Annotated in this window: 61 protein-coding genes and 1 pseudogene (2 of these 62 running past the window's edge); 38 read left to right on the forward strand and 24 right to left on the reverse strand. The window is 70.4% G+C overall.

What is annotated here, in order from left to right:
* The 11 genes and pseudogenes from rpsP to ACSHV8_RS47060 form a co-directional block, all read left to right on the forward strand.
* On the forward strand, positions 1-90 hold the end of the coding sequence (gene rpsP, locus ACSHV8_RS47010; protein ID WP_436526985.1) for a 30S ribosomal protein S16. It extends 408 nt beyond the left edge of the window; 90 of the gene's 498 nt are visible here — the last part of the coding sequence; the start codon falls outside the window, past its left edge; it ends in the stop codon at positions 88-90.
* Positions 68-325, forward strand: coding sequence for an RNA-binding protein (locus ACSHV8_RS47015; RefSeq protein WP_014447131.1), 258 nt, complete (start codon positions 68-70; stop codon positions 323-325). Before rpsP ends, ACSHV8_RS47015 begins: the two co-directional genes overlap by 23 nt.
* 6 nt (positions 326-331) lie before the next feature.
* The gene (rimM, locus tag ACSHV8_RS47020) at positions 332-898 is read left to right on the forward strand and encodes a ribosome maturation factor RimM (protein ID WP_436537281.1); all 567 of its coding nucleotides are present in this window, start codon (positions 332-334) and stop codon (positions 896-898) included.
* Positions 895-1,659 (forward strand): tRNA (guanosine(37)-N1)-methyltransferase TrmD, encoded by a 765-nt coding sequence (gene trmD, locus ACSHV8_RS47025; RefSeq protein ID WP_436526986.1) that lies wholly within the window; start codon positions 895-897, stop codon positions 1,657-1,659. Before rimM ends, trmD begins: the two co-directional genes overlap by 4 nt.
* Before the next feature lie 123 nt (positions 1,660-1,782).
* Entirely contained in the window at positions 1,783-2,139 is a 357-nt protein-coding gene (rplS, locus tag ACSHV8_RS47030; protein ID WP_436526987.1) for a 50S ribosomal protein L19, read from the forward strand.
* Between the two features lie 153 nt (positions 2,140-2,292).
* Positions 2,293-3,186, forward strand: a complete 894-nt coding sequence (lepB, locus tag ACSHV8_RS47035) for a signal peptidase I (RefSeq protein ID WP_436526988.1) — start codon at positions 2,293-2,295, stop codon at positions 3,184-3,186.
* Positions 3,183-3,845: a signal peptidase I gene (lepB, locus tag ACSHV8_RS47040; RefSeq protein WP_436526989.1), complete on the forward strand. Its 663-nt coding sequence runs from the start codon at positions 3,183-3,185 to the stop codon at positions 3,843-3,845. Before lepB (ACSHV8_RS47035) ends, lepB (ACSHV8_RS47040) begins: the two co-directional genes overlap by 4 nt.
* A gap of 44 nt (positions 3,846-3,889) precedes the next feature.
* Entirely contained in the window at positions 3,890-4,399 is a 510-nt protein-coding gene (locus ACSHV8_RS47045) for an NUDIX hydrolase (RefSeq protein ID WP_436526990.1), read from the forward strand.
* Positions 4,399-5,241 carry a ribonuclease HII gene (locus ACSHV8_RS47050; RefSeq protein ID WP_436526991.1) on the forward strand — a complete coding sequence of 281 codons (843 nt, stop codon included), beginning with the start codon at positions 4,399-4,401 and terminating at the stop codon, positions 5,239-5,241. The genes ACSHV8_RS47045 and ACSHV8_RS47050 overlap by 1 nt, the downstream gene beginning before the upstream one ends.
* Positions 5,238-5,561: a DUF2469 domain-containing protein gene (locus ACSHV8_RS47055; RefSeq protein ID WP_067505225.1), complete on the forward strand. Its 324-nt coding sequence runs from the start codon at positions 5,238-5,240 to the stop codon at positions 5,559-5,561. Before ACSHV8_RS47050 ends, ACSHV8_RS47055 begins: the two co-directional genes overlap by 4 nt.
* A 74-nt stretch (positions 5,562-5,635) precedes the next feature.
* Positions 5,636-6,028: pseudogene (locus ACSHV8_RS47060) on the forward strand (murein hydrolase activator EnvC family protein); the annotation flags it as partial.
* Positions 6,029-6,073: 45 nt separating this feature from the next.
* On the opposite strand, the gene ACSHV8_RS47065 reads toward ACSHV8_RS47060, so the two are convergent.
* The 5 genes from ACSHV8_RS47065 to ACSHV8_RS47085 form a co-directional block, all read right to left on the reverse strand.
* Positions 6,074-7,258 carry an aminotransferase class V-fold PLP-dependent enzyme gene (locus ACSHV8_RS47065; RefSeq protein ID WP_436526992.1) on the reverse strand — a complete coding sequence of 395 codons (1,185 nt, stop codon included), beginning with the start codon at positions 7,256-7,258 and terminating at the stop codon, positions 6,074-6,076.
* 21 nt (positions 7,259-7,279) lie between these two features.
* A complete protein-coding gene (locus tag ACSHV8_RS47070) occupies positions 7,280-8,455 on the reverse strand; it encodes a tyrosine-type recombinase/integrase (RefSeq protein ID WP_436526993.1) in 1,176 nt (391 codons plus the stop codon).
* Positions 8,456-8,792: 337 nt separating this feature from the next.
* Positions 8,793-9,197 (reverse strand): winged helix-turn-helix domain-containing protein, encoded by a 405-nt coding sequence (locus tag ACSHV8_RS47075; protein ID WP_436526994.1) that lies wholly within the window; start codon positions 9,195-9,197, stop codon positions 8,793-8,795.
* Positions 9,198-9,532: 335 nt separating this feature from the next.
* Entirely contained in the window at positions 9,533-9,790 is a 258-nt protein-coding gene (locus tag ACSHV8_RS47080; RefSeq protein ID WP_436526995.1) for a hypothetical protein, read from the reverse strand.
* A gap of 346 nt (positions 9,791-10,136) precedes the next feature.
* On the reverse strand, positions 10,137-10,691 hold the full coding sequence (locus ACSHV8_RS47085) for a hypothetical protein (RefSeq protein ID WP_436526996.1): 555 nt from the start codon (positions 10,689-10,691) through the stop codon (positions 10,137-10,139).
* Between the two features lie 306 nt (positions 10,692-10,997).
* On the opposite strand from ACSHV8_RS47085, the gene ACSHV8_RS47090 reads away from it, so the two are divergent.
* Positions 10,998-11,183 (forward strand): DNA-binding protein, encoded by a 186-nt coding sequence (locus tag ACSHV8_RS47090; RefSeq protein ID WP_436537283.1) that lies wholly within the window; start codon positions 10,998-11,000, stop codon positions 11,181-11,183.
* 220 nt (positions 11,184-11,403) lie between these two features.
* Here ACSHV8_RS47090 and dprA read toward each other — a convergent pair whose 3' ends face one another.
* Both dprA and ACSHV8_RS47100 read right to left on the reverse strand, forming a co-directional pair.
* Positions 11,404-12,558 (reverse strand): DNA-processing protein DprA, encoded by a 1,155-nt coding sequence (gene dprA / locus ACSHV8_RS47095; protein WP_436537285.1) that lies wholly within the window; start codon positions 12,556-12,558, stop codon positions 11,404-11,406.
* A gap of 29 nt (positions 12,559-12,587) precedes the next feature.
* Positions 12,588-12,800, reverse strand: a complete 213-nt coding sequence (locus ACSHV8_RS47100) for a hypothetical protein (protein WP_436537374.1) — start codon at positions 12,798-12,800, stop codon at positions 12,588-12,590.
* A 114-nt stretch (positions 12,801-12,914) separates the two neighbouring features.
* Between ACSHV8_RS47100 and ACSHV8_RS47105 the strand changes: the two genes are divergently transcribed.
* Together ACSHV8_RS47105 and ACSHV8_RS47110 are read left to right on the forward strand one after the other, a co-directional pair.
* Entirely contained in the window at positions 12,915-13,343 is a 429-nt protein-coding gene (locus tag ACSHV8_RS47105; RefSeq protein WP_436526997.1) for a hypothetical protein, read from the forward strand.
* Complete coding sequence (locus ACSHV8_RS47110; protein ID WP_436526998.1) at positions 13,340-14,047, forward strand: DUF2637 domain-containing protein; 708 nt, start codon at positions 13,340-13,342, stop codon at positions 14,045-14,047. Before ACSHV8_RS47105 ends, ACSHV8_RS47110 begins: the two co-directional genes overlap by 4 nt.
* Before the next feature lie 370 nt (positions 14,048-14,417).
* Here the strand turns inward: ACSHV8_RS47110 and ACSHV8_RS47115 are convergent, their stop codons facing one another.
* The 10 genes from ACSHV8_RS47115 to ACSHV8_RS47160 all read right to left on the reverse strand — a co-directional run bounded on the left by ACSHV8_RS47115 (position 14,418) and on the right by ACSHV8_RS47160 (position 24,139).
* A complete protein-coding gene (locus ACSHV8_RS47115; RefSeq protein WP_436526999.1) occupies positions 14,418-14,684 on the reverse strand; it encodes a hypothetical protein in 267 nt (88 codons plus the stop codon).
* 5 nt (positions 14,685-14,689) lie between these two features.
* Entirely contained in the window at positions 14,690-16,048 is a 1,359-nt protein-coding gene (locus ACSHV8_RS47120) for a phage major capsid protein (RefSeq protein WP_436527000.1), read from the reverse strand.
* Between the two features lie 135 nt (positions 16,049-16,183).
* A complete protein-coding gene (locus tag ACSHV8_RS47125; RefSeq protein ID WP_436527001.1) occupies positions 16,184-16,432 on the reverse strand; it encodes a hypothetical protein in 249 nt (82 codons plus the stop codon).
* Complete coding sequence (locus tag ACSHV8_RS47130) at positions 16,429-16,803, reverse strand: hypothetical protein (protein WP_436527002.1); 375 nt, start codon at positions 16,801-16,803, stop codon at positions 16,429-16,431. Before ACSHV8_RS47130 ends, ACSHV8_RS47125 begins: the two co-directional genes overlap by 4 nt.
* Before the next feature lie 687 nt (positions 16,804-17,490).
* Entirely contained in the window at positions 17,491-17,772 is a 282-nt protein-coding gene (locus ACSHV8_RS47135) for a hypothetical protein (RefSeq protein ID WP_436527003.1), read from the reverse strand.
* A gap of 249 nt (positions 17,773-18,021) precedes the next feature.
* Positions 18,022-20,118 carry an AAA family ATPase gene (locus tag ACSHV8_RS47140; RefSeq protein ID WP_436527004.1) on the reverse strand — a complete coding sequence of 699 codons (2,097 nt, stop codon included), beginning with the start codon at positions 20,116-20,118 and terminating at the stop codon, positions 18,022-18,024.
* Positions 20,119-20,288: 170 nt separating this feature from the next.
* Entirely contained in the window at positions 20,289-20,519 is a 231-nt protein-coding gene (locus ACSHV8_RS47145; protein WP_436527005.1) for a hypothetical protein, read from the reverse strand.
* Positions 20,520-20,772: 253 nt separating this feature from the next.
* The gene (locus tag ACSHV8_RS47150; protein ID WP_436527006.1) at positions 20,773-22,332 is read right to left on the reverse strand and encodes a recombinase family protein; all 1,560 of its coding nucleotides are present in this window, start codon (positions 22,330-22,332) and stop codon (positions 20,773-20,775) included.
* A complete protein-coding gene (locus ACSHV8_RS47155) occupies positions 22,320-23,780 on the reverse strand; it encodes a YifB family Mg chelatase-like AAA ATPase (protein WP_436527007.1) in 1,461 nt (486 codons plus the stop codon). Before ACSHV8_RS47155 ends, ACSHV8_RS47150 begins: the two co-directional genes overlap by 13 nt.
* Entirely contained in the window at positions 23,780-24,139 is a 360-nt protein-coding gene (locus ACSHV8_RS47160; protein WP_436527008.1) for a YraN family protein, read from the reverse strand. The genes ACSHV8_RS47155 and ACSHV8_RS47160 overlap by 1 nt, the downstream gene beginning before the upstream one ends.
* Before the next feature lie 144 nt (positions 24,140-24,283).
* Between ACSHV8_RS47160 and ACSHV8_RS47165 the strand changes: the two genes are divergently transcribed.
* The 8 genes from ACSHV8_RS47165 to ACSHV8_RS47200 all read left to right on the forward strand — a co-directional run bounded on the left by ACSHV8_RS47165 (position 24,284) and on the right by ACSHV8_RS47200 (position 32,010).
* Positions 24,284-24,922, forward strand: a complete 639-nt coding sequence (locus ACSHV8_RS47165; RefSeq protein ID WP_436527009.1) for a hypothetical protein — start codon at positions 24,284-24,286, stop codon at positions 24,920-24,922.
* A gap of 252 nt (positions 24,923-25,174) precedes the next feature.
* Positions 25,175-26,074, forward strand: coding sequence for a 30S ribosomal protein S2 (gene rpsB, locus ACSHV8_RS47170; protein WP_436527010.1), 900 nt, complete (start codon positions 25,175-25,177; stop codon positions 26,072-26,074).
* 76 nt (positions 26,075-26,150) lie between these two features.
* Positions 26,151-26,981, forward strand: a complete 831-nt coding sequence (gene tsf / locus ACSHV8_RS47175) for a translation elongation factor Ts (protein ID WP_436527011.1) — start codon at positions 26,151-26,153, stop codon at positions 26,979-26,981.
* Positions 26,982-27,089: 108 nt separating this feature from the next.
* The gene (pyrH, locus tag ACSHV8_RS47180) at positions 27,090-27,842 is read left to right on the forward strand and encodes a UMP kinase (protein ID WP_436537287.1); all 753 of its coding nucleotides are present in this window, start codon (positions 27,090-27,092) and stop codon (positions 27,840-27,842) included.
* Between the two features lie 57 nt (positions 27,843-27,899).
* Positions 27,900-28,457, forward strand: a complete 558-nt coding sequence (gene frr / locus ACSHV8_RS47185) for a ribosome recycling factor (protein WP_436527012.1) — start codon at positions 27,900-27,902, stop codon at positions 28,455-28,457.
* The gene (locus ACSHV8_RS47190; RefSeq protein WP_436527013.1) at positions 28,457-29,434 is read left to right on the forward strand and encodes a phosphatidate cytidylyltransferase; all 978 of its coding nucleotides are present in this window, start codon (positions 28,457-28,459) and stop codon (positions 29,432-29,434) included. Before frr ends, ACSHV8_RS47190 begins: the two co-directional genes overlap by 1 nt.
* A 43-nt stretch (positions 29,435-29,477) precedes the next feature.
* A complete protein-coding gene (rlmN, locus tag ACSHV8_RS47195) occupies positions 29,478-30,674 on the forward strand; it encodes a 23S rRNA (adenine(2503)-C(2))-methyltransferase RlmN (protein WP_436527014.1) in 1,197 nt (398 codons plus the stop codon).
* A 37-nt stretch (positions 30,675-30,711) separates the two neighbouring features.
* Positions 30,712-32,010: a DivIVA domain-containing protein gene (locus ACSHV8_RS47200; RefSeq protein WP_436527015.1), complete on the forward strand. Its 1,299-nt coding sequence runs from the start codon at positions 30,712-30,714 to the stop codon at positions 32,008-32,010.
* Between the two features lie 66 nt (positions 32,011-32,076).
* Here the strand turns inward: ACSHV8_RS47200 and ACSHV8_RS47205 are convergent, their stop codons facing one another.
* Positions 32,077-32,310: a DUF2631 domain-containing protein gene (locus ACSHV8_RS47205; RefSeq protein WP_436527016.1), complete on the reverse strand. Its 234-nt coding sequence runs from the start codon at positions 32,308-32,310 to the stop codon at positions 32,077-32,079.
* A gap of 129 nt (positions 32,311-32,439) precedes the next feature.
* On the opposite strand from ACSHV8_RS47205, the gene ACSHV8_RS47210 reads away from it, so the two are divergent.
* Complete coding sequence (locus ACSHV8_RS47210) at positions 32,440-33,999, forward strand: Rieske 2Fe-2S domain-containing protein (RefSeq protein ID WP_436537289.1); 1,560 nt, start codon at positions 32,440-32,442, stop codon at positions 33,997-33,999.
* Between the two features lie 281 nt (positions 34,000-34,280).
* Here ACSHV8_RS47210 and ACSHV8_RS47215 read toward each other — a convergent pair whose 3' ends face one another.
* Together ACSHV8_RS47215 and ACSHV8_RS47220 are read right to left on the reverse strand one after the other, a co-directional pair.
* A complete protein-coding gene (locus ACSHV8_RS47215; protein ID WP_436527017.1) occupies positions 34,281-35,855 on the reverse strand; it encodes a phytoene desaturase family protein in 1,575 nt (524 codons plus the stop codon).
* Positions 35,856-35,866: 11 nt separating this feature from the next.
* Entirely contained in the window at positions 35,867-36,688 is an 822-nt protein-coding gene (locus ACSHV8_RS47220) for a YhjD/YihY/BrkB family envelope integrity protein (protein WP_436527018.1), read from the reverse strand.
* Between the two features lie 71 nt (positions 36,689-36,759).
* Here ACSHV8_RS47220 and ACSHV8_RS47225 point away from each other — a divergent pair, with 71 nt between their 5' ends.
* From ACSHV8_RS47225 to ispG, 4 genes are read left to right on the forward strand one after another with little or no spacing between them, the layout of a single operon-like run.
* On the forward strand, positions 36,760-37,245 hold the full coding sequence (locus ACSHV8_RS47225) for a hypothetical protein (protein WP_436527019.1): 486 nt from the start codon (positions 36,760-36,762) through the stop codon (positions 37,243-37,245).
* 19 nt (positions 37,246-37,264) lie between these two features.
* The gene (gene dxr / locus ACSHV8_RS47230) at positions 37,265-38,473 is read left to right on the forward strand and encodes a 1-deoxy-D-xylulose-5-phosphate reductoisomerase (RefSeq protein WP_436527020.1); all 1,209 of its coding nucleotides are present in this window, start codon (positions 37,265-37,267) and stop codon (positions 38,471-38,473) included.
* Entirely contained in the window at positions 38,473-39,759 is a 1,287-nt protein-coding gene (locus tag ACSHV8_RS47235) for a M50 family metallopeptidase (RefSeq protein ID WP_436527021.1), read from the forward strand. The genes dxr and ACSHV8_RS47235 overlap by 1 nt, the downstream gene beginning before the upstream one ends.
* Before the next feature lie 5 nt (positions 39,760-39,764).
* Positions 39,765-40,937 (forward strand): flavodoxin-dependent (E)-4-hydroxy-3-methylbut-2-enyl-diphosphate synthase, encoded by a 1,173-nt coding sequence (gene ispG / locus ACSHV8_RS47240; protein ID WP_436537291.1) that lies wholly within the window; start codon positions 39,765-39,767, stop codon positions 40,935-40,937.
* A 257-nt stretch (positions 40,938-41,194) separates the two neighbouring features.
* Here the strand turns inward: ispG and ACSHV8_RS47245 are convergent, their stop codons facing one another.
* Positions 41,195-42,034, reverse strand: a complete 840-nt coding sequence (locus tag ACSHV8_RS47245) for a GNAT family N-acetyltransferase (RefSeq protein WP_436527022.1) — start codon at positions 42,032-42,034, stop codon at positions 41,195-41,197.
* A 123-nt stretch (positions 42,035-42,157) separates the two neighbouring features.
* On the opposite strand from ACSHV8_RS47245, the gene ACSHV8_RS47250 reads away from it, so the two are divergent.
* Positions 42,158-42,766, forward strand: a complete 609-nt coding sequence (locus ACSHV8_RS47250) for a PadR family transcriptional regulator (protein ID WP_436527023.1) — start codon at positions 42,158-42,160, stop codon at positions 42,764-42,766.
* A gap of 134 nt (positions 42,767-42,900) precedes the next feature.
* Here the strand turns inward: ACSHV8_RS47250 and ACSHV8_RS47255 are convergent, their stop codons facing one another.
* Both ACSHV8_RS47255 and ACSHV8_RS47260 read right to left on the reverse strand, forming a co-directional pair.
* The gene (locus ACSHV8_RS47255) at positions 42,901-43,599 is read right to left on the reverse strand and encodes an ArsR/SmtB family transcription factor (RefSeq protein ID WP_436527024.1); all 699 of its coding nucleotides are present in this window, start codon (positions 43,597-43,599) and stop codon (positions 42,901-42,903) included.
* A 145-nt stretch (positions 43,600-43,744) separates the two neighbouring features.
* Positions 43,745-44,731 carry an LLM class F420-dependent oxidoreductase gene (locus ACSHV8_RS47260; protein WP_436527025.1) on the reverse strand — a complete coding sequence of 329 codons (987 nt, stop codon included), beginning with the start codon at positions 44,729-44,731 and terminating at the stop codon, positions 43,745-43,747.
* 112 nt (positions 44,732-44,843) lie between these two features.
* On the opposite strand from ACSHV8_RS47260, the gene ACSHV8_RS47265 reads away from it, so the two are divergent.
* From ACSHV8_RS47265 to ACSHV8_RS47275, 3 genes are read left to right on the forward strand one after another with little or no spacing between them, the layout of a single operon-like run.
* Positions 44,844-45,707: an ATP-binding cassette domain-containing protein gene (locus ACSHV8_RS47265; RefSeq protein ID WP_436527026.1), complete on the forward strand. Its 864-nt coding sequence runs from the start codon at positions 44,844-44,846 to the stop codon at positions 45,705-45,707.
* Positions 45,704-47,842: a YhgE/Pip family protein gene (locus tag ACSHV8_RS47270; RefSeq protein WP_436527027.1), complete on the forward strand. Its 2,139-nt coding sequence runs from the start codon at positions 45,704-45,706 to the stop codon at positions 47,840-47,842. Before ACSHV8_RS47265 ends, ACSHV8_RS47270 begins: the two co-directional genes overlap by 4 nt.
* Positions 47,843-47,851: 9 nt before the next feature.
* Positions 47,852-48,442, forward strand: coding sequence for a TetR/AcrR family transcriptional regulator (locus tag ACSHV8_RS47275; RefSeq protein WP_436527028.1), 591 nt, complete (start codon positions 47,852-47,854; stop codon positions 48,440-48,442).
* Between the two features lie 6 nt (positions 48,443-48,448).
* On the opposite strand, the gene ACSHV8_RS47280 is transcribed toward ACSHV8_RS47275, so the two are convergent.
* Positions 48,449-49,351: an SDR family NAD(P)-dependent oxidoreductase gene (locus ACSHV8_RS47280; RefSeq protein WP_436527029.1), complete on the reverse strand. Its 903-nt coding sequence runs from the start codon at positions 49,349-49,351 to the stop codon at positions 48,449-48,451.
* A gap of 102 nt (positions 49,352-49,453) precedes the next feature.
* On the opposite strand from ACSHV8_RS47280, the gene ACSHV8_RS47285 reads away from it, so the two are divergent.
* The 7 genes from ACSHV8_RS47285 to ACSHV8_RS47315 all read left to right on the forward strand — a co-directional run.
* On the forward strand, positions 49,454-50,299 hold the full coding sequence (locus ACSHV8_RS47285; RefSeq protein WP_436527030.1) for a helix-turn-helix transcriptional regulator: 846 nt from the start codon (positions 49,454-49,456) through the stop codon (positions 50,297-50,299).
* Positions 50,300-50,844: 545 nt separating this feature from the next.
* Entirely contained in the window at positions 50,845-51,207 is a 363-nt protein-coding gene (locus tag ACSHV8_RS47290) for a MerR family transcriptional regulator (protein WP_436527031.1), read from the forward strand.
* 10 nt (positions 51,208-51,217) lie between these two features.
* Positions 51,218-52,495: a sensor histidine kinase gene (locus tag ACSHV8_RS47295; RefSeq protein ID WP_436527032.1), complete on the forward strand. Its 1,278-nt coding sequence runs from the start codon at positions 51,218-51,220 to the stop codon at positions 52,493-52,495.
* Positions 52,492-53,151 carry a response regulator gene (locus tag ACSHV8_RS47300; protein ID WP_436527033.1) on the forward strand — a complete coding sequence of 220 codons (660 nt, stop codon included), beginning with the start codon at positions 52,492-52,494 and terminating at the stop codon, positions 53,149-53,151. The genes ACSHV8_RS47295 and ACSHV8_RS47300 overlap by 4 nt, the downstream gene beginning before the upstream one ends.
* 60 nt (positions 53,152-53,211) lie before the next feature.
* Entirely contained in the window at positions 53,212-54,105 is an 894-nt protein-coding gene (locus ACSHV8_RS47305) for an ABC transporter ATP-binding protein (RefSeq protein ID WP_436527034.1), read from the forward strand.
* Positions 54,102-55,157, forward strand: a complete 1,056-nt coding sequence (locus ACSHV8_RS47310; RefSeq protein ID WP_436527035.1) for an ABC transporter permease — start codon at positions 54,102-54,104, stop codon at positions 55,155-55,157. The genes ACSHV8_RS47305 and ACSHV8_RS47310 overlap by 4 nt, the downstream gene beginning before the upstream one ends.
* 105 nt (positions 55,158-55,262) lie before the next feature.
* A protein-coding gene (locus ACSHV8_RS47315) for a hypothetical protein (protein WP_436527036.1) crosses the window boundary here: on the forward strand, positions 55,263-55,380 show its 5' portion. The gene runs 461 nt beyond the window's last position; 118 of the gene's 579 nt are visible here — the first part of the coding sequence; it begins with the start codon at positions 55,263-55,265; its stop codon lies off the right edge, out of view.

Consider the following 55,380-nt stretch of genomic DNA (forward strand, 5'->3'; position numbering starts at 1 on the left):
GCGAAGCCGGCCGAGGCGGCCGAGCCGACCCGCGAGGCTGTCGCCGAGACGGCAGAGGACCCGGCCGGTGCCGGCGCCGACGCGAGCTGACGGGGCGCTCCGGCCGGCGCTGGAGCACCTCGTCAAGGGCATCGTCGACAACCCGGACGACGTCCGGGTTCGTCTGGTCGACTCGCGCCGCGGCAAGCGGCTCGAGGTCCGCGTGCACCCGGAGGACCTGGGAACGGTCATCGGGCGCGGCGGCCGTACGGCCAAGGCGTTGCGTCAGGTGATCGGGTCGATCGGTGGACGCGGCATCCGCGTCGACATCGTCGACGCGTACTGATCGATGCTGCTCGTCGTCGGCCAGATCGGTAAACCGCACGGCATCCGGGGCGAGGTCTCGGTGGTCGTGCGGACCGACGAGCCCGAGGAACGCTTCACCGTCGGGTCGGTGTTCACCACGGAGGTCCCCCGGGACCGCCGGGTGAACGCCGGCCCGGCGGGCACCCCCGTTCCCGGTGCTCGCTTCGAAGTTCCGAAACAACTCACCCTCGAATCGATCCGCTGGCATCAGGGCCGCGGCATCGCGGTGTTCGAGGGCATCCACGACCGCAACGTGGCCGAGGCCATGCGCGGCGTCTACCTCCAGGTGGACAGCGCCGAGCTGACCCCGCCGGACGATCCGGACGAGTTCCACGACCACCAGCTGGTCGGGCTGCGCGTGGAGACCGTGGACGGCGTCGTGCTGGGCACCGTGCAGCGCATCGACCACGCCCCCTCCTCGGATCTGATCGTGCTGGCCAAGTCCGGCGGCGGAACGGCGCTGATCCCGTTCGTCACCGCGATGGTGCCGACGGTCGATCTGGCCGGTGAGCGCGTGATCGTCGACCTCCCCGAAGGACTGCTGGATCTGTGAAGGTCGACATCATCTCGATCTTCCCGGAGTACTTCGCCCCGCTCGACCTCTCGCTGATCGGCAAGGCGCGGACGACCGGGACGCTCGACCTCTCCGTGCACGATCTGCGCAGCTGGACCTATGACGTGCACCGGACGGTGGACGACAGCCCGTACGGTGGCGGCCCCGGCATGGTGATGCGCCCCGAGCCGTGGGGCGAGGCGCTGGACGCGGTCACCACGCCGGAGTCGACGCTGGTGATCCCGTCCCCGGTCGGCAAGCCGTTCACCCAGGCCGACGCGTACGAACTGGCCGCGCTGCCGCACCTGGTCTTCGCGTGCGGGCGGTACGAGGGCATCGACCAGCGGGTGATCGACGAGGCCGCGTCCCGGATGCCGGTGCGCGAGGTCTCGCTCGGCGACTACGTGCTGTTCGGGGGCGAGGTCGCGGTCATCGTGGTGATGGAGGCGATCACCCGGCTGCTGCCCGGGGTGCTGGGCAACGCCGACTCGCTGACCGAGGAGTCGCACGCGGCCGGGCTGCTGGAGGCCCCGGTCTACACCAAGCCGGCGACGTGGCGGGAGCGCGACGTCCCGGACGTGCTGCGGTCGGGTGATCACGGGCGGATCGCCCGCTGGCGCCGTACCGAAAGCCTCTTGAGAACCGCGGCCCGCAGGCCGGATCTCTTTGCTGCCTACCCGCCGGAGTCCTTCGACAAGAAGGACCGCAAGGCTCTGTCCGAGGCCGGATTGGAGCTCCCGCCGCCCGGTGTGGCAAAGTAGGGAGGTTGCCGTCTCGTGCCCACGCCGTGGGGACGGACGAGGGCCCCTTGACGTGGTGAGGGGCCAGAATTACCCATCCGCGTCACCGAACTCACGGTGAGCACTAGTAACGAGGATGCAGCGATGAACACGCTGGACGAGCTCGACGCCCAGTCGCAGCGCACCGACCTCCCGGACTTCCGGGCCGGTGACACGCTCAAGGTGTACGCCCGGGTCGTCGAAGGTAACCGTTCCCGTGTCCAGGTCTTCCAGGGCGTCGTGATCGGCCGCCAGGGCGCCGGCCTCCGGGAGACCTTCAAGGTCCGCAAGATCAGCTTCGGCGTCGGCGTCGAGCGCACCTACCCGATCAACAGCCCGGCGATCGACAAGATCGAGGTCGTCACCCGTGGTGACGTCCGTCGCGCCAAGCTCTACTACCTGCGTGAGCTGCGCGGCAAGAAGGCCAAGATCAAGGAGCTGCGGGAGAAGCAGACCGTCTGAGCCTCTCAGATCCGGCACAGCAGCGAGGGCCTAGGCTGGCGGCTGTGCCGGATGATGAACCATTTCAGTCCTACCGCTCGTAACTTTCCCTAGTCGGGAAACTCGGGCGGTAGTGCTGTATCCGGGGGCGGTCCGGCCGGTAGGCGTCAGGAGATGCGAAGCGTGGATCCGATGGAAGGCTATCGTCCGTCACCTCGTCGGCGGTCGATGCTCAGGCGCAAGGAGATGCCCCTCTGGCAGGAGTTGCCGCTGCTTCTGGTGGTGGCGTTCTGCCTGGCCGTGCTCATCCGCACGTTCCTGGTGCAGGCGTTCTACATCCCCTCCGGGTCGATGCAGAAGACGCTTGAGCTCAAGGACCGGGTGCTGGTCAACAAGGTCGTCTACGACATGCGCGACCCGCTGCGGGGCGAGATCGTGGTCTTCCGCGGCACCGACAACTGGGCGCCCGAGGTCACCGAGCCGGTGAGCAACACGTTCGGGGCGAAACTCGGCCGCACCATCGGTGACCTGGTCGGCGTCAGCCGTCCCGGCGAGCGGGATTTCATCAAACGGGTGATCGGTCTTCCGGGTGACAAGGTCGCCTGTTGTGACGATCAGGGGCGGATCACGGTCAACGGGGTCGGCATCGACGAGCCTTACATCGCCGACGGCTTCAACTCCGACCTGAGTCAGCCGGTGATCGCCGGCCAGTGCACGAGCCGGAAGTTCGCCGAGGTCACCGTTCCGGCCGGGCAGATGTTCGTGATGGGTGATCACCGGGCGGTGTCCCAGGACGCCCGCTGCCAGGGCCCGGTCCCGATCGAGAACGTGATCGGCCGCGCCTTCGTCACCGTCTGGCCGAGCAGCCGATTCACGAGTCACGAGATTCCGGACGTCTGGAAACAGTTCGCCAAGGAGCATCCGACCGCGGCCATCGGGCCTCCCTCGCCCCAGCCGCGCCAGGATCCCCAGGTCGCCGGAAGCATTTTCCCGTTGCTGTTGACCGCCGCGCTATCCGCGCGTTCCACCATGTCGTTCGTGACTCGACGACGTAGGCTCCGAGCGTGATTGACGAGCAGACCGAAAAGCGCCGCGGGTCGTTCTGGCGCGAACTTCCCATCCTGCTGGGCGTGGCGATTCTCGTCGCCGTCCTGGTGCGGGCGTTCGTGTTGCAGACGTTCTACATCCCGTCCCCCTCGATGGAGCACACGCTCAACGTGTGGGACCGGGTGCTCGTCAACAAGCTCGTCTACGACTTCCGGGACCCGAAGCGCGGCGAGATCATCGTCTTCAAGGCACCGACCGAGTGGCAGTCCGGCGCCGAGGGTGAGGACTTCATCAAGCGCGTCATCGGCACCCCCGGTGACCGCGTGATCTGCTGCGACACCCAGAACCGCCTGACCATCAACGGGCACTCGCTGGACGAGCCGTACATCTACACCGACGCGGACGGCAACCGGAACCAGGTGGCCGACGAGAAGTTCGACATCACGGTGCCGGCCGGGCGGCTCTGGGTGATGGGTGACCACCGCGAGGCCTCGGGCGACTCGCTGGAGCACTACGAGCAGAGCACCGCCGCCGACGAGGCCGGCAAGCTGCAGGACGCGACGATCACCATCGACTCGGTGGTCGGCCGGGCCTTCACGATCTTCTGGCCGGCCGGCCGTGCGACCTGGCTGACCGTGCCGGACACGTACGACTCGATCCCGGACGCCGCCGCCCGGTGACGGGGCGGTTCGGAAGATCGATCCCGGGCGCTTAGGCTGGTTGCGTGACCGAGTCGAACCAGCCCGCCATCGCGCGCCGTGCCGGCCGGGTGCTCCTGGTCGATCGGGCCGGTCGCGCCCTGCTCCTGCACGGCGGCGATCCGGCCCGGCCGGGGATGCGCTGGTGGTTCACTCCGGGTGGCGGGCTGGAGCCGGGCGAGAGCACGGTTCAGGCGGCCGCCCGCGAGCTGTTCGAGGAGGCCGGGCTGCACGTCGACCCGGCCGAGCTGGGCACCTCGATCCGGCACGAGCAGACCGAGTTCTCCTACAACGGCCGTGACTACGTCCAGACGCAGGACTTCTTCCTGCTCCGGGTGGCCGACTGGCAGGTCGACACGGCCGGCATGGACGAGGAGGAGCGGCTCACCATCATCGAGCACCGGTGGTGGTCGGCGGCCGAGATCGAGTCCAGCGACGAGCTGATCTATCCGGAGGACCTGGCCGCGCTGCTGCGGTCACAGTTGGCCTCGGCCGAGACGGCCGCGGTCGACGGCGTACGGGAAGAGGGTCTTTGATGTTGGCCCCTCCTCGCACCGTGGTCCGCCGGGAAGCCGGACTCTACGCCCTGGAACAGGCACTTCAGCGGCGCGGCTTCGAACACGTGGCCGGGGCCGACGAGGCCGGCCGGGGCGCGTGCGCCGGCCCGCTGGTCGCCGCCGCGGCGATCCTGCCCGCGGGCAAGCGCGGCGAGGTGCCCGGGCTGGCCGACTCGAAACTGCTCACCGCGGCCGCCCGCGAGCGGGTGTATGCCGAGGTCGTCGACCGGGCGCTGGCCTGGTCCGTGATGATCATCCCGCCGGCCGAGGTGGACGCCCGGGGCCTGCACGTCTGCAACCTGGCGGCGATGCGGCGGGCGCTGGCCTCGCTGACCGTCCGCCCGGAGTATGTGTTGACCGACGGTTTCCCGGTCGACGGGCTGGGCGTGCCCGGCCTGGCGGTGTGGAAGGGTGACCGGGTCGCGGCCTGCGTCGCGGCGGCCAGTGTCCTGGCCAAGGTCACCCGGGATCGGCTGATGGTGGAGTTGCACGATCAGTTCCCGGAATACGGCTTCGCCGTACACAAAGGTTATATAACGGACGAGCACAGCGCCGCGCTGCTCCGGCACGGACCGTGCGTCGAGCACCGGTTCTCGTATGTGAACGTGGCCGCGGCCTCGGGCCGGGGAAATGTGCCGCCACGAGCGCGCCGCCCGGTGTCCACGCCGGCGCCCGTGCCGTCCCTGTTCGACGCATCCGTTACCGAGCCGCTGCTGCTTCCGGGCGCGGCTGAGGGTACCGTCGGCGTGGCGTCGGGCGAGCAGCCTCAGCCGTCGCCGTCGGTGGGGGAAGATGAGGCCATGGAGGGCGAGACACGATGAGCGCAGAGGATCTCGAGAAGTACGAGACCGAGATGGAGCTGCAGCTCTACCGGGAGTACCGCGACATCGTCCGCCAGTTCTCCTACGTCGTGGAGACCGAGCGCCGGTTCTACCTGGCCAACCAGGTGGATCTGCACGTGCGCAACTCCGACGGCGAGGTGTATTTCGAGGTCGAGATGCACGACGCCTGGGTCTGGGACATGTATCGTCCGGCCCGGTTCGTCAAGAACGTGCGGGTGATGACGTTCAAGGACGTGAACGTCGAAGAGCTGGAGAAACCGGACATCTCCCTGCCGGATGAGCCCGGCTTCGGCGGCTGACGGAGTTATCCACACCAGCTGTTCGTCCACAGGGCGGGTCGCCGGTCGGCTTCAGGCCGGCCAGACTCGCCCGCATGTTCTTTCTCTGGGCTCTACTTCTGGCGGCGGTCCCCGTTCCCGGCACCTACTCGTGGCCGGTGACGCCGCCGCAGGTGACCCGGCGATTCGAGGCACCGCCGCAACCGTGGCTGGCCGGGCATCGCGGGGTTGACCTCGGTGCGATCCCCGGCGCCACGGTTCGCGCCGCCGCGGGCGGCACGGTGGTGTTCGCCGGCCCGGTGGCCGGGCGTGGCGTGGTCAGCATCGCCCACGCGGGGGGACTGCGCAGCACCTATGAGCCGGTCACGGCGTCGCTGCACGCCGGTGACGTGGTGCGCGCGGGCGATCCGCTCGGCACGCTGAACGCCGGGCACCCGGGCTGCCCGGTCAGCGCCTGCCTGCACTGGGGCGTCTGGCAGGGCACGGAATACCTGGACCCGCTGACCCTGCTCGGGCTCGGCCGGGTCCGGCTCCTACCAATGCCAGGCGCTGAGCAGACCGGGCAGACGCTCGGCCAGGCGGTGATACTCCTCCGGCCGGTTGTAGATCTGCGCGCTCAACCGCAGCAGGCCACGACCACCCCACGCGTTCACCTGCGTCTCGACGGCCAACTTGTCGGCGATGTGCTGCCGCAGCGCGTGCGCCTCCGGGATCGTGGTGGCCAGACCGGCCGGCAACGGGACGATCCGCATCGAGACACCCGGCCCCGGATGCGGCAGATCCTCCGGCGCCACACCGAGCGCCTCCCCGAGCACCCGCTGGCCGTAGGCGGCCAGCGCCACATTGTGCTCCCGTACCGCCTCCAGGCCCAGCGTGCGCATCGCGAAAATCCCGGCCGGCGCGGCCAGCCAGGGCGAATAGTCAAGCGTCCCCTGGAACTCGACCGACAACGGGAAACCCTCGTCGTGCTCCCAGGAGACCACCAGCGGATCGATACGCCGCCGCCACTCCGGCGACACCGTCAACAGGGACGTGCCCCGCGGAGCCCACGCCCACTTGTGCAGATTGCCCACCCAGAAATCGGCGCCGATCTCCGCGACATTCACCGGCAGCATGCCCGGCACGTGCGCGCCGTCGACAAAAACCGGGATGCCCTGGGCGCGGGCCGCGGCCACGATCTCCCGGACCGGCAGGAGCGTGGCGGTGGCCGACGTCAACTGGTCGACGATCAGCAGCTTCGTGCGGCCGGGGCGGAGCGCGGTCCGCACCCGGGAAATGATCTCCGGCCCGGAAGCGCCCAGCGGCACCGCGACCGTCCGCGCGGTCGCGCCCGTGCGACGGCACTCCCGGCGCACCGCCATCGCCACCGCACCATAGGCATGATCGGTCAGCAACACCTCGTCCGACGGGCCCAGGCCGGCCGACTGCAACACCATGCTCACCGCGGCGGTGGTGTTCGAGGTCAACGCGCTGCCATCCGGATCGGCGCCGAGAAAAGCCGCCAGATGCCGTCGGGTGTGGACGATCCGGTCCAGCAGACCCACCCCGAAGAAACGCATCGGGTTGAGATCGGTCTCGTCCCGCAACCGCTGCTGGGCGCGCTGCACACTGATCGGGAGCGCGCCGAACGAGCCGTGGTTGAGGTAGGACACCGCCGGGTCCAGCGAGAACAGGAGACGAGCGCCGGGGATGGGCTGCGGTGGATCTTCGGCGCTCATGGTTTCCGATCGTACGGTGTGTCAGGCGCGTGGATGGGCCTGATTGAAGGCGGCACGCAGGCGCTCGGTGGAGACGTGAGTGTAGATCTGGGTGCTCGACAGGGAACTGTGGCCGAGCAACTCCTGGACGGCCCGCAGGTCGGCGCCGCCGTCGAGCAGATGGGTGGCGGCGGAGTGGCGCAGGTCGTGCGGTTTGGTGTGGGGGAGGCCGGCGGAGCGGGCGGCGGTGGAGACAATTCGGCGGACGACGGTTGGTTGTAGGCGGCCGCCCTTCAAGCCCAGGAACAGGGGGGTGGTGGTTCCTCGGCCCCGGCCGTCGGCATTTCTGGTGCCGGTTTTTCGGGCGCTGGTTTTTTGGGCGCTGGTCTTTTGGGCGGCGGCTGCAGCGACCAGGGCGGGGCGGCCGAGACGGAGCCAGGTGTTCAAGGCGTCGCGGGCCGGGTGGCCGTAAGGGACCGCGCGTTCCTTGCCGCCCTTGCCGAAGACCCGGATCACCTGGCGGGCGTGATCGATATCGGTCTCGTCGAGGTCGCAGAGTTCGCTGACCCGGATGCCGGTGGCGTAGAGCAGTTCCAGGACGGCGCGGTCCCGGATCGCGGTGATGTCGTCGTCCGGCTCGGCTTCGCGGTTGTGCTCTCCGGCCTCCCCGGTCGGCTCTCCGGCTTCGCGGGTCGGCTCTGCGGCTTCGCGGGCGCCGGGGGCGGTGACCAGGGCGGCGGCCTGATCCGCTCGGAGAACGTGGGGGAGGTCACGATGGGCGCGCGGGCTGGCCAACCCCGCCCCGGCATCGGCCGGGGAAAGACCGACCCGGTGAGACCATGCGGTGAAGGTCCGTGCCGCTGCGGCCCTACGGGCTTGTGACGTACGGGCGGCGCCGGCCCCCAAACGCGCGGCCAACCACCCGCGGAGCACGGTGATGTCCAGGTCCTCCACCGTCGCACAGCCCTGGTCGGCGGCGTGCGTGAGCAGCGAGACCACGTCACCCAGGTAGGCCCGGACGGTGTGCGCGGATCGATCCTCGACCACGGCCAGGTGATGCCCGAACCGGTCCACGGCCTCCCGCAGCGCGAGCGGCAGCGCTTGGTGAAGGTCGGTCACACGCTTCGGCCGGGGCCGTCGTCGATAGGCGTCCACGGTGTTCAGTGTGCCGCGTTTCTTGTCGTACCCCGGTCCTAAGGTCCATTCATGGCGAGCCATCCGATACCGACAGCCGGCGGCCGCGGGTCAGGAGTCACCATCCGACCCCGTCCGGCCGGTGTGGGTCCTCGCCTTACCGGCCGTCGCCATGTCCGCACCCGGTCAAGCCGACCTTCGGCCGACAGCGCTGTCCCCGCTGGGCCTTGGGCCGGGCATGGTTGCTGGGTTCGGGGAGCACGAGGCTGGGCGCGGCGGGTGCACCGGGCGGCTCGGGCCGGGCGGCTCGGGCTGGGCGGCCGTTGGGTCGGTCGGCCGGGGCCGGGAGGCTAGGGGCGGGCTGCTGGCGGCTGAGGCTGGGCGCGGCAGGAGGGCCGGGCGGCTAGGGGTGGTTGCCAGGTCAGGGGCGGGTCAGCTGGACACGGTCGGCCGGGTGGACCGTCTCGGTGCCGTCGGGGGTGGTGACGACCAGGACGGGCACGCCCTCGCCGAGGCGATGCTTGCGGCGTTCGGCATCCGTGGGCATGCGGGCGCCGACCCGCTCGCCACGAGCCAGGGCGACGACCTGGACCGGCTCCGGCACTCGGACGAACGTTCCCCGCGGGCGATCAACCGTGACCAGCCCCTCGGTCCGCAGCTGGCCGATCGCCTGGCGCACCGTGGTGCGGCTGAGTCCATAGTCCTGAGCCAGGCGCAGCTCGCTGGGCAGCGGCTCCCCGGGCCCCAGCTCGCCGGACTGGATTCGATCCCGCAGCAGGTCAGCGAGCTGCCGGAAGACCGCCCGGTCCGCCGAATGATCGATCATGGCCGTTATTTTACGTGGCCACGATCCTCCATCACGTTGTACCTACAGACCAATATAACTATGATGGTGATGCCGCCTCGGAAGGCCAAGCCGGTCGAGGCGGAAGAGCGGGCGGCGGTTTTGCCAGGCTGGTCCAACGACTGCTGGGCGCGACTGCCGCCCGTTCGCCCAACCCAACCCAACCTGCTCTGGCCCAACCTGCCCCGGCCCGCTCTGGCCCGGCCCGCACTGGCTTACCCGACCCTGCTTGGCCCTGCGCGATCCGAATGGGCGGGCTTCTGCGGGTCGGGCGTTCTTCGCCGTTCGAGGCCGCAAAAGAGTTGTCCCCGCGCTGGTCATCGGAGTGGTGGCTCGCGCCAGGCCCAGGCGAGGAACCGCTCGTACAGATTCAGCGGCTGCCCGCCGTCGATCACCATGTCCTGGAGCGCCTCATACATCTGCGCGGACAGGTATATCCGCAACAGCGACGGAAACGCGCGGTATTCGTACAGCAGACTGGCTTGCGCCGTCGAGCACGGCCACGGCCGGCCGCAGACGAGGCAGTTCCAGTCCGGCCGTCCGTGCAGATGTTCCGCCTCTTGTGCGGTTGTCACGATGTTCCCCCGAATCCGACCCGCACCGTCGCACCCGCTCCAGCCGGGCCCGTTCCCCGAGCCGGCAACCGCGTCACGCGACGGCCTCCCCAACACTTCGTCTTTCCAGACCTTCTGGTCCTCGTTCAGTTGCGAGACCCGTGCCCGTGGCGGAACGGCATTCGGCCGGTCCGCGTTTGGTTGCGCGATCCGTGCTCGTCGCGTAGCGGCATTCGTCCAGGGGGCGCGTCTCCTGGTCCGCGTTCGGTTGCGAGACGCGGAGCGGCACTCGGTCAACGGGTCGTCCGGTCCTGGTCCACACCGCTCGGCCCGGCGATGAGGTCCGTGGAGGGACCGCCCTGCTCGCTCAGCGAGGGTCGCGCCGCCGGTGCAGGTGGTACTTGAACGGGTCGTTGCAGACCGTCCGATGCCGCTGCCCGGGAGTCAGGTTCCCGGCCCGGCCCACGTTCGCCTCGGAATGCCGGGGTCGTGGCACCGATGCCCGGCCCAGCGCCGGCCCACCAGTAGCCGAGGACCGCATGGCGTCATAGCCCTCCAGTTCCGACCCGCTCGGCGCCGGCGTGTGACTGCTGCCGCCGGTCCCGCCGCGACCCGACTCCTGCTCGCCGACGTAGGGCTCGTTGCGGGCCTGTTCACCCCACCCGGATCCGCCGTAGGCCCACTCCTCCCACCCGGATCCGCTGCGAGCCTGCTCGTCTCCACCGTGTCGCCCGCCGTAATAGCCTTCGGTCTCCCGCCCGCCGAGCCGGCCCGGCGTCGACCCGGGAGAGTCGAGGGGCCGGGCGTCGTGAACGGCCGAACCCTGGCGCTGCCGGGGCACCTCGACCCGGGGCACCTCGACCCGGGGCACCTCGACCCGAGGCGCCGCCGCCAGCCGAGGCTTCCGCGGATCCGGCGGCACTTTGTCGGAATACGCGGGCGGCACCGACCGCTTCGGATCATCGCCGCGCGGTGGGTACGGCCGGGGCGGCGCCGGCACCAGCCGGTCCACGCACGGCGCCGGCAATCCGCACCGGCAGCGCCGCCACAGGGTGCGCCAATCACGGCGGTGACGAGGGGAAAGGGGAACCTGGCCACTTGTCGTTCGACACCTAGTCATGGCGCCCATCTTAATGGCCGTACGACTAGCTGTCGCCCGCCAACCTGACGTCCGCCTAATAGTCCCGCGCCTACGGTCGATCATGTGGGAGTGAAGCCGATCCGCCTCATGGGCGCACACGAGATTCGTATCCGCCTGGGCGGTGTGAGCCGTCAACGGGCGTACCAGATCACCAGTCGCCCGGACTTCCCGAAGCCGGTCGCGGACCTGGCTCAGGGCAAGGTCTGGCTGACCGAGGACGTCGAGGCGTGGATGAAGGTTCACCGCCGTGACCTGGACGAATCCGAGGACTGATCGTCCTCGGGGCGGCCTGCGTGCACCCACTCGACCGGGCCGCCCGGGCATGGCGCGACAGCGCCCGCTCCCGATCGAAACTCTCCGCAGTCCGGCCGCGCCCGGTTCCGTGACCATGGCGGTGTTCAAGATCGGCCCCGGGGCGGCTCGAATCCACTGAGGACGGTCGGGTTCCGCCTCTTCCGTTTCCGAGATCCTCCACCCCAACGAGTGATGGAATTCACGTGACCACCGGCCGTGGGGGCGTGAGCGCGATCCCGGAATCGGTCCGCACCACCAGCCCGGCGGCCTCCAGAAGCGACAGACGCCGCAGGACCGTACGCAGGTCCAGCCGGGCCTCGGCGGCGATCTCCTCCGGGGTCGCCGTCCCGCGCCGGGGGAGCGACTCCAGGACCAGCGCCGACTCCTCGTCCAGCCGGTCCCGGACCCGCTCGCGCCCGCGCGGCGCGGGCTCCAGGTACTCCCCGATCCGGCCCACCTCCTCCAGCACGTCGGCGACCGAGGTGACCAGGCGGGCGCCCGGATGTTTGCGCAGCAGCTCATGGCAGCCGACCGACATGGCCGAGGTAACCGGGCCGGGCACGACCATTCCGGGCCGGTTCAGGGCGAGGACCCGGCTCATCGTCTGGGTGGCCCCGCTCCGGGCCGCCGCCTCGACCACGACGGTGCCCGCAGTGGCGGCCGCGATCACCCGGTTCCGGATCAGGAAGCGATGGCGCAACGGCTCCGCGCCCGGTGGCCACTCGCTGATCAGCAAACCGCGCTCGGCGATCTGGGCGAACATCTCCGAATTCATGATCGGGTACGGCCGGTCCACCCCACAGGCGAGCACCGACACGGTCACGCCGTTCGCGGCCAGCGCCGCCCGATGAGCCGCCGCGTCGATCCCGTAGGCGCCCCCGGAGACGACCGCCCAGCCCTGCTCGGCCAGTCCGTACGCCAGCTCGTTGGTCACGTGTGTGCCGTACCCGGTCGACGCCCGCGCCCCGACGATCGCCACCGACCGTTCCAGCGTCGGGCCGAGCGGCCGGTCACCGCGTACCCAGAAACAGAGCGGAGGCCGGGTGTCACGATTCACCCGCATGCCGCTGTCGAGTTCCAGCGACGCCAGCGCGTCCACCCGGGCCGGCCACTCCGCGTCGGCCGGCACCACCAGCCGGGCGCCAGCCTCCTGGGCGCGCTCCATGGCCTCGGCCGCCATCTGCCGTGCGTCGCCCGCCGCGGACCGGGCGGCTACGGCAGCACGCAGATGCCGATCCGGTACGTCGTCGGCGAGCAACCGGTCCAGGGCCTCGGGCGCTCCGAGCCGCCGGACCAGCGTCCAGACCGCCCGATGCCCGGGCTCGACCAGCCAGGTGAGCGCCGCCCGCGCCATCCGATCGTCCGCACTCCCCGCCCCGCCGCTCACCGCGACACCCCCGATCCGCCGGCAACCGGATCGCCGGCGAGAGCCGGTGCCGGGTCCTCGGCCGGAACCGGAAGGTCGGCCGACTCCCGGCGAACGGTGGCGACCGGCGCCGGGCCGGCGTGCCCGGTCCGCAGTTGCAGCGCCTCGGCTACGTCGTTGCCGACCGGCCGAGCCCGTCCGTCCAGGTCCGCGATGGTCCAGGCGATCACAAGTACAGACTTCGTGCATACAAAGCGGACGGGGGTGATCCCCGGACGCAAAGCGGCCCCCGGTGGCGTAGCGAGCGCCGAGCCGAGGGCCTTGATCGCCCCAGGAGGCGACCCATGCACGAGCTTAAGCCCAACCGGTTGACCAACGCCCTTTACGTGGTGGTGGTCCCCACGCTGGCGGCCATGTCGCTGGCCGATCCCGCCCAGGTGGTCCTGGCGCTGGAGGCGGCCATCTGGACCGCGGAACGGCTCCCGGTCACCACGGTCATCGGGTTCCGGCCGGACGGCCAGCCGGTGGGCCTGATCGCCCCGGTGGAGATCCCCGCGGGCTACGTCCCGGTGTACGGCACCACCGAAACGGCGGCCTACCTGGCGGCCGAGGAGATGGCCCACCGCGTCCGGGAAGGCATGGAGGACACCGAGGCGTACTGGGCCGCCATGAACGCCCTTAGTGGCCGCCTGGCCGTGTCGTGGCGGGACGTGGACCTGGCCACCGAGCGGTACAAGGCGGCCCTGACCGAGGCGACTGAGGCGGCCCGATGACCCAGGAAGAGAAGCACGTCCGCCAGACCCTCAACTGGCTCATCCGGCCCGCACTCGTGGCCGCCATCGCGCTCACGGTGTACGGCAACCTGGCCCAGGCCCAGCCCTCGGTGGGCGGTTGGGTGAGCCACGGCTGGGCACCCGCGTTGTACCTCGTCCTCGTGGAGATCCTGGTCCGTCGCGCGGTGGGCGGCGGATGGTTCTGGCCCGTGCTCGTGGGGTTCGTGGCCCTGGCCCTCGTCGCTGGCGTGGTCTCGTTCACGAGCCTCACTCACGCGGCGGTCCGCTGGGGTTGGGAACCGTCCGAGGCGTGGTTGTTCCCGATCATCGTGGACCTCACGGCGGTCCTGCTCACGATGGCCAGCATGGGCACGGGCGCGCGGTTGCGGGAGCTGGCCGCCACCGAACCGGCACCGAACGCCCGAACGGCCAGCCGAACGCCCGAACCCGCGCCCGAACGCGCCGAACCGGCCCCCGAACAGGCCGAATCGGCGGAGCGGCCCGCGGCCGAGCCCAGTTCGGACCCGAACTCCAAGGCCGAACGGATCATCGCGGAGTTCGGCACCGACCCGAACGCCTGGCCGCGCGTCAAGGAGATGGCCGAACAGTTCGGGTGCGCGCCGAGCACGGCCAGCGCCCACCGCAAGAAGGCGCTGGCGCTCGTGTCTCAAGCGGCCCAGGTGGAGGCCGTGGGAGCGGCGTGACCTGGGGAAAGTACCCCCGCACGTCTTAAGACCGAACGGCCCGAACGCGGACGGATGCGTTCGGGCCGTTCGCCCCTCGGCCGGAGCCGGCCGGTGGGCTATAGCGCACAAAGAAGCGCGCGCCGAACCCCCGTTCGGCGCGCGCTCGTTCTGTTCGGGGCCAGCTACGCCCCGCCGGGGCGTTCGCCCCAGCCGTTCGACACGGCCAGAGGAGGCTGGCCCTGGAGTTCGGACACCTCCAGCTCACACCCGGCATCGTGCGGGCCGCCCACAAGGCCACTCAGACACGAACACGGAATGACCACCACGCCGTACGCGCTCGGGCCGTTGCCGCTTTCCGACCCGATGAACGTCCGCCGGACCCCGCCGGTCACGGCAGGATCACCGCGCCCGTTTCCGCGTCGATGCGCCCGCGGCCCGCGTCCAGCTTGGCCACCACCCACTCGGGCAGCGCCTCCCCGGGTACGTAGACCACCGCGTCCCCGCTCGGGCTCGTGGCCCGGACGTACGTCGGGGAGGTCCGGACCGTGCGCGTGGTGGAGTCCCCGCGTTCTTGGGCACGCATGTCCGCCGCGATGCCCTCGGCCTCGGCGCGCGGCACGATGTTGAGGGCGGGCTTGGGGTTGGACAACGCCATCTCGATCACGCCCCCTTGAGCGAGCGATAGACCGCGAACGCCCGGGGCCGGGCCAGAGCCACGTCCCCGCGCCAGTGGGCCACGATGCCGATCTGACCGTTCTCCGCGTACCGCTCGGTGAGGACCTGGACGGTGAGGTCCAGCCGCTGGCCGATGAGCAACTGTCGCCAGTCACCCACGAACGCATCCGTGGCCGTGGTGAGCGTGCCCTGGGTGTAGGACGGAATCTGGTTCGACACCAACCGCCGCATGTTCGCCACGTCCGCCGGGAGGCCGAGCGGCTGGCCCGTGGTGTCGTACGCCTTGGCGTACAGGCGGGCCAGTTTGGAGTTCCAGATCAGCGCGTTGGGGACCTCGTTGTTGTCCTGCGGCGTGTAGATCAGGTCCAGGAGTTCGTTGTAGAACGTCGTGGACGTCTGGCTCGTGCCGTTCGTGGCCGCGTTGCCCAGCACGGCGGACGAGGCCACGGCCAGGAGGGTGGCCAGCACGCCCCGCGGGTTGGGCGGGGTCGCCAGGTTGATGGAGCCGGACCCCGAGGTGACACCGCCATAGAGCGCGGTGAGGTCCAACTGGAGCGCGATGGCCTTAGCAATCGCCTCCTCCACCAACTGATCCGCGTTGCCCGCGTCCTGGAACCACTCCATAGAACCGACCACAAGGACGCTCTGGGTCTTGGCGACCAGGGTCACGTTGTCGAACGTCGGGTCCGAGGCCGTGATGGTCGAACCCTCCGTCCGGAACGCGGCGGTGGGGTCCGCGGTGAGGCGGCCGATCTGGACCGTCTGGGCGTTCATCGGAACGATCTCCGCCCCGGCCTGGATCACCTGGGAGGCGTTGCGCGCCCGGTCGATGATGCTGCCAGCCCACACGGTGGGGACCACCGCGGAGCCGCTGGACGTGGTGAGCGCGCGGACGAACTGGCCCATCCCACCGAACTGGGCCACGGTGGCCTGTTCGGCCTGGGCGCGGGCCGCCGCGTGTCCGGCCACCACCTCGTGGTTGGCCCAGCGGGCGTTACGCGCCACCACGGCGGGGCGGCGGTCATCTGTGTCCGTGCGGACCCACACGGGGCCGCTGGCCTCCCGCTGGCCGCCTGGGCGCGGTGCGCTGTCGTGGACCTGGGAAGCCAGGGCGGCCACGCGGGCCTCCTCGGCCTCCTCGGCCAGGAGGGCGTCCAGGGCGGCCTGGCGCTCGGCCTCGGTCGCGGTGGCCGCGTTGCGGGCCGCCACGGCGTTGGTCACGTCGGACTCGGTGAGGTTGTCGCGCTCGCGGAGGGCGGCCAGGGCGTCCTGGGCGGTCTCACGGGCGGTGGTTGCGCTGGCCAGAGCGGCACGAGCGCGGGTGATGAGTTCGGCCAGGGTCATGGCCGTCTACCTCTCGCTTGGAAGTCGGGGGACTTCCGTGAGCCAGGACAGACGGCCAGCCCGAGGCCGGAGCGCCGGGTGGACTCGTGCGCGCAGTTGCACGGATCTCCACTCAGGCCCGGGGTACCGCTGGGCCTACGTGGTGACCTCAGCATAGCGGGCCATGCGGCTCATGGCCCCCGCCGCAACCGCCGCCCCGAGGTGGCCCCAGTGCCACCCGTCGCGGGTGTCGCACGGGTAGGCGTTCGGGTGGCCGCCGGGGGCGTACGTCCGGCCAGCGCGCCGGGCCTCCTTCCGGCTGGAGTACAGCCGCTTGGCGTGGTCCGGGCACCATCCCACGGCGGTTACCCGGGCGGCGGCGGCCCGCCCCCGCTTGGTGGTCACGACTCCTCCACGGCGGGCTGGAGGTACGCGCGGCCCAGGGCCTCGTCCACCTCGGCGGCCACGGCGTGGAACAGGCGGGCCTGGGGTGAGGCGTTGCGGGCCGCCGTATCCGATGTGGACACCCGGAGCCAGTACGAGACCGGGGAGAGCGGGATGGAGGGCACGGACGCGGCCCAGGCGGCCACCATCTCGATCAGAACCGGGTCCACGTCGCCAACCTCTGGAGCCTCGGCGGCCAGGAGATCGGCCACGGTCCGGCGGAGGAGCGTGACCCAGGGGTCCGCGTTGGGGAGCTGGAGGTACGCCACCACGGCCTGGCGCTCGGCCAGGCTGGCGTCCCGGTGGGCGGTCGCCAGTTGTTCAGTGATCATGGTCTTGGTCCTTCGTTTCGGAGGCCGCGGGGGCCGGTGATCTTGCTTTCTGCGGTCGCGGGGAGAGAAAAATGGGGGCTGGGCGCGGGGACGATGGCTGGGCCATCCCTAAAACCACCCCCGGCTCCCGCGCCAGCCCTCTGACCTGGGCTTATGCGGCGTGATCGGGCGCTGGACCCGCAGCCGGCCCCTGGGCTATAGCACGGTGCGGGCGGTAGGTCCGTGACCCACGATCGAGCACGTACCAACGCTCCAGCTCCCGGTCCGCGCTCTCGATCGGGCAACCCTCGTACGTGCGCCAAGTGGTCACCTCCAGTCGGCTGGCGACGATGAACGAGCGCCCATCCAACGGCCCGCCCTCGTACCGGTACCGGGCCTCATCCGCCGGTGGCCGCCAGCGGTACAGGCGCGCCTCGTGGTCCGCCTCGTACCGGCGGTCAAGCCAGGAGCGGCGGTGCGCGGTGGCCGCCGTGCCGCGGGCCGTACACCAATCCGGGTGGGCGGCCCGCACCCGGACGCACCCGTGGAGCGGGCCGCCCACGTACGTGTAGGCGCGGCGGGCGGGCGGCGGCGGTGCGTAGTCCGGGTGGAGCTGGGCCTCACTGGGCTCATGGCCCACGCGCTCGGCGTTCTCCTCGGCCAGGCAGGCAACGCACGAGTGATCGGGGTGGAGGTGGGCGGCGGTGGTCATGCCCGGAACTCCCGGTCCGTACGGGCGTAGAGCCGGAGCCAGTCCGACTCCTCACCGAACTGGATCGGGTAGTCCTTGAGCGCCACGTCCTCCAGCGCGTACCGGAGCTTGGTGAGCGCGTTCAGGGCCTTGGCGACCGCGCGGGCCTCGGGATCGCTCTGCCTGGCGGCCAGGTAGAGGTCCTGCTGGAGAGCGGCCAGGGTGTGGTGGGCGGCCTTGAGCCTGGAGCCGTGCTCGATGTGCTGGGCGGTGGTCATCGGGATCTTGCGGGCGGCCATGTCTTCTCCTCGGGGTAGCCAGGGCCAGCGGGGTGAACCCACGCACCCGTTCTAGGAACGGGGGTGCTGGGTTCACGCCCTCTGGCTGAGTCCAAGTAGTGGGTTCATCGCGGGTTCAGTTGGGTTCACGTCTTGCGTTTTTGCTGGTCAGCGCGTTGGGCTCATGGGTTCAATCTGGGTTCATCTGGGTCCACCGGGATGGGTTCACCCGCGGGTTCACGGGGCCTCGGTGGACCCGGATTGAACCCGTCATCCGCCGTACCAGTCGGCATCCTCGGTGGCGTCCTGGGCGGGGTCCGTGGCGCTCACCCGCTGGCCCCGCTTGTAGACCTGGCCGCCGTCCAGGAGGCGCTTGAGGGTGGTCTTGTACGTGTTGTGCTTCATCGGCTCCAGCGCCGGTTCAGCCCGCCCCCTGGCCCCGTTGACGAGGCGTCCCAGCTCGGCCTGGGTCACGCCCTGGCCTGTCGGCTCCGAGACCTTGAGAGTGCGCAAGATCCATTCCTGGTTCGACAGGGACTCGCCCTCGGCCGAGATGGTCTCCAGGACCGCAATCCCTTGCTGGACAACAAATCCGGTGTCCACCTCGTCCCCGAGGACAAGGCTCGTGATCTCGTCCCCGTCCTCGTCCCGGCCCACCGGGATCACGTCCATCACGAACGCGAACCGCTGGCGGTCATCCCCGTCCTTGGATTTGTCGCATCGGAGCGTGGCCCGGAGTTCCCCGGGCTTGCGGTCCACCTTCCACTCCATGTCCTGGGCCGCATCGATGGCGCTGGACCCGCGGGCATCCCCGCCGTTGCGCCCGGTGTGGTGGACCACGAGGATGCACGCGCCGGTAGCGGCCTTGAGGTCATCCACCGCCTTGACCCAGAGGCCCATGTCAGTGGCGGAGTTCTCCTCCAGGCCGACCGTCATCCGGGCTTGGGTGTCCAGGACCACCATCGCGGGCTCCAGCTCGGCGGCCACCTCAATGAGCGCCAGCCAGTCCTCACTCAGGTCCCGGTTGCTGACCCCCCGCGCCTGTACCGGCATCGGAAGGATGTGCAACCGGTCCGGGCTCACGCCGTGGCGCGCGCTCCATGCGGTCACTCGCTTGGCGAACCCGCGGGCACCCTCGGCCACGACGTAGAGCACGTCCCCGGCGGTCACCTTGCGGCCCCGCCACTCCGCGGTCCCGGCGGCCACGTGACACGCCCAGTCCACCGCCACAAAGGACTTGAACCCGCCCGACTGGCCGATGAGCCAGGACTCCGAGTCAAAGTCCAGGACGCCCTTGATAAGCGGCCGAGCCGGTGGCATCGCGGCCAACTCGGAGAGCTTCATCAACGCCCCGCGGATGCGGTCCCGGGCGGTGTGCTTGCGAGCCTCGGCCTCCTTGGCCGCCTCCTGGATCTCCCAGGTGTCCGAGCCGTATCGCGGGCCGTCCGCGCTGGCGGCGGTCACGGGCCAGGGCTCCTCCGCCCCCTTGGCGAACGCCTTGCCGATGAGGGTTGAGGCGCTCCAGGAGAGGCCGTTCTCCAGGTTCCAGCGGTCGGAGTGGACCCCGCCCTCCTGGAGCGCGTCCAGGAGGCGTCCGGCGGCCTCGTCCTCGGTGAGGTAGCCACCGGCAATGAACCGACCCAGCACCCGGGCGGCCCCGCCCAGCGCTGAGTTGACCGCACCCTCCTTGGCGTTGCGGACCACCTGGAGCTGACCCTGGATCACCCGGTCCGCGGACTCCGGTGTCCACTCCGAGGTGACCACATCGAACGGGTCATCCTCGGCCGATTCCGTTGCGGGGGCGGCCTTCCGGGCGGCGGGCGCGGTCCGGCGGGCGCGCTTGGCGGACAGAGCGGCCACCACGCCCTCCACGCTGGGGTCATGGTCGAACTCCGCCAGGAGGTCCATGTCCGGCACCGATTCCCAGCGGTACGCCACCTCCTGGCCCTTGCGCGGGCCAGCCTTGGCCACCCGGACCGTGGGTGCAATGAACACGAACCCGCGCCCCTGGCCGTTGTCCGCTCCGGCCTGGAGGTCCACCCCTGGCCACGGGTCACCCTTAGCCTCGTGGGTCCGGCTGATGATCTCGTGGGTTCCGCCGCTCGGCGTGCTGGCCACCCCGAACACCTGGGGCCATTGGCCCGCGGCCATCGCCTCGGCGCGGGACTTGTCCCCGCCGTTGCGCGGGTCGGTGTCCAGCACGTCCGCCGCCACGCCCATGACCGCGCACAGCGCCCATCCGGGCCGCCAGCGGTTCACGGCGCGGTGATCGGGCTTGGTGGTCTCCCACCCCTTGGGGTACAAGAACTCCGGCCCGCGGTCCCCGTTGTTCTTGGCCGCCACGAACACGGGGACACCCGCGTCCACGAGGGCGTGGGCAACCTCCAGGGCGCGGTTCTGTTCTGGCGTGATGTCGGAGCCAGCCGGTACGCTGGCGGATGTCAATTTCAACCCGGCGGTTTGGGATTGGTCATCGGCAGTTGTGGGATCGGCGTTCGGGTTGCGGCCCGAGCGCCGTTCTGTTTCTCGGGCCATGGTCAGACGGCCCGCCCATCGGCACCCGGAGCGAAGATGGCCGCCAGTTTGGCGCGCTGAGTCTGGGTCAGCTCGGGCGCACGGCTGACCACGGAGGCCACGGCCTGGGCCAGGTGGGCGTTGCTGGCGGCCTGGGACCGCTCGGCCGCAGTGAGCTTGGCGTTGCGGGCGGCGGCGGCCTTGCGGGCACGCTCGGAGCGCTGGGCGGGGGACAGGGATGTGGACGCTGCCACGGGAGGCTCCCAAGGGATTGATCACCTCGGGGCGTCCCGGGCTACCGGTCTCCCACTGGCCCGGCTCTACGCGTCCGGGAGCGCTTCCGCTTCTCCATCGTGGCCACCGCGCGGGCGCTACCCGCTGGGTCGGTGCCGGGCCGTGGCCCAGCCGAGGTCATCGCTTGGTGCCGCCTCGTGCTGGGACCAACTCTAGCGGGCCGCGCCCTAGCACACCAAGAACAATTTCCCCCGTGACCTGGGCTTTCCCGTGCTATAGCCCACCGGCCGGCTCCGGCTCACCGTGCCACGTGATTTCGACCGTTGCCGAGATCCGCGCGGCGTTCGCTTCCCACTGGGCGCGGGTCTTCCCGAGGCCCCTCCCGCGGCCAGGAGGCAGCAACCGGACCGCCATGAGCGCGTCCACCACCGCCCGCTGGCGGTCCACCCCGAGGAGCGCCCAGGCGGCCCGCACGTCCACCGCATCCACGAGCGGCCCCAGCACGTCCACCCGGCCCGCATCGGTCAACCCGGCCTCCGCCTCCCGGATCTGGGCGTCCAGGCGGGCTACTCGCTGGCGGGCCTCGGCCGCGGAGTACGTCCCGTCCTCCACGAGGTCCAGGACGTTGCGGCGGCGGGCGCGTAAGGCCAGGAGGGCGGCCCGCACCTCCTCGGCGTCCGGGCGGTCATCGGCCTTGAGGAGAGTGGAGGCGTCCGGGCGGGACATGCGCTCCACCACAACCTCCGTGATCCACCACTCCACGGGCTCGGCCATGCGGCCGATGTGGCCCAGGGCCGCGCGACACCGGTACGTCCGGTAGAGACCGATGCTCTTGGGCGCGCGTCCGCCATGAACGAGGGACCCACACACGCCGCACGTGGCCAGCCCGGTCAAGAGGGCTTGTCCCGAACGGGGAACGTTGGTCCGCTCGGGGTCCAGGAGGACCGCCACCACCGCGCGCCAGGTCTGCTCACCCACGATGGCGGGCCACCGAGCGGGGCCGACGATGCCTGCGATGCGCGCCTTTCGCGGGTCGGGCTCCCGGTCACGTACGGCCTCGGTGACGTGCGAGCGGAACCCCGCATACCGAGGGTTGAGGAGCACGGGCCGGACACCCTGGGCGGTCCAGGGGGATGGCGTGTCCGCGGTCCGCTGGGGGCAGTCCCGCGGACGCACCTTCTTGGCGCACTTCCCCTCGCATCCGTGCCCAAAAGCGGCCTGCGGCGTGATGTGGCCCCGCTCGTTCCACCGCCGCGCGATCGACCCGAGCGGCACCCCCGCCAGTACCGCCATGTACCCCCAGCGGACCGCCGCCGCCTCCTTGCGGTCCAGGACCATCCCGGTGGAGTCGTAACCGAACGGACGGCGGCCACCGATGCGGCGGCCTTGCTCGGCGGCCTGTTCTGCGGAGCGCTTCTGGCGGTCGCTCTTCTGTTCGATCTCGTGTTGCGCGACCGAGCCCAAGATGTCCGCGGTGAGGCGTCCGGCCGGAGTGCTGAGGTCCATCTCCGACCCGCGCACGAGGGTGATCGAGATCCCGCGGGCCTTGCCGATCTCCAGGAGGCGGAGGCGGTCCCGGGAGTTGCGGGTCAACCGAGTGAGATCCCAGGCAATCAAGCCCTGGGCCTCTCCTCCGGCCAGGGCCTCCAGCATCGACTCAAACCCCGGTCGCTTGCGCTTGCCCGCGGCACTGATGTCGTTGTCCACGAACTCCCCGACCACCCGCCAGCCGCGGAGTTTGGCCAGCTTGCGGGCGTCCTCACGCTGGCGGGTCACGGACAGTTCCTCGCCAGTGCGGTCCTGGCTCACTCGGAGGTAGATCACGGTTTCCACATACGCAAGGTTGACATACTGGCGAGCCGGAGCACCCGATCGAATCCGCGGGCCGAAACCGTCCCGCGGTCCAACGCGGCTCGTAACGTGATGGTGTCCCGGGCCGGGAGAAGCCACGGACGCCGCCGGAGTTCCGGCCCCGGTACCTCCGCGTTGGTCCGCCAGCCTCCGGAAGGTGCCCACCGCTGCACCGCCGCGGTGCGGGCCTGATGAACCCGGGCCGCCACGACGGTCGAGTCCTCGACCGGCCCGGCGGACGCCATCAGTTGCGCGGCTCGCATCGGGAGAAGGTCGATTTTGATGTCGACCCGGTCGAGCAGCGGACCGGAGAGCCGTCCCAGGTAGCGCCGCCGCACCTGAGGGCTGCAGGTGCAGCGCTGATCGGTGGTGGCGCAGGGGCAGGGGTTCGCGGCCAGGATGAGCTGGGCCTGCGCCGGGTACTCGGTGGTTCCCCGGGCTCGGGCCAGCACCACCCGCCCGCTCTCCAGCGGCTGCCGCAACGCCTGCAACGTCGCCCGAGCGATCTCCGGCGCCTCGTCCAGGAACAGCACCCCTCGATGAGCCAGCGACAACGCCCCCGGCCGAGCCAGCCCACTACCCCCACCGATCAACGCCGCCAGGCTGGAACTGTGGTGGGGCGCCTGATAGGGCGGCCGCCGGATCAGCCCGCTGTCCGGCGGCAGCACCCCGGCGATGGACTGCAGCGCGGTCACCTCCAGCGCCGCCTCGTCGTTGAGCGCGGGCAGGATCGACGGAAGCCGTTCGGCCAGCATGGTCTTGCCGGCTCCGGGCGGCCCGAAGAGGGCGAGGTGGTGCCCGCCGGCCGCGGCGATCTCCAGCGCGTACCGCCCGAACTGCTGCCCGGCGACGTCGGCCAGGTCGGGCCCGGTGCGGGCCGGCGCCGGCGATTCCGGTGGTGGTTCGAGCAGCTGGTCGGTGCCGCGCACGAAGTCGGCCAGGCGGCGCAGCGTGTCGACCGCGCGGACGGTCACGCCGGGCACCACGGTCGCCTCGCGGGCGTTGGCCAGCGGGACGATCACCCGCCGGATCCCGGCCTGTGCGGCCGCGGCCACCATCGGGAGCACGCCGCGCACCGGGCGGACCGCCCCGTCCAGGCCGAGTTCGCCGAGCAGGACCACGCCTTCCAGCGGTTCGGTGGGCAGGGCGCCGGCCCCGGCCAGCAGTGCCGCCGCGATGGCCAGGTCGAAGCTGCTGCCGTGTTTGGGCAGGGCGGCGGGGAGCAGGTTGACCGTGATCCGTCCGTTGGGCCATTCGCCGCCGCTGTTCACGACGGCCGCCCGGACCCGGTCGCGGGCCTGCTGCAGTGCCGTGTCGGGCAGTCCGGTGAGCACGACGGCGGGCAGGCCGGGGGAGAGGTCGGCCTCGACCTCGACCAGGCGGCCGGAGACCCCGATCAGGCCGACGCAGAGCACTCGCGCGTAGCTCATCAGAACGCCGCCCGGATGTGCACGACCCGGCTGGCGCCCCGCGGCTGCGGCAGCACCTCGACCACGTCGAAGCGCAGCTGCGGCGCCCGGGTACCGGTCTCGGCCAGCCAGCGGATCGCCAGTTGTCGCAGTTTCTGCACCTTGCGCCGGTCGATGGAGGCCGCCGGGGGCCCGTAGGTCGCCGTCCGTCTCGTCTTCACCTCGCAGAACACGACGCAGTCGCCGTCCCGCAGGATCAGGTCGACCTCGCCGTCGGAACATCGCCAGTTGCGGGCCAGGATCTCCAGCCCGCGCTCCTCCAGATGCCGGGCGGCGAGTCGCTCGCCGTACGCACCGATCGCCTGCCGCTGAGTCGTCATGGCCGCACGGTGGCACCGTCGGCGGCCCGGAGCGGAGCGGCCTGTGGACAGAGCGTCACTGTGGATTCCCGAACAGTCACCGATGAGGTGTGATATGTGCCTGGCTGTGGCCTGAACGGCCGCGGTCGCCTACGGTGCGAATCCGTGGAGCACCGTTACGCGGACGAGTCCGGCCCGAGCTGGTATTCCGGCAGCCGGTACACCGACCCACCCCGCTACCCGAACGAGCCGGAGACCTCCGGTTCGCACGCGCTGCCCGAGGAGGCGTACGACACCGGCGGTGTCCGCGTTCCCGAGCAGCGTCCCGCCGACCCCGAGCCGTCGCGCAGCCCGTACGAGTCGGGCCGCATCCCGATCCGCGGCACGGAATATCCCACGGTTCCCCCGCCGCAGCCCCGGGCTCTGCCGCCGGCGCCGCCGCCCCAGCCCCAGCCGCAACCCCAACCTCAGCCCCCGCTGGTGAATCAGCCGACGACCGTGGTCCCGCCGGTTGTCGCGAAGAAGCGCCCGCTCTCCTCGGTGATCGTGGCGATCGCGGTGCTCGTCCTGTTTCTCCCGGTGTTGCGCCTTCTGATGAGCGTGACGTTCGCCTCGGATCCCACCGCGCGCGGCATCGTCCCGGCGGTGCTGCTCACCTTGGGGCTCGCGCTCACCGGTTTCGGCCTGTTCTCCGCGGCCGGCGCCGCCTCCGGGGCGGGACGCGACGCCTGGCTGCGGGTGCCCATGGCGTACGTGCCCATCGGTTTGATCTTGATGTTGGCGGCCGGTCTGGCCGTCGCCTGACGGAAAAGCTTGAGAAAAGGCCCGTGGCTTGGGTGAAAAACGGGTTGGCGTATGCTTGGTCCCGGCGACCGCCCACGCGGTCGACCTCGCGCGCCCTCCGACCGCACTGACCGCTGTTCCTGGTGTGTCAGCCGGCGGCGACGGCCCTCCCTGGTCCCGATGATCTTCGGGCCCGACTGTGGCCGCCGACCGGGCGCCAGGACGCTCATCGCCGGTGAGCGTGACAACCAGGGAAGATCAGGGAGCACCACCATGGCCGTCGTGACCATGCGTCAGCTGCTGGAGAGCGGTGTCCACTTCGGGCACCAGACCCGCCGCTGGAACCCGAAGATGAAGCGCTTCATCTTCACCGAGCGCAACGGTATCTACATCATCGACCTGCGCCAGACCCTCGACTACATCGAGAAGGCGTACGCCTACGTGCGTGACACCGTCGCCGAGGGTGGCCACATCCTCTTCGTCGGCACCAAGAAGCAGGCGCAGGAGGCCATCGCCGAGCAGGCGACGCGGGTCGGCCAGCCGTACGTGAACCACCGTTGGCTCGGCGGCATGCTGACCAACTTCCAGACCGTTTACAAGCGCCTTCAGCGGATGAAGGAGCTCGAGGCTCTGGGTGACCTGAGCGGCACCGCCGCCGGTTACACCAAGAAGGAGACCCTCCAGCTCTCCCGCGAGAAGGAGAAGCTCACCAAGACCCTCGGTGGTCTGCGTGACATGACCAAGGTCCCGTCGGCGATCTGGGTCGTGGACACCAAGAAGGAGCACATCGCGGTCGACGAGGCCCGGAAGCTCAACATCCCGGTCATCGCGGTGCTGGACACCAACTGTGACCCGGACGAGGTCGACTTCCCGATCCCGGGCAACGACGACGCGATCCGCTCGGCCGAGCTGCTGACCCGGGTCATCGCCGCCGCGGTGGCCGACGGTCTGATCGCCCGCTCCGGCCGTGGCCGTGGTGGCGCCGACGAGAAGCCCGAGGCCGGCACCGTTGCCGCCGGCGAGCCGCTGCCGGAGTGGGAGCGGGACCTCTACGAGGGTGCCGAGAAGAAGGCCGACGAGGCCCCGGCCGCTGCTGCTGCTGAGCCCGCTGCTGTTGCCGCTGCGGCTGAGCCGGCCGCCGCCGAGCCGGTCGCCGCCGTCCCCGCCGAGTAAGTCAACCGACACGCTTCCGGCCGCCGTCATCCCAAGGGCGGCGGCCGCTTTCCCGACTGACATCGAGAGAAGAGTCATGGCTAACTACACCGCCGCGGACGTGAAGAAGCTCCGCGAACTCACCGGTGCCGGCATGATGGACTGCAAGAAGGCCCTGGAGGAGTCCGAGGGCGACTTCGACAAGGCCGTCGAGTTCCTCCGCATCAAGGGTGCGAAGGACGTCGGCAAGCGGGCCGGCCGCACCGCCGCCAACGGCATCGTCAGCCACTCCGGCAAGGCTCTGCTCGAGCTGAACTGTGAGACCGACTTCGTCGCCAAGACCCCGGACTTCGTCGCGCTGGGTCAGCGTTTCGTCGAGTTCGGCGAGGCCAACAAGATCGCCGACGCCGCCGCGCTGCTCGCGGCGACGCTGGAGGACGGCAAGACCGTCGCCGACACCGTTCAGGAGTACGCCGCCAAGATCGGTGAGAAGATCGTGGTGAACCGCTTCACGATCCTGAGCGGCACCGTCGCGGTCTACCTGCACCGCAAGGCGCAGGACCTGCCGCCGCAGGTCGGCGTCCTGGTGGAGTACACCGGCAAGGACGACGAGGCGGCCGACGCGGACGCCCGTGGCATCGGCATGCAGGCCGCCGCGATGCGGCCGAAGTACCTGACCCGCGAGGACGTCCCGGCCGAGGTCGTCGAGTCCGAGCGCCGCATCGCCGAGCAGACCGCTCGCGAGGAGGGCAAGCCCGAGCAGGCGATCTCCAAGATCGTCGACGGCCGGGTGAACTCCTTCTTCAAGGACTTCGTCCTGCTGGAGCAGGCTTCGGTCGTCGACAACAAGAAGACGGTCAAGCAGATCGCCACCGAGGCCGGCATCCAGATCACCGGGTTCGTCCGGTACGAGGTCGGCCAGGAGTAAGGCACCACAAAGCAATGGCACGGGAGGTCGGGTACGCGATTGAGCGTCCGGCCTCCCGGTCGCATAGGGTCTCCTGCAGAAAGTGAAGGGAAGGCGGGTCTCATGACGATGGTGACCGAGCAGTCCGCCACGGTCGACGAGAACCCGCCGGCCATGCGGCCGCGCCGGGTCGTGCTGAAGCTGTCCGGCGAGGTGTTCGGCGGCGGCCAGGTCGGTGTCGATCCCGACGTGGTGCAGGCGCTGGCCAAGCAGATCGCGACGGTGAACCGGCAGGGCATCCAGGTCGCTGTGGTGGTCGGCGGTGGCAACTTCTTCCGCGGCGCCGAGCTGCAGAAGCGTGGCATGGACCGGAACCGCGCCGACTACATGGGCATGCTGGGCACGGTGATGAACTGCCTGGCCCTCCAGGACTTCCTGGAGAAGGAGGGCATCGAGACCCGGGTCCAGACGGCCATTCACATGGCCCAGGTCGCCGAGCCGTATATTCCGCTCCGCGCGATCCGGCACCTGGACAAGGGCCGCGTCGTGATCTTCGGGGCCGGCGCCGGTATGCCGTACTTCTCGACCGACACGGTGACCGCCCAGCGCGCGCTGGAGATCCACGCCGACATGGTGCTGATGAGCAAGAACGGCGTCGACGGGGTCTACACCGCCGACCCGCGCGTCGACCCGGACGCGCGCAAGCTGGAGAACATCACCTTCCAGGAGATCCTCCAGCGGGGGCTGCGGGTGGCCGACCAGGCCGCGTTCAGCCTCTGCGAGGAGAACAAGCTGCCGATGCTGGTCTTCGGCGCGGACGGCGACGACACCATCGTGCGCGCGTGTGCCGGCGAGAAGATCGGCACCCTGATCACCGCATGAGCTCGCGCTCGTATTGACAGCCACCGTCCGCATTACCGAAGAGAGCGAGGAGAGCCGGTGATCGAGGAAATCCTTTTCGAGGCCGAAGAGAAGATGGAGAGCGCGGTCGAGCACGCCAAGGAGGAGTTCGCCGCCATCCGGACCGGCCGGGCGACTCCGGCGATGTTCTCGAAGATCGTGGTCGACTACTACGGCGCGCCCACCCCGGTGACCCAGATGGCCTCGGTCGGTGTCCCGGAGCCGCGCATGGTCATCGTCAAGCCGTACGACAACACCCAGCTCGGCCCGATCGAGCGGGCCATCCGGGACTCGGACCTCGGGGTCAACCCCAACAACGAGGGCACTCAGCTGCGCATCCACCTGCCGCAGATGACCGAGGAACGCCGCCGCGAGATGATCAAGGTCGCGCGGAGCAAGGCCGAGGAGAGCCGGGTCGCCATCCGCAACGTGCGCCGCAAGGCCAAGGAGCAGATCGACAAGCTGGTCAAGGACGGCGAGACCGGCGAGGACGACGGCCGTCGCGCCGAGAAGGAGCTCGACGACGTCACCCACCGGTACGTCTCGGTGATCGACGAGCTGCTCAAGCACAAGGAAGCCGAGCTGCTCGAAGTCTGATGTCCTACCTCGATCCGCGTGCCGGGCAAACCTCCGGCGAGAACTACGCCGCCACCCCGGCGTACCAGCAGAACGCCGCCTGGCACGCGGACGAACAGGCGCCCTCCGACAACGCCAAGCGGGGTCCGGGCAAGCGCCGGGCCGGCCGCGGCCGCAAGCCCGAGGGCAAGAGCCGGGCCGGCCGCAACCTGCCCGCCGCCATCGCCGTCGGGCTCAGCCTCGGCCTGGTCGTGCTGGCGTCCCTGCTGGTCTGGTCGCCGGCCCTGCTGGGCGTGCTGGTGGTGGCCGCCGCGGTCGGGGTCTGGGAGACCGCCCGCGCGTTGGGCGTGACCGGCGCCCGTCCCCCGGTGATCCCGCTGATCGGCGGCACCGTCGTGATGACCGGCCTGGCCTGGTACGCCGGTCCCGACGCGCTCGCCCTGGGCCTGCTCGCCACGATCGGCGCGGCCTCCCTCTGGCGTCTGGCCGACGGCGTGAGCGCGGTCCGCCGCGACTTCACCGCGATCACGCTCATCGCGGTCTACGTGCCGTTCCTGCTCAGCTTCGCCGCCATGCTGGTGCAGCCGGACGACGGCAAGTGGCGGGTTCTCGCCACGGTCGTCGCGGTTGTGCTCTCCGACACCGGTGGTTACGCGGCCGGCGTCTTCCTCGGCAAGCACCCGATGGCCCCGAAGATCAGCCCGAAGAAGTCCTGGGAGGGCTTCGCCGGCTCGATCACGGCGGCCGCGATCGGCTCCGGCGCGCTGCTGTTCTTCCTGATGGAGGTCCCGGTCTACTACGGGCTGCTGTTCGGCGCCGTGATCTCGGTGGTCGCGGTCCTGGGCGACCTGGGCGAGTCGATGCTGAAGCGGGACCTCGGCATCAAGGACATGAGCAACCTGCTGCCCGGCCACGGCGGGCTGATGGACCGGCTGGACTCCATCCTCTTCGCGGTCCCTACCGCCTACCTGCTCTTCGCTATCATCGCGCCGAACTAGCCATGGGCGACCTGCCGGTGAAGCGTGGGAGACTGGATACGCCATGACGATTCTTCCGGTCATCCCCATCAGTCCCGACCAGCCCGACTCAGCTGTTCAGTCCGGCGGTGTGCAGACCCGCCGTCGTCCCAGCATGCCCCCGCGCCACCTCGCCGACCTTGATCTCGCCGCGCGTCAGACCGCGGTCCAGGACCTCGGCGAGCCGGCCTTCCGGGCCAAGCAGCTCTCCACCCACTACTTCGGCCGCCTCGTGCGTGACGCCGCGGAGATGACCGACCTGCCGTCGGCGACCCGTGACAAGCTGACCAGCGAGCTGCTGCCCACGCTGCTGACCCCGGTCCGGGAGCAGGCCTGCGACGACGGTGCCACCCGCAAGACGCTCTGGCGGCTGCACGACGGCGCGCTCGTGGAGAGCGTCCTGATGGGGTATTCGGACCGCATCACCGCCTGTGTCTCCAGCCAGGCGGGTTGTGGCATGGCCTGTCCGTTCTGCGCGACCGGCCAGCAGGGCCTGACCCGCAACCTGTCGGTGGCCGAGATCGTCGATCAGGTGGTCTATCTCGCCGGTGTGTCGGCCTCGGGTGTCGTGACCGGTTCGCCGAACCGGCTGTCCCGCGTGGTCTTCATGGGGATGGGTGAGCCGTTGGCCAACTATCCCCGGGTCATCGAGGCCGTTCGGCGCCTCACCACCCCCGCTCCGGAGGGGCTCGGACTTTCACAACGGCACATCACGGTGTCCACGGTGGGTTTGGTGCCCGCAATGCGCCGGTTGATCGCCGAACAGCTCTCTGTGACTCTTGCGTTGTCACTGCACGCCCCCGATGATGATCTGCGCGATGAGCTTGTGCCCGTCAACCAGCGTTGGAAGGTGGCCGAGGTGCTCGATGCCGCGTTCGACTACGCGGCGCAGACCGGCCGTCGGGTCTCCATCGAATACGCCCTGATCCGGGACGTAAACGATCAGCCCTGGCGTGCCGACCTGCTCGGCCGCCTACTGCACGGCAAGCTGGCCCATGTGAATCTCATCCCGCTCAACCCGACCCCGGGCAGCAAGTGGGATGCGAGCCCCAAGCCGGTCGAGCGGGAGTTCGTCCGGCGGCTGCGTGAGTCCGGCGTGTCGACCACGGTGCGCGACACCCGCGGCCGGGAGATCGACGGCGCCTGCGGCCAGTTGGCCGCGGGAGAGTTGACGCAGGCGGGCGCAGGGGGCGTCGCAGCCGACGCGGAGGTGGCACAGTGACTGGGCGTAGGTCCCAGCGAGCGGAGTGGGAGACGTTGTGAGTAGTCAGGGACAGCGTTTCCGGCGGCGTGCGCTGCGCCGGGGCTACAAGGTCGACGAGGTCGATGCCTTCCTGGACCGGGTCGAGCAGACCCTGGCCGGGGAGCAGGTCGGCCCGCCGGTCGCCGCGCAGGAGGTGCACGACGTCGTCTTCCGCGTGCGTTTCGGGGGCTACGACGAGTGGCAGGTCGACCTGCACCTCGACCGGGTCGAGCGGCAGCTCGCCGAGTTCGAGGAGCGTGGCGGCCGCCCGATCGACCCGATGCGTGACTCGATGCGCAGCGGCCTGTCGGCCGAGCGCTCCGGTGCCATCGACCGCGGCTCCATCGACCGTTCCGGCCCGATCGGCCAGCCGAGCGGCCCGCCCGCCCTCTCCGGCGGCATGCCGCGCAACGGGATGGCCGGCGCCGGCATGGGCATGGGCGGCCCGCAGCAGCCCGGTCCGCAGCAGCCGGGCTCGCCGCAGTTCGGCGGCCCCCCGCAGCCGCAGTTCGGTGGTCCGAATCAGCAGCAGTTCGGTGGTCCCCCGCAGCCGCAGTTCGGCAACCCGGGCATGGGCCCCGGCATGAACCCGGGCATGGCGCAGACCGAGCGGCTGCCCGCCCCGGTCCGCGACGACCGTGGGCAGATGCCGCAGCGCCAGCCGCAGATGCCCCCGCAGCAGGATCCCTACGGTGGTGGCCGCTACGACGAGCCCACCACCTACGGTGGCCAGCCCCAGCTCCCGCAGCGTCAGGCCCCGCAGGGCTATGACCAGGGCGGCTACGACGAGCCCACGACGTTCGGTGGTTTCGAGCCCGGCCGCCACGGGCGGACGGACATGACCGCCGAGATCCGCATGCCCGACCGTGACCCGCGCAGCGGTGGCTACGGTGGCCCGCCGCAGCCGGGCCCGCCGCAGTTCGGCAACCCGAACCAGCCGCCGCCCGGCATGCCGGGTTCGCCGGTGCCGGGTGCTCCGATGAGCGGCCCGCCCAGCGGGGCCTACGGTCAGCCGCAGCAGCAGCCGCAGATGGGCCCGCCGATGGGTGAGCCGGGTGGCGAGCTCTACCGGGTGGACCAGTTGCGTCGCACGTTCCAGCCGCGGCGTTTCGGCAGCGGCTACGACCCGATGCAGGTCGACCGCCTGTTCGAGGGCATCCTGCAGGCGATGACCGGTCGCGGCCCGATGCCGGTGAACGAGAACGACCTGGACATGCTCCAGTTCGGCCTGGTTCCGAACGGTTACTTCGAGGCCGAGGTCGACGCGGCCCTGCGCGAGGTGAAGGACATTCTCCTGCGCGGCGGACGCCGGTAGGCACGAGAACGAGAACAGGGGGAGGGCCGACCGGCCCTCCCCCTGTTTCACATCTGCTGGCAGGCTTCAGTCGTTCGGCCGCAGACCGGCCTTACGCAGCACCGCATCGCCGATCACGATGGCGACCAGACCGACCGCGATCAGGACGAGCCACACCTTCTCCACGTTGCCCTCCTGGTTGCCCCAGAAGAACATGAGCATCACCACAGCGGAGATGAACGCGCCGCGCTGAGCCCGCTTGCGGTTGGTCGGCTTCAACTGGTCCGGGGCGTAGACCTCGCCATGTTCTTCCGCGGACACGTCGGTCCTCCTCGTCGATGATCTGACCGTCGTCCACAGTCTGTCACGGGGTCGCCGGGCGGAACCCGGCAACCCGGCTGTACTTTCGATGCGGCACCAGGAGCCGAAGCAGAGGAGTGACAAGTGCGGATCACGGGCACCGGCCATGCGAGCATGCGGATCGACACGGCCGCCGGCAGCATCCTGACCGATCCGTGGGTGAATCCGGCGTATTTCGCCTCGTGGTTCCCGTTCCCCGACAATTCCCAGCTCGACTGGGAGACGCTGGGCGACGTCGACTACCTGTACGTCTCCCACCTGCACCGGGACCACTTCGACGCCGAGCACCTCAAGCGTTTCATCAGCAAGAAGGCCACCGTCCTCCTGCCGGAGTACCCGACCAGTCAGCTTGAGGACGAGCTGCGTGACCTGGGCTTCACCAAGTTCCTGCGGACGAGGTCGGACGAGGTGCACGAGCTCGACGGCGGCCTCAAGATCATGATCCAGGCGCTGATCAGCCCGACCGACGGCCCGATCGGCGACTCCTCCCTCTGGGTGGAGTACGACGGCATTCGCCTGCTGAACCAGAACGACGCCCGCCCGTCCGACCTGACCCGCTTCAACGAGCTCGGTCACGTGCACGCGCACATGCTGCAGTTCTCCGGCGCGATCTGGTACCCGATGGTCTACGAGCTGCCGGAGAACGCGAAGACCGCGTTCGGCAAGCAGAAGCGGGACCGTCAGTTCGACCGCACCTGGCGCTACATCGACGATCTGAAGGCCGACTTCGTCTTCCCGATCGCCGGCCCGCCCTGCTTCCTCGACGACTCGCTGTGGCAGTTCAACGACATCCACGGTGACGAGGGCAACATCTTCCCCGACCAGTCGGTCTTCCTGTCGGAGTATGCGAAGGTCGGCGGCACCAACGCGATCGTCCAGCTCCCGGGCAGTGTGACGGTCCTCTCCGACGGCGGCACCACGGAGAGCACCACCCACCCGATGCCGGTCGACGAGTTCTTCGCCAACAAGGCGGCCCACCTGGAGGAGATGCGGGAGCGCAAGGCCCCGATCATCGCCGCCGAGAAGGCGTCCTGGCGGCACCCCGAGATCGACGTGCTCGGCGCGATGAAGAAGCGGATCGAGCCGCTCCTGGAGGAGTCGATCTACATGGCGAACGGGGTCGGCGGCCCGGTCCGCTTCGACCTCACCGACTCGTTCGGCCCGGACGGCGAGGTCGTCGAGTCGATCGTCGTCGACTTCCCGGGCAAGCAGGTCCGGCAGTATGCCGACGAGAAGGTGCGCTACCGCTTCAAGACCGGCCGCGCCCTGATCGAGCACCTCATCCACATCGACGAGGGTGACTGGGTCAACTCGCTCTTCCTGTCCTGCCGCTTCTCCGCCGCCCGGATCGGGCAGTACAACGAGTTCGTCTACGCGTTCTTCAAGTGCCTCTCCGAGGAGCGCTTGCAGTACGCGGAGGGTTGGTACGACGAGCACGAGAAGTCGGTCGACGCCGAGGACACCCAGTTCGGCGATTGGACCGTGCAGCGCCGCTGCCCGCACCTCAAGGCCGACCTGTCCCGCTTCGGCGTCCTCGACGGCAACGTCCTGACCTGCCAGCTCCACGGCTGGAAGTTCGACCTCCCGAGCGGCCGCTGCCTCACCGGCGTCGGCCACAAGATCCGCGCCCAAAAAACCGAAAACCCGTAAACCCCTCCTTTTGGTACGGGCGTTGTGGCCCCCACCCGCAGACCACAACGCCCGCCCCCACGGTCCGCGACGCCCAGCCCGCCCCGGGCCGCTCCCGCGCCGCCGCCTGAATCCGCCGCCGCAAGGCCCGGCCCACGCCGGCCCGCCTCGCGCCTCCAGCCGGCCGGCTGGTCCTGAGGGCTGTGCCGAGCCCTTTTTGCAGCCGTGAGCACCAGCCGGGAGCGTGCGAAACCGCCTGCCGCGACCCGGGAGTGCCGGGTGCGACAGGCGGCTCGGGTGGATCAGGAGCGGCCGAGGTCCTTGAGGATGCGGACGGCCGCGTTGTGTCCGGCGGCGCCGATCACGCTGCCGGCCGGGTGGGTGCCGGCCGAGCCCGCGTACAGGCCGTCGACTCCGGTGAAGTAGGGCATGCGCTGGTCGAAGGCGACCGTGTTGTCCACGTGGTGGATGTGGCCGCCGGTGATGCCGAAGTGGCGCTCGATCCCCGGTGGGGTGAGCGGGAAGACGTCGGCGACCAGGTCCGAGGTGCCCGGCGCGTAGCGGTCGCAGATGGCGAGCAGGCGATCGACGTACGCGGGAAGCTCTTTTTCCCAGGTTGTTCCGGTCGGCTCGAACGGGACCGACTGGACGAACAGGGCGGACGAGTGGTGCCCGGCCTCGTCCCGCAGCGACGGGTCGACGGTGGTGTGCACGTACCACTCGATGGTCGGCTCGTCGGGCAGCTTGCCGGCCTGCACCTCGGCCCACATGTTGCGCAGCGCGGCCATCGGCGAGTCCCCGGCGCCGGGGAGCAGGTGGATGGTCGAGCCGAACGGTGACGGCGAGCCCTCGGGCAGGCAGGTGAACGTGGGCAGGTCACGCAGCGCCAGGTTGACCTTGAGGGTGGTCCCGGGCTTGCGCACCGACTCCATCCGCGCGGTCAGGTCGGCCGGCAGCACGTCGGCCGGGACCAGGGACATCAGCTGGTACGGATCGCAGCTGCCCAGGACCACGCGGGCGCTGATCGACCGGCCGTCGGCCAGCACGACACCGCCGGCGGCGCCGCCGTCAACGGTCACCGCGGCGACCCGCGCGTCCGTGTAGACGCGCGCCCCGGCGGCCCGGGCGGCCTCGGCGAACGTGCGCGAGACCGTGCCCATGCCGCCCTCGGCGATCATCCACGTGCCGTCCGCGCCGGGCAGCCGGCACATGTTGTGCACCAGGAAGTTGTGCCCGGTGCCGGGGTCGTCGGGGCCCGCGGTCAGACCGGACAGGCCGTCGGTCACCGCGTACATGCTGGTCAGCAGTTCGCTCTTGAAGCCGAACCGGGCCAGGTAGTCGGCCACCGAGCCGCGCACGAGATCGAGGAACGTGCTCTGCAGCTGCGGACGGATGTAACGGTCGGCGATCTCGTCGACCGAGCCGGGCTCCTCCAGCCAGGAGGGCGCCAGGTCGGCTCGCAGGGCCGCGATCTCCACGGCGAGCGCCTCGTCGGCGGCCGCGTCGCGGGCCGAGAAGAACGTCTCCAGCTGGTGGCGGGAGGCTTCACGGTCCCGGCCGAACAGCAGGTACGGCGAGCCGGCCGGACCGGGGGTGGGCAGGAAGTAGTGCGGGTCGCGACGCAGCATCGGGATGTCGACGTCGAGCGTCTTGAGCAGCTCCGGCGGCATCAGGCCCAGAAGGTACGAACCGGTGGACTGGCCGAGGCCGGGCACCTGGGGGAACGGATGCTCGGTGCGGGTCGCGCCGCCGAGCACCCCGGCCGCCTCGAGCACGACGACGTCGAGCCCGGCGCGGGCGAGCAGGATCGCGGACACCAGACCGTTGTGGCCGGCTCCGACGATCACCACGTCGGCGCGGTCGGGAATGGGGGTCATGCCGAGCGACGCTACCTCGCGTTGGTGTCCGCTGCCTTAGCCCATTCGCCCGATAAATGTGGCTTGACGGCGTGTGTTGCCGCGAATCCGACAAGAACGATCGTGTGGAACAGGTAGAGCCACAGGCCGATCGCGACCGTCCCGCCGACCGCGTCGAATCCACCGAACGGCGTGCCCAGGTTCAGCGGCAGCGAGCAGAACAGCACGAAACCGTGCAGAAAGCCGGAGAGGTTGGCCGCCGTGAACGACCCGATCAGGACCGTGGGCAGCCACGGCGGGCGGCCCGGGGCGACGTACCGGAAGACCCAGATCACCACCGGTGTCAGCACCAGCCAGGCGGCCAGGAAGGAGAGCACCACGCCGAGCACCGACCACCAGCCCCCGCGGATCCACAGGGCGCTCGTCGTGGGCAGCGCCAGGAAGAGCGCGAGCAGCAGCGCCGGGGCGGCGGCCAGCAGCGGCAGCCACAGCACCCGGCCGCGCCAGCCGACCAGCGATTCGCCGCCGCGCTTGTGGATCGAGACGAACGCCCGGCGCAGCCCCTCGCCGTAGAGCGTGGCCGGCAGCAGGCTGGCCAGGGCCAGCAGCGGCGTCAGGTGCAGGCCGGCGTCGATCAGGGTGGCCAGGGCGCGCGGCGCGCCGATCTCGTCCGGAAGGGCCGCGATGGTACGGCCGGTCAGCCGCCGCACCCGGTCCGCTCCGGCCACCAGCCCGGTCAGCCACACCGCCAGCAGGGCCACCGGCACCACCGCGATCCCGCTGTAGAACGTCACCGCGGCGGCGTGCAGCGCGAGATCCCGCCCACGCAGTGGCCGCACCACCGCCGCGGCCATTCGTCGCACTCTGCTCAGCACGTCCTTCGGGTACCCCGCGAAGGCCTCGCGCTCACTAGGATCACGCGATCATGGTTACCCAGACATCGTTCACCTTCGTTGCCGATCCGGATCCCGAGCGGCTGCGGCGGGCTCTGCGGCACTATTTCCAGCGCGCGTTCATGCTGACCCGGACCGGCGGCACCGTGATCCTGCTGTGCGGCCTGCTGGTCGGTGCGCTGGGGGAGTACCTGACCGCGTTCGCCTTCGTGCTGCTCGGCGCCGTCCTGGCGTTCGTCGTGCCGATCCGCATCATGAACACCACGCTCGCCAAACTGACCGCGGCGAAGCACGGCCCGACCACCCATCGGATCGACGAGCAGGGCGTCTTCGGCAGCAACGATCTGCTGGAGGCGCTGTATCGCTGGCCGGCCCTGACCCGGGTCGAGGAAATGCCCGGACTGCTGATGATCGTCACCGTGCAGAGTGCCTACGTCACGGTGGGTACCGCCGGTCTTGACCCGGAGACGTCGGCCGCGCTCACCGAGTTCGTCCGGGAGAGGGTCGGCCGAGCCTGAGCGCAGGCGGTCCGGGAAGATGGGCGGCATGCGAGACCTTGTCCTGCTCGGCTCCACCGGATCCATCGGTACCCAGGCCATCGACATCGTGCGCCGTAACCCGGATCGGTTCCGGGTGGTCGCGCTCGGCGCCGGCGGCGGCAACGTCGGGCTGCTCGCGGCGCAGGCGCTCGAACTCGGGGTCGACGTGGTCGGGGTCGCGGCCGCTTCGGCCGTACAGGATCTGCAATTGGCTTTTTATGCCGAGGCGCAGCAGCGCGGGTGGTCCTCCGGTGACTTCAAACTTCCCAAGATCGTGGCCGGGCCGGACGCGATGACCGAGCTGGCTCGCTGGCCCTGCGACGTGGTGCTCAACGGCGTGGTCGGCAGCCTCGGCCTGGCGCCCACGCTGGCCGCGCTGGAGTCGGGCCGGATCCTGGCCCTGGCCAACAAGGAGTCGCTGGTCGCCGGCGGCCCGCTGGTCCGCCGGATCGCCAAGGAAGGGCAGATCGTCCCGGTCGACTCCGAGCACTCGGCCCTGGCCCAGTGTCTCCGAGGAGGGCGAGCCGATGAGGTACGACGTCTGGTCCTCACCGCCAGCGGCGGAGCGTTCCGCGGCCGTCGCCGCAGCGAGTTGACGAACGTCACGCCCGAGGAAGCGCTCAAGCATCCGACCTGGGACATGGGCCCGGTCGTCACGATCAACTCGGCCACCATGGTGAACAAGGCGCTTGAGGTGATCGAGGCGCACGAGCTGTTCGCCGTGCCCTACGACGACATCGAGGTGATGGTCCACCCGCAGTCGGTGATCCACTCGATGGTCGAGTTCACCGACGGCTCGACCCTGGCCCAGGCCAGCCCGCCGGACATGCGGCTGCCGATCGCGCTGGCCCTGGCCTGGCCGGAGCGGGTGCCGGAGGCGGCCGCGGCGGTCGACTGGACCCTGGCCCACAACTGGGAGTTCCGTCCCCTCGACGCCGAGGCGTTCCCGGCCGTCGAGCTGGCCAAGGAGGCGGGCCGCACCGGCCGCTGCCGTCCGGCCATCCTCAACGCGGCCAACGAAGAGTGTGTGGCCGCTTTCGTCGCCGGTCGGCTACCTTTCTTGGGCATCGTCGACACCCTGGAACGGGTGCTCACGGCGGCCCCGGATTTCGCGGAGCCGGGTACCGTCGATGACGTGCTGGCCGCGGAGGCCTGGGCGCGGGCCCAGGCGCAGCGGACGATCGCGACTGTGGCTGAAGGAGCCTGATGCTTTTCTGGCTGGGTGCGGCGGCCTTCGCGCTGACCATCCTCGTCTCGGTGAGCCTGCACGAGCTGGGTCACATGATCACCGGCAAGCGCTTCGGGATGAAGGTGACGCAGTATTTCGTCGGCTTCGGCCCGACGATCTTCTCGTTCAAGCGCGGCGAGACGGAGTACGGACTCAAGGCCATCCCGCTCGGCGGCTTCTGCAAGATCGTCGGGATGACCCCGCAGGACGACGACGTGCTTCCGGAGGACCAGCCCCGCGCGATGTGGCGGTTCCCGGTCTGGAAGCGGACGATCGTGATGTCGGCCGGCTCGATCACCCACTTCCTGCTGGCCCTGGCCGGCGCGTGGGTGATGGCCGCCTCGGTCGGCCTGCCCAACATTCACATCCCGCAGACCGACGCCGAGCAGGCCAAGGCCCCGTCGATGATCCGGGTCGGCGACTGCGTCCAGCTCCAGACGGTCTACAAGACGCTCGACGCGGCCACCAAGAAGATCGCCGACTCCGAGTGCGTCCCGGGCAAGAACGGCGCTGTGGCGGCCCCCGCCAAGGCGGCCGGCCTGCAGGACAAGGACCTGATCACTAAGGTCGGGGACACTCCGGTCGCCACCTATGAGCAGCTCACCACCGCGATCCGCGCCGCCAAGGGCAAGACCGTTTTCGAGTACGAGCGTGGTGGCCAGGCCGGCAGCGCCACCGTCGACCTGATCACCGATGAGCGTCCGCCGCTCGACGACCCGAAGGGCGCCGTCTCCACGGTGTCGGTCGCCGGGGTGAGCTGGGACACCGATCAGCCGTACGTGAACCACTACAACGCGATCAGCGCGCTCCCGGCCGCCGGTGAGTACGGCTGGTACCTGGTGGAGAACTCGTTCAAGGCGATGGGCCGGATCCCGCAGAAGATCCCCGCCCTGTGGCACTCGATCACCGGTGATGAGCGTGACCCGGACACCCCGATCAGCGTGATCGGCGCGAGCCGGCTCGGCGGCGAGGCCATCGAGAAGGGTGTGCCCGAGGTCTTCTGGCAGATCTTCATCTCGCTTAACGTGTTCATCGGCCTGTTCAACCTGCTGCCCCTGCTCCCGCTCGACGGCGGTCACATCGCGATCGCCTGGTACGAACGGGTCCGTTCCCTGCTCTATCAGCGACTCAAGCGACCCGATCCGGGCCGTGTCGACTACTACAAGCTGATGCCACTCACCTACGCCGTCATTCTGATAGGTGGCGCGTTTACGCTGCTGACGGCCACCGCCGACATCATCAACCCGATTACGATCTTCAAGTGAGTGAAATGACTGCGATCAGTCTCGGAATGCCGGCCGTCCCTCCGCCGCCGCTGGCCCCGCGCCGCAAGAGCCGGCAGATCAACGTCGGTGGCGTCCTGGTCGGTGGCGGCGCCCCGGTCAGCGTCCAGTCGATGACCACCACCCTCACCTCCGACGTCAACGCGACGCTGCAGCAGATCGCCGAGCTGACCGCGTCCGGCTGCCAGATCGTCCGGGTCGCCGTGCCGTCGCAGGACGACGTCGAGGCGCTCCCCGCGATCGCCAAGAAGTCGCAGATCCCGGTGATCGCCGACATCCACTTCCAGCCGAAGTACGTGTTCGCCGCGATCGACGCCGGCTGCGCCGCGGTCCGGGTCAACCCGGGCAACATCCGGCAGTTCGACGACAAGGTGAAGGAGATCGCCAAGGCGGCCTCCGGCGCCGGCGTCCCGATCCGGATCGGCGTCAACGCCGGCTCGCTCGACAAGCGCCTGCTGGAGAAGTACGGGAAGGCCACCGCCGAGGCCCTGGTCGAGTCCGCGCTCTGGGAATGCTCGCTCTTCGAGGAGCACGGCTTCCGCGACATCAAGATCTCGGTCAAGCACAACGACCCGGTCGTCATGATCCGGGCCTACCGGCAGCTCGCCGAGCAGTGCGACTACCCGCTGCACCTGGGCGTGACCGAGGCCGGGCCGGCCTTCCAGGGCACGATCAAGAGCGCGGTGGCGTTCGGGGCGCTGCTGGCCGAGGGCATCGGCGACACGATCCGGGTGTCGTTGTCCGCGCCGCCGGTCGAGGAGATCAAGGTCGGCCAGCAGATCCTGGAGTCGCTGGGCCTGCGCGAGCGTGGCCTGGAGATCGTCTCCTGCCCGTCCTGCGGCCGGGCCCAGGTCGACGTGTACACGCTGGCCGAGCAGGTCACGGCCGCGCTCGACGGGTTCCCGGTGCCGCTGCGGGTGGCCGTCATGGGCTGCGTCGTGAACGGGCCGGGCGAGGCCCGCGAGGCGGACCTGGGCGTGGCTTCCGGCAACGGCAAGGGCCAGATCTTCGTCAAGGGCAAGGTCATCAAGACCGTGCCGGAGGCGATCATCGTGGAGACGCTGGTCGAGGAGGCGCTGCGGCTCGCCGACGAGATGGGCGCCGAGCTTCCCGACGAGCTGCGCGAGCTGCTCCCGGGCCCGGTCGTCACCGTCCACTGAGCTAGCCGGCTCGCTTCGCCCCGACGGCGAAGCGCGGCGGTGCTCAGGCCGTACCAAATCGGGAATTTAAGTCAAAACGAAAGCCCGGGTCGCGATGCGAGCCCGGGCTTTCGCGTGCCTTGCGGCTTTTGTGCCGTCACCGAAGGCCCGCCGCCGGTTGGGCCGAGGTGCGGCGGCGCCAGCCCGGGAAGGGTGAGGCTGGGCCGATCAGGAGGAGGAGCGAGGCTGGGCTGGTCAGGAAGGGTGAGGCGGGCTGGTCAGAAGAGGACCGTGGCGAAGGAGCCGGCGGAGACGAAGCCGCAGCGTTGGTAGACGCGACGGGCTGACGTGTTGTAGTCGTTGACGTAGAGGCTGACCGTGGGCGCGACCCGGCGCAGCGCGTCGTTGACGACCGCGGCCATGGCGGCCGTGGCGATGCCGCGGCCGCGGAACTCCGGGTGGACCCAGACGCCCTGGACCTGCGTCGTGCGCCGGGTGATGATGGCCAGCTCGGCCTTGAAGATGACCTGGTCGCCGAGGAACCGCGCATAGGCCCGCTTGCCCTTGACCAGCTCGGCGACCCGCCGCCGATAGCCACGCCCGCCGTCGTCCTGCAGCGGGGACACCCCGACCTCCTCGGTGTACATCGCCACCGCGGCCGGGAACAGCTGATCCACCTCCCCGGGCCGGACCAGGCGCACCTCGGGATCGGCGGCCACGATCGGCGAACGATCGGTGACCAGCAGCGGCTGATGGGGCCGGACGTCACGCGCCCGCCCCCAGTGCACGCTCAGCCGATCCCACAGATCGAGCACCGCCTCGGCCCGACCGATGATCGACGAACAGATCCTCGGCTCGTTACTGAGCAGGTCGGCGAAGGCGGCGATGGCCGGCGGGGTGGCGCCGACCGGGACCAGATGCGCGCCCGACCAGATGATCGACTCGACGCGGCGGGCCGGCTCATAGCCGTAGATCCGCCCGTCGGAACGCCACCAGTTCAGCCCGTGGGCGGCGACACGCTCGGCGATCTGGGCACCCGCATAGGGGTCGGCGTCCAAGATCCGCTCGACCGCAGCACGCTCCGGCTCACCGAGCTGGCGAATGGGCACCGTCAACACAGCTACCACATTGCCAGATCGCGGCCGTTCGACACGCATGGCAACCCCATCAGTTCCGAAACCCTTGCCACCGACACGTTGCCGATATATCGTCTACGTATCGACAACAGAACGGAGAAGATCATGAGGTTCGCACACGAGGGACACCACGGACGTCGCATGCGTGGGTTCGGCTTCCCGCCCGGATTCCCCTTCGGCCCCGGCGGCCCGGGTGGCCACGGCGGTTTCGGGCCCGGCGGCCCGTTCGGCCCCGGCGAGTTCGGCCCCCGCGGTGGTGGCCGGCGCGGCGGCGGTCGCGGCCGGCTCAACGTCCGCCCCGCCGTCCTGGCGCTGCTCCTGGAGCGCCCCATGCACGGCTACGAGATGATCCAGGAGCTGGACGCCCGCACCAACGGCATCTGGCGCCCCAGCCCCGGCTCGATCTACCCCACCCTGCAGCTGCTGGAGGACGAGGGCCTGATCGAGGTGACCGCCGAAGGTGGTCGCAAGAGCTACCGCCTGACCGAGGACGGCCGCCCCGAAGCCGAGACCGCGGCGCAGAACCCGCCCTGGGCCCGCTTCGGCGACGACACGCTCAACCAGGTGCAGGATTTCCGCGACGCCGCGGTGGGGATCTTCAGCGCGCTCAAGCAGGTCGGCTTCTCCGGAACCCCGGAGCAGCGGCAGAAGGCGCTGGAAGTCCTCAACGACACGAAGCGCAAGCTGTACGCCATTCTCGCGGACAGTGAGTGAGATCAAGGAGCGCACCTCTTCGGAGGTGCGCTCCTTCCGTCAACCGGTGGCCGGGCTTCAACTCGGTCCGTTGAACGGCTTCCGCCTTGCTCTGCTGCGCACGACCCTGACGGTCCACCCGCCGCGGCCGGCGGTCAGTCGAGATCGGTGAGGCCGAGCAGCTCCCGCAGAGCGGCCTTCCCGGGCTCCGAGACTCGCACCGCCCGGCCCGAACCGATCCGGTTCACCCAGCCCCGGCCCAGGAACGTCTCGCAGACCCGCGCGCCGGCCACGCCGCCCAGGTGCGGACGGCGTTCCGTCCAGTCCAGGCAGGCCCGGGCCAGCGGGCGCCGACCCACCCGCAAACGTTCCGGCTCCACCCCGAGCCGGTCGGTCAGCCAGGCCACGCCGTCGCCGGTGACCGCGCAGCCACCCCGCTGATCCAGCATTCCGTCCCTGGTCAGCGCGTCGGTGACGGCCACGCCGAGACGGCCGGCGAGGTGGTCGTAACAGGTGCGCCCCCGCCGCAGAGCGGCATCGGCGGTGGCCGCCCGCAGACCGCGAGGCGGGGGCAGGGCCGGATTCAGACGCGCGGTGATGTCCTCCAGCAGCTCGCCGACACCGGGGTCGGCGAGTCGGACGTATCGGTGCCGGCCCTGCCGGGACTCGGTGAGCAGGCCGCCGGCGATCAAACGGTCCAGGTGCTCGGTGGCCGTGGACCGGGCCACGCCGGCGTGGGCGGCCAGCTCACCGGCCGTCCACGCACGGCCGTCGATCAGGGCCAGGCACATCGCGGCGCGGGTGCGGTCGGCCAGCAGGGACGCGAAGGCGGCCAGGTCCGAGGCGTCGTTCATGGCCCTATTCTTCGCCGCCGACGATTCGGTGCCGGCCGAAGTGTCGCCGCTCCGGTGTCGGCCGAAGCGTCGCCGCTTCGGTGTCGGCCCGGCCGTCAGTGCCCTTCGGCGCGGGCCGAGCCGTCGGCGGGGGTCTCGGGCCGGGTCAGGCCGGGCGGCCCAGGGCGGCGATCAGCGACGTCAGCGCGGCGAAACCGCCCTTCTCCAGCTCCGGGGTCGGGAGCAGGGCCATCACCGGAACGGTCACGCCGGCCTCCGCATACGCCCGGACACGGGACCGGACCTGATCCGGGGCTCCGTGGACGATCAGCTCGTCGACCAGGGAATCCGGGATCGCGGCCAGCGCACCCTTGCGGTCCCCGGACTCCCACGCCCGCCACATCGGGGTCAGGATCTCCTCGCGGCCCAGCCAGCGGTGGAACGCGGCATAGGCCGGAACGGTCAGATACGACGTGATGAGCCGCCGGCCGATCGTGCGCGCGTACGCCGCGTCGTCGGTCGGCACCACGAAGATCCGGGTGGCCACGTCGAAATCCGGGCCGGTGCCCTTCGTCTCGGCCAGCGCCGTGTGCACGTCGGCGGCGGAGAGCCAGTTCAGGATCACGCCGTCGGCCTCGGCCGCGGCCAGGTGCAGCATCTGCGGGCGCAGCGCGGCCAGCATGATCTGCGGCGGGACGGCCGGCGGGCGCTCCAGCCGGAAGCGCTTCACCGTGAACGTCGAGAACTCCTGGTCCACGAGCTCGCCGGCGAGCGCGGAGCGCAGGAAGCGGAGCGTGTCACGGCTGCGCGCGAACGGCTTCACGAAGTCGGCCGCGTTCCAGTCGCCGGCCACCACCGGTGACGACGCGCCGATGCCGAACTGGAAACGCCCGGGCGCCGTCTCGGCCAGCGCGGCCGCCGTCATCGCCAGCAGGCCGGGCCCGCGCGTGTAGACCGGGGCGATCGCCGTGCCCAGACGCAGCCGCGGCTCCCACGCGGCGGCCAGGGTGAGCGGTGTGAACGCGTCGGTCCCGGCCACCTCGGAGGACCAGGCGTCGGTGAACCCGGCGTCGGCCAGGGCCGCGAAGACAGCGGCGTGGTCGGCCAGCGGAACGCCACCGAGCGGAACGGTCATGCCCCATCGCATCGACATGACCCCGATCCTGCCGGTCGCGGCGGCGTGATGTCCACCACCTGTGGATTCTTCGAGGCTTCGACGCGGGTATGTTTTTGAACTGACCGGTCAGTCTAAACAAGGAGCCATCATGTCGGTGCTGAGCGCTACCGGCGCCGGGGTGCGGCATCATCGGCGCTGGCTCCTGCGGGACCTCGACCTGACGGTCGGCCCCGGCGAGACCGTCGCCGTCGCCGGCCCGCCCGGCAGCGGCCGGACGAGCACACTCCTCGCTCTTGCGGGCCGGTTGCGGTTGTCCACGGGCAAGGTTTCCCTTTTCGGTACGGCGGCACTCGCCCATGTGGCCGGGGTCAATGACCCCGAGCCGGTGTTCACCGTGCGTGAGCACGTGCGTGAACGGTTGGCGCTGCTGGGCCGTCCGCGCCGGGAAGCGGCCGAGGTGGAGCTGCACGGGCTGGACCCGGATCTGCCGGGGCGGGATCTGACGCCGTACCAGAAGCAGGTCCTGGGTTTGATCCTGGCCCGTCTGGGCGGGCCGGCGCTGATCGCGCTGGACGGTGTGGACAGCGGCCTGGACGCGGAGGAGCGGGCGGCGCTGTGGGCGCTGATCGGCGAGCTGACCGCCGAGGGGGTCGCGGTGCTGGTCACGGCGCGTGAGGTCGATCCGGGGCGGGTGGCCCGGGTGGTGCATCTGAGCGACCCGCAGTCGGGCGAGCCGGGCCGCGCGGTCGTGAAGGAGTCCCCAGCGGCTGTGGACGAGCCGGTGCCTGTGGACGAACCGGCGCCTGTGGACGAATCAGAGCCGGTGCCTGTGGACGAACCGGAGCCGGTGCCTGTGGATGAGCCGGACCCGGTGAGCGACGCGGCGGCTATGAACGACGATGTCGCGCCCGTGAGCGACGAAGAGACTGCGGAAACGCCAGAGCCCACCGAGAAAGCGGAAATCGCGGCGACGGACGAGAGCCCGGCCGCCGAGGATCGGGGAGAGAAATGACCGGCTTTTCGACCGTCTCGCTGGCCGGTCTGGAGCTCCGACGATTCTTCCGGAGCCGCCTGACCGCCGCCGCTCTGGCCGTCCTGGCGGTGGTCCCGCTGCTCTACGGCGCGCTCTATCTCTACGCGTTCTGGGATCCTTACGGCCACCTCAACCACATCCCGGCCGCGCTGGTGATCGAGGACAGGGCGGCCCGGGATCAGAACGGCGACACGGTCAACGCCGGCCACGACCTGGCCGACAAGCTGATCGAACGCGAGGTGTTCGACTGGCACGTGGTCGACGCCGGGACCGCCGATTCCGGTCTCAAGGACGGTCGGTACCAGATCGAGCTGCGCATCCCGGCCGACTTCTCCGGCAATCTGGCCGCCGCTCCGAACGCCGACGCCCACCCGGAGAACGCGCAGTTGAGCGCCGTTTCCGACGATTCCACCAACTACCTGTCCGGGGTTTTCGCCCGCACCGCTTTCGACGAGGTCCGCGCGGCCGCCAGTGCCAGCGCCTCGGCGAAGTATTACGACAGCATGCTCATCGGTTTCACCGATCTGAAGGCGCAGACCGAGAAGGCGGCCGACGGCGCCGGCCAGCTCGCCGACGGTGCCGGCACCATCCACAAGGGTGCGGCCGAGGAGGCCGCCGGCATCGACACCGCGCACGACGGCGCCGGGGAACTCGCCGGCAAGCTGGGCACCGCGGGCAACGGTGCGGCCCAGCTCGCGGACGTTCTCCAGCAGCTGGACAGTGGCGCGGCCCAGCTGGCCACCGGCACCTCGCAGGCCGCGGCCGGCGGACGCACGCTGGCCACCGCCGTCGACGCCGCGGCCGACCGGATCGAGCCGGTCCTGCGGGACAACGCCGAGACCATCCAGAACGCGGCGACCCTGGTCGCGAACGGCGCCGACCTGCTCGCCAAGAACATCGGCGCGATCGACGACGCGGCCGACAAGGCCGTACAGGATGCCAGGAATCTTCAGAAACAGCTGAACGATCTGCCCGACAGCGACGGCCTGCCCGAGGCGAAACGCCTGGCCGCCCGGCTGGTCGCGGACGCCGAGCGGATCCAGCAGCGGGTGGACGCGGCCGACCTGGACGCGCTGCGGACCCGCCTGCGCGAGGTCGCGAAGGACGCTCGCGCGGTCGCCGCGGCCGCGCCGCACCTGGCCGACGACGTGGCCAAGGCCCGCGCGCAGGTGGACAAGCTGTCGAACGGCCTGGACCAGCTGGCCACCGGCGCCAAGAAGCTGAAGACCGGCCTCGGGCAGACCGCGGACGGCGCGACCGATCTCAAGAACGGTGTGTACCGGCTGGCCAGCGGTGCCCGGCAGCTCGACGGCGGGCTGGCCGAACTCTCCGACGGCGGGCACCGGATCGCCGACGCCCTGACCGACCTGCAGGACGGCGCCGGGCAGTTGGCCGACAAGCTGGCCGACGGGGCGAAGGAGATTCCCGCGTACGACGACGCGTCGGCGCGCTCCGGGATCCTGGCCGACCCGGTCTCGCTCGACCGGGTCGTCCGCAACCCGGCCGGCACGTACGGCGTCGGTTTCGCCCCGTACTTCCTGGCCCTGGCCCTCTGGGTCGGCGCGATGATCAACTACATGCTGTTGCGGCCGCTGAACCGCCGCTACCTGGCGTCGGGCGCGCCCGCGCACCGGGTCGCCCTGGCCGGCCTGCTGCCCGGCGTGCTGATGGGCCTGATCCAGGCGACGCTGCTGTTCAGCGTGGTCCGTTTCGGTCTCGGCCTGTCCCCGGTCCACCCGTGGATCAGCCTCGGCCTGCTGCTCGGCACCGCGGGCGTCTTCGCCGCGATCATGCAACTGATCGGGGCGGCGCTCGGCGCACCCGGGCGGATCGTGGCGCTGGTCCTGCTGATGTTCCAGCTGACCTCGTCCGGTGGCACCTACCCGGTGCAGACCACGCCCGGGTTCTTCCAGGCGATTCACCCATTACTACCCATGACGTACGTGGTGGAGGCCATGCGCCACGCGATCGACGGCGGGGAGTCCGGGCCGATCGTGCACGGCTCGATCGTGCTGGCCGGTTTCGGCCTCGTCGCCCTCCTGCTCACCGTGGTCATCGCCGGCCGGAAACGCCGCATGCGGACCACCGACCTGCATCCCGAACTGGTCCTCTAGCCTTGGCTGGTGGCGAGTGACGGGCGGAGCCGGCGACGTGAGGACACCCGGCAGAAGCTGTACGAGGCCGCCGTGCAGCTGATCGCCGAAAAGGGTTTCAACGAGACCACGGTGGACGACATCGCGGTGCGGGCGAACGTGGCCAAGGGCACCGTCTACTACAACTTCAAGTCCAAGTCCGACCTGTTCGAGGAGCTGCTGCGGCACGGCATCGGGCTGCTCACCGACGAGTTCCGCAACGCGGTGGACGGGCTGCCCCCGCGCGAGGCGGTGCGGGCGCTGGTCCGGGCCCAGCTGGCCTACATCCAGCAGTACCGGGCGTTCGCGCAGCTGCTGGTCTCCGAGATGTGGCGGACCAACCGGGAGTGGCAGCAGACCCTCGTCCTGCTCCGCGAGCAGGCGATCGGCGTGATCGCCGAGACGGTCCAGGCCGGGGTCGATTCCGGTGCCCTGCCCTCCGACCTGGACGTGCGGGTCGCGTCGGCCGCCCTGTTCGGGGTGGGGTTGGTCGTCGCGGTGGACTGGCTGGTCTTCCAGCCGGACCGCCCGATCGAGGACGTCGAGGAGTCCATGCTCGCCATCGTCCGCCGGGTGGCCTGACCGGTCTCAGCTGCTCGCCAGCAGCTCGCCGGTGGCCGCCCAGAGGCGTTGTTCCCGCTCGCGGTCGTGGGCGACCGGGGCGGCCTGGATCACGTGGTCCTTCAGCACGAACGCGCCGTCCCGCAGGTGCGCCCACTTCGCGTCGAGCGCGACCGACGCCAGCAACGGCCCGGACTTCTCCGGCGTCGACACCCCGGGGATCCGCCCGAGCCCACGCATGAACGCCTGAGCGGCCTCCGGTGCGGAACGGCCCAGGCTGGTGCCGGGCATCCAGCCGGGCTCGAACACCGTCACGCCGATGCCCGGCCGCAGGTGTCGCTGCAGCTCATGGGCGTAGTAGAGGATCGCCAGCTTCGCGTTGGAATACGCGACCCCGGAAGCTTCCATCCCCGGCTTCTCCGACTCGGCGGCCGGCCGGGCGATCTCCACCGGGTCGCGCCACCGGGCCTCGGGCACGCTCAACAGCTTCCGCCAGAAATTTTGACGGTACGTGTTCGACCCCAGCAGCACGATCCGTCCGGGTTCGGCGATCGTGGCGGCCAGGTCGCCGATGAGCTGGGCGTGCGCCAGATAGTTGACCGCGAAGGTCAGCTCGTACCCGTCGGCCGACGCGCGCCGGGTGTCGGCCGACATGGCGCCCGCGTTGCCGATCACGGCGCCCAACGGCCGTACCGTCCCGGACTCGACCAGTTTCCGCGCGGTCGCCGCGGCGGCCCGCACCTCGGCGAGCCGGGCCAGGTCGGCGCCGATCTCGTGCACGGTGGCACCGAGCGCCCGGGCCTCGGCGGCGACCCCGCCCAGATCCCGGCCGACCAGCAGCAGGTCCGGCTTCGCGGGGCGGGCGGCCAGGGCGAGAGTGGTGACCCGGCCCAGACCCTTGGTGGGGCCGGTGATGAGAACGCTTGTCATGCCGTCGAGCTTCGGAGAACGTCGCGTGGTCAACCAGCCGTCTGCTTTTCGTAGGACTGGCAGGGCCACGACAACACGGCCGGGCGCGGGCAGACTCGGGATGTGGAGTCGTGGGAGTTCGGCCGGATGCTGCGCCGCTGGCGGGACCGGGTCACACCCGAGGCCGCCGGGATCCCGGTCGGCCGTCGCCGCCGCGCCACCGGCCTGCGCCGCGAGGAGCTGGCCGGGCTGGCCGGCATCTCGGCCGACTACCTGACCCGACTCGAACAGGGCCGGGCCACGGCGCCGTCCGCGCAGGTCGTGGAATCCCTGGCCCGGGCCCTGCGCCTGGCCGACACCGAACGTGACCTGCTCTATCAGCTGGCCGGCCACGCCGCGCCGGGCCACGACGTCGTCTCGTCCCGGGTCACCGCCAGCGTCCAGCGGCTCCTCGACCGGCTGTCGGCCAACCCGGTCGTGGTCTACGACGCCACCTGGACGCTGGTGCTGGCCAACGCCGCCTACGACGCGCTGATGGGCGACACCACCGGCTGGCGCGGCCTGGAACGCAACGCGGTCTGGCGCAACCTCGCCGGTCGGACGTCCCGGGTCGTCCACACCGCGCAGGAACAGGCCGATCACGAGGCTCGCCTGGTCGCCGACCTGCGCCTGACCGCGTCCCGCTATCCGGCCGACCGTTCCCTCCAGCGGCTGGTCACCGAACTGGCCGCCGGGTGCCCGCGCTTCACGTCGTTGTGGGAGGCCGAGGCACCGCCGCCGATGCCGGAGCCCACCAGACGCAAGGTCATCGACCACCCCGCGGTCGGCCGCCTCACCCTCGACTGCGACACGCTGGTGGTCGCCTTCGACGACCTCCGCATCACCGTCTACTCGGCCGAGCCTCGCACCCCGGACGCCGACCGTCTGGCCCTGGCCATAGTCCTGGGCACCCAATCCCTGGTCGACTGACCACCCAGGCCCCACGGTTGTCCGGCCGGCCGGCTTCCGGTGGATTTTTTGTGTGTGTGGGTGGGGCGGAGGTCGTACGGGAAAAGTGGTTTTGGGGGTTTGGGGTTGGGGTGGATGACGGGGGATGACGGGAGGCGGCACGTGGGGGTGCATGACGTTGCAGGGATTGACGGGGGCTTGCGTTATCGCAGGTCAACCCCGGACGGGCCGAAAAAATCTACAGCGGCGACTCTAGAAATTGGTGGGGAATGGGGATATGTTTTCCAGGTCGGCTTCGGCCGGCACAGCAACTGGCACAGACGCTGAGTTGGAGAAGGAGGACGAGATACCGCAGCAACGCGTAATCACGACGTCCCCGACCCGACAAGAGGTGATCGCAGCCGATGCCCATCACTCCGGTCGACTGCTAGCGGCACGCAGCCGGTCGACCACATGCGCCGGCCCAGTGAGCCGGCACAAGAATTGAAAAGCCAGGGCCCCGGTTACCCGCCGGGGCTCTGGCCTGTGTAGTAGCGGCCACAAGTGCAAAAGCGTTAAAGGGGACCATGCCCAGGATTCCGGACGACGCTGATCTGGCGGCGTATTCGATGGGCCGGGCCGCTGAGGTGCTCGGCGTCACGCAGGCTTTTCTCCGCAGTCTCGACGGCACCGGTCTGATCGAGCCCGAACGGTCGACCGGCGGCCACCGCCGTTACTCCCGCCACCAACTTCTGCTCGCCGGACGCGTCCGGGTCCTGCTCGACGAGGGTTTCCTGCTCGCCGCCGCGGTCCGGATCGTCACCCTGGAGGATCGCCTGGCCGCCGCCCACCGGCGGATCCTGGAACTGGGCGGCAAGCTGGGTCCGGGCGAGGATGCCACCATCCCGATGCAGACCCGCCGCGACACCGCGGCTCGACAAAACATGTAAACCTCTCTGCATGCCATCGTGGAACATCGAGGAGTGGCGACGGCCGGGACCGACCGTCAAGCAGCGCCGCAGCGACCTGTGGACCGGGTCGGCGGTTGCCGCCGTCGCCGTCTTCAGCCTGTACCTGCAGCGCAGCTACGGAAGTTGGCACACCGAGCACGCGCCGCCGGTCGTCGAGCAGATCTTCTGGGCGGTGGTGACGACGCTGCCGCTGGCCTGGCGCCGCCGCGCACCGGAACTGGTCGCGGTGATCATCTCGGTGGCGTTCATCGCCGGGCAGTACCGGCTGTCGCAGGAACAGATGATCACGACGTACGCGCTGTTCGCGGCCATCTACACGCTCGGCGCGTGGGGGCCGGACCGGCGTCGCGCCCGCACCCTCCGGCTGGTGATCATCGGGGGGATGTTCGCCTGGCTGACCCTCTCGTTCGCGCTGTATCACGACGTACTCGTGGTGTCCGAGATGAGCGGCGCGTCCGGCGAGCTGCCGCCGCTGCCGTCGATGATCTTCACGTCGTACCTGCAGAACGCCGTCTTTTTCGCCTTCACCTACCTGATGGGCGATGCCGCCTGGCGAGCGGTTCATCGCCGGCACCGGCTGGAGGAGCAGGCCGAGGAGTTACGGGCCGCGCAGGAGGTGGCGGCCGGCCGCGCGGTCCTGCAGGAGCGGGTGCGGATCGCGCGTGAGCTGCACGACGTCGTCGCCCACCACGTGTCGGTGATGGGCATTCAGGCCTCGGCCTGCCGTCGCGCGCTGGACAAGGATCCGGTCCGGGCGGTGACCGCGCTGGCCGCGGTCGAGGAGGGCGCGCGCACCGCGGTCGACGAGCTGCGCCGCATGCTCGGCGCGTTGCGCGCGACGAACGCGGAGACCGAGATCACGCCGGGCGCCGGCATCGACCGGATCGAGGAGATCGCCGAACGCGCCCGGGAGGCCGGCCTCGAGGTTCACTTCGGGACGTACGGGACTCCGGCGCCCCTGCCGGATTCGCTGTCCCGGGCGGCCTACCGGATCGTGCAGGAGTCGGTGACCAATACCCTCAAGCACGCGCGGGCCGCCACGATCGACATCCGGGTCCGCTACCTCGCCGGTGAACTGGAGCTGGACGTGGCCGACGACGGGCACGGCGGCGCCGGGGCGGCCGGCAGCGGAATGGGACTGATCGGAATGCGGGAGCGGGTCGCGGTGCACGAGGGAACCCTGGAACACGGGCGGCGCGGTGGCGGCGGTTTCCGCGTCCGCGCCCGCTTGCCGTACACCTCGACGACGGTCGGGAGCGACGCGTGACCATCCGGGTCCTCCTTGCGGACGACCATCTGCTGGTCCGCTCCGGCTTCCGGGTCATCCTCGAGATGGAGGACGACATCACGGTGGTCGGCGAGGCGGCCGACGGTGCCGCGGCGGTGGAGCTCGCTCTGCGGCTGCGACCCGACGTCGTACTGATGGATGTGGAAATGCCGGAGATGAACGGCCTGGAAGCGACCCGGCGGATCGCGGCCGAAGGCGGCCCGTCGGTGCTGATCCTGACGACCTTCGATCGCGACGACTATCTTTTCGAGGCTCTGCAGGCCGGGGCCAGCGGATTCCTGCTGAAGAACGGCACGCCGGAGGCGCTGACCGAGGCCGTGCGGGTCCTCGCGGCGGGCGACGCGCTGCTCGCGCCCGCGGTCACGCGACGGGTGATCGCCGAGTTCAGCGCACCCCGCCAGCGGTCGCCGGAACCGGGCGTACGCCTCGGCGAACTGACCCCGCGTGAACACGAGGTCCTCGTCGAACTGGCCGGCGGGGCGACCAACGCGGAGATCGCGACCGCCCTGCACCTCGGCGAGACGACGGTGAAGACGCACGTCAGCCGCGTCCTGATGAAACTCGGCGCGCGCGATCGCACACAGGCGGTCGTCCTCGCGTACGAAATGGGTGTGGTTCGTCCTTCTCGGGAATGACCCGACGGGTCCGTCGCGAGCCGGACGCCCGCGGCGATCGGGATGACTAGCGTCAATGGCATGAACACCGTCCTCACCGTCGACGCGGTCGACCGGTCGTTCGGCGATCGGCAGGTCCTCAAGGACGTGTCCTTCACCGTGGCGGCCGGCCGGCTGACCGGATTCGTCGGCGCCAACGGCGCCGGCAAGACCACCACCATGCGGATCATCCTGGGCGTGCTGGCCGCCGACGCGGGCACGGTGACCTGGCGCGGCGAGCCGCTCGACCGGGAGACCCGGCAGCGCTTCGGCTACATGCCGGAGGAACGCGGCCTCTACCCGAAGATGAGCGTCCTCGACCAGATCGTCTACCTGGGCCGGCTGCACGGGCTGGACGCGGCCGGGGCCCGCCGCCGCACCATGGCCCTGCTCGAACGCCTTGAGCTGGCCGGACGCGCCAACGACCACGTGCAGAAACTGTCCCTCGGCAACCAGCAGCGCGCCCAGATCGCCGCCGCCCTCGTCCACGACCCGGAACTGCTGGTCCTGGACGAGCCGTTCTCCGGCCTCGACCCGCTCGCCGTCGAAACCGTGGTCGCGGTCCTGCGCGAACGGGCCGCCGCCGGGGCCGCCGTGCTCTTCTCCAGCCACCAGCTCGACGTGGTCGAACGCCTCTGCGACGACCTGGTGATCATCGCCGACGGCACGATCCGCGCCGCCGGCGACCGGGCCGGGCTGCGCGAGCAGTACGCCCTCCCGCGCTACACGATCGAGGTCGGCGGCGACGCCGGCTGGCTCCGCGACCAGCCCGGCGTGACCCTGATCGACCTGGACGGCCGGCACGCGGTCTTCGACCTCGACCCGGAAGTCTCCGACCAGTCGATCCTGCGTTCCGCCCTGGACCGAGGCCCGGTCCACGCGTTCGGCCCCGTCCGCCCCTCGCTCGCCGAGATCTTCCGAGAGGTGATCCAGTGACCACGTTCGAGGCCGCCCAACTGGTCGCCGCCCGGGAGATCCGGACCAAGCTGCGCGACAAGGCCTTCCTCTTCAGCACGGTGTTCTTCCTGATCATCGTGCTCGCCTCGATCATGCTGCCGTCGCTGCTCAACGGCGGCGCCACCAAGGTCGCGGTCGTCGGCGACACCTCGATCAGCGCGCTCAGAGCGGACGGCCTGGACGTGCAGACCGTCGCCGACCAGGCCACCGCCGAACGCCTGGTCCGGGACGGCGACGTCGACGCCGCGGTGCTGCCCGGCCCCGAAGTGGTCGCCAAGGACGACCGCCCGGGCGACGTCGTCCAGGCGCTCAGCACCGAGCCGACGGTCCGGCTGCTCGAAACCAGCGCCGTCAACCCGTTCCTCAAAGTGATCGTCCCGATCGCGTTCGCGATGCTGTTCTTCTTCACCTCGTTCACGTTCGGCATGCAGATCGCGCAGAGCGTCGTCGAGGAGAAACAAACCCGGATCGTCGAGATCCTGGTCTCCAGCGTCCCGGTCCGTGCCCTGCTCGCGGGCAAGGTCGCGGCACTCACCCTGCTCGCATTCGCCCAGGTGGCACTGCTCGCCCTGGTCGCCGTCGTCGGCATGAGCGCCACCGACGCCGCCCCCGGCCTGGTCTCCGCGGTCCTCCCGGCCGTCGGCTGGTTCGTCCCGTTCTTCGTCCTCGGCTTCGTCATGCTGGCCGCGCTCTGGGCCGGGGTGGGCGCGCTCGCCTCCCGGCAGGAAGAACTGACCAGCACCACGGTCCCCGTACAGATGCTGGTGCTGATCCCGTTCTTCCTGGCGATCAGCGTGCCCCACGACGGGGTGCTGATGAAGGTCCTCTCGTACATCCCGTTCTCGTCGCCGATCGCCATGCCCATCCGCCTCTTCGACGGCGAAGCGGCGGGCTGGGAGCCGGCGGTTGCACTGATCCTGCTGGCCGGGACGGCGGTGGCGCTGCTCGGGGTGGGGGCGCGGGTCTACTCCGGGTCGCTGCTGAAGACCCAGGTCCGCACCAACTTCATGGCCGCACTGCGAAAAGCCTGATTTTCCCGTACGGCGTGGGCGGGTCTCGTGACGACACCTCACGAGCCCCGCCCACGCATTTGATCATGGAAATGTGTGCCGGTAGTCTCACGCCCCGTGACTCCGATGAGGCTGGTTCCCGCCGCTCTGCTCCTGCTGCCGGCGATCGCGCTGACCGGGTGCGGCGCGGCCGGGACGGCCGATGAGGAATGGGTGACCCCGGCGGCCGCCGAGTCCACCGTGA

It is taken from the genome of Actinoplanes sp. HUAS TT8 (assembly GCF_051380535.1).
Lineage (GTDB): Bacteria > Actinomycetota > Actinomycetes > Mycobacteriales > Micromonosporaceae > Actinoplanes.

Coding starts and splice junctions, on each gene's coding strand:
- rplS (WP_436526987.1), top strand. CDS start 1,783: ATGAACACGCTGGACGAGCTCGACGCCCAGTCGCAGCGCACCGACCTC.
- lepB (WP_436526988.1), top strand. CDS start 2,293: ATGCGAAGCGTGGATCCGATGGAAGGCTATCGTCCGTCACCTCGTCGG.
- ACSHV8_RS47050 (WP_436526991.1), top strand. CDS start 4,399: ATGTTGGCCCCTCCTCGCACCGTGGTCCGCCGGGAAGCCGGACTCTAC.
- ACSHV8_RS47055 (WP_067505225.1), top strand. CDS start 5,238: ATGAGCGCAGAGGATCTCGAGAAGTACGAGACCGAGATGGAGCTGCAG.
- ACSHV8_RS47065 (WP_436526992.1), bottom strand. CDS start 7,258: ATGAGCGCCGAAGATCCACCGCAGCCCATCCCCGGCGCTCGTCTCCTG.
- ACSHV8_RS47070 (WP_436526993.1), bottom strand. CDS start 8,455: ATGGCTCGCCATGAATGGACCTTAGGACCGGGGTACGACAAGAAACGC.
- ACSHV8_RS47075 (WP_436526994.1), bottom strand. CDS start 9,197: ATGATCGATCATTCGGCGGACCGGGCGGTCTTCCGGCAGCTCGCTGAC.
- ACSHV8_RS47090 (WP_436537283.1), top strand. CDS start 10,998: ATGGGCGCACACGAGATTCGTATCCGCCTGGGCGGTGTGAGCCGTCAA.
- dprA (WP_436537285.1), bottom strand. CDS start 12,558: ATGGCGCGGGCGGCGCTCACCTGGCTGGTCGAGCCCGGGCATCGGGCG.
- ACSHV8_RS47105 (WP_436526997.1), top strand. CDS start 12,915: ATGCACGAGCTTAAGCCCAACCGGTTGACCAACGCCCTTTACGTGGTG.
- ACSHV8_RS47110 (WP_436526998.1), top strand. CDS start 13,340: ATGACCCAGGAAGAGAAGCACGTCCGCCAGACCCTCAACTGGCTCATC.
- ACSHV8_RS47115 (WP_436526999.1), bottom strand. CDS start 14,684: ATGGCGTTGTCCAACCCCAAGCCCGCCCTCAACATCGTGCCGCGCGCC.
- ACSHV8_RS47120 (WP_436527000.1), bottom strand. CDS start 16,048: ATGACCCTGGCCGAACTCATCACCCGCGCTCGTGCCGCTCTGGCCAGC.
- ACSHV8_RS47130 (WP_436527002.1), bottom strand. CDS start 16,803: ATGATCACTGAACAACTGGCGACCGCCCACCGGGACGCCAGCCTGGCC.
- ACSHV8_RS47135 (WP_436527003.1), bottom strand. CDS start 17,772: ATGGCCGCCCGCAAGATCCCGATGACCACCGCCCAGCACATCGAGCAC.
- ACSHV8_RS47155 (WP_436527007.1), bottom strand. CDS start 23,780: ATGAGCTACGCGCGAGTGCTCTGCGTCGGCCTGATCGGGGTCTCCGGC.
- ACSHV8_RS47160 (WP_436527008.1), bottom strand. CDS start 24,139: ATGACGACTCAGCGGCAGGCGATCGGTGCGTACGGCGAGCGACTCGCC.
- rpsB (WP_436527010.1), top strand. CDS start 25,175: ATGGCCGTCGTGACCATGCGTCAGCTGCTGGAGAGCGGTGTCCACTTC.
- tsf (WP_436527011.1), top strand. CDS start 26,151: ATGGCTAACTACACCGCCGCGGACGTGAAGAAGCTCCGCGAACTCACC.
- pyrH (WP_436537287.1), top strand. CDS start 27,090: ATGGTGACCGAGCAGTCCGCCACGGTCGACGAGAACCCGCCGGCCATG.
- ACSHV8_RS47190 (WP_436527013.1), top strand. CDS start 28,457: ATGTCCTACCTCGATCCGCGTGCCGGGCAAACCTCCGGCGAGAACTAC.
- rlmN (WP_436527014.1), top strand. CDS start 29,478: ATGACGATTCTTCCGGTCATCCCCATCAGTCCCGACCAGCCCGACTCA.
- ACSHV8_RS47215 (WP_436527017.1), bottom strand. CDS start 35,855: ATGACCCCCATTCCCGACCGCGCCGACGTGGTGATCGTCGGAGCCGGC.
- ACSHV8_RS47220 (WP_436527018.1), bottom strand. CDS start 36,688: ATGGCCGCGGCGGTGGTGCGGCCACTGCGTGGGCGGGATCTCGCGCTG.
- ACSHV8_RS47225 (WP_436527019.1), top strand. CDS start 36,760: ATGGTTACCCAGACATCGTTCACCTTCGTTGCCGATCCGGATCCCGAG.
- dxr (WP_436527020.1), top strand. CDS start 37,265: ATGGGCGGCATGCGAGACCTTGTCCTGCTCGGCTCCACCGGATCCATC.
- ACSHV8_RS47235 (WP_436527021.1), top strand. CDS start 38,473: ATGCTTTTCTGGCTGGGTGCGGCGGCCTTCGCGCTGACCATCCTCGTC.
- ispG (WP_436537291.1), top strand. CDS start 39,765: ATGACTGCGATCAGTCTCGGAATGCCGGCCGTCCCTCCGCCGCCGCTG.
- ACSHV8_RS47250 (WP_436527023.1), top strand. CDS start 42,158: ATGAGGTTCGCACACGAGGGACACCACGGACGTCGCATGCGTGGGTTC.
- ACSHV8_RS47255 (WP_436527024.1), bottom strand. CDS start 43,599: ATGAACGACGCCTCGGACCTGGCCGCCTTCGCGTCCCTGCTGGCCGAC.
- ACSHV8_RS47260 (WP_436527025.1), bottom strand. CDS start 44,731: ATGTCGATGCGATGGGGCATGACCGTTCCGCTCGGTGGCGTTCCGCTG.
- ACSHV8_RS47265 (WP_436527026.1), top strand. CDS start 44,844: ATGTCGGTGCTGAGCGCTACCGGCGCCGGGGTGCGGCATCATCGGCGC.
- ACSHV8_RS47270 (WP_436527027.1), top strand. CDS start 45,704: ATGACCGGCTTTTCGACCGTCTCGCTGGCCGGTCTGGAGCTCCGACGA.
- ACSHV8_RS47280 (WP_436527029.1), bottom strand. CDS start 49,351: ATGACAAGCGTTCTCATCACCGGCCCCACCAAGGGTCTGGGCCGGGTC.
- ACSHV8_RS47290 (WP_436527031.1), top strand. CDS start 50,845: ATGCCCAGGATTCCGGACGACGCTGATCTGGCGGCGTATTCGATGGGC.
- ACSHV8_RS47295 (WP_436527032.1), top strand. CDS start 51,218: ATGCCATCGTGGAACATCGAGGAGTGGCGACGGCCGGGACCGACCGTC.
- ACSHV8_RS47305 (WP_436527034.1), top strand. CDS start 53,212: ATGAACACCGTCCTCACCGTCGACGCGGTCGACCGGTCGTTCGGCGAT.